Annotated in this window: 53 protein-coding genes (1 of these 53 only partly in view); 13 read left to right on the top strand and 40 right to left on the bottom strand. The window is 52.6% G+C overall.

What is annotated here, in order from left to right; genetic code table 11:
• The 4 genes from AAA927_RS04050 to AAA927_RS04065 all read left to right on the top strand — a co-directional run.
• Positions 1-290 carry the 3' portion of a glutathione peroxidase gene (locus AAA927_RS04050; RefSeq protein ID WP_204118877.1) on the top strand. 196 nt of this gene lie to the left of the window's left edge, so the window shows 290 of its 486 coding nt (coding positions 197-486); the start codon falls outside the window, past its left edge; the stop codon is at positions 288-290.
• A gap of 107 nt (positions 291-397) precedes the next feature.
• Positions 398-934, top strand: a complete 537-nt coding sequence (locus AAA927_RS04055) for a histidine phosphatase family protein (RefSeq protein WP_338215967.1) — start codon at positions 398-400, stop codon at positions 932-934.
• Positions 931-1,296 (top strand): hypothetical protein, encoded by a 366-nt coding sequence (locus tag AAA927_RS04060; RefSeq protein ID WP_338215969.1) that lies wholly within the window; start codon positions 931-933, stop codon positions 1,294-1,296. The genes AAA927_RS04055 and AAA927_RS04060 overlap by 4 nt, the downstream gene beginning before the upstream one ends.
• A gap of 34 nt (positions 1,297-1,330) precedes the next feature.
• On the top strand, positions 1,331-1,846 hold the full coding sequence (locus AAA927_RS04065) for a YcxB family protein (RefSeq protein ID WP_338215970.1): 516 nt from the start codon (positions 1,331-1,333) through the stop codon (positions 1,844-1,846).
• Between the two features lie 120 nt (positions 1,847-1,966).
• Here the strand turns inward: AAA927_RS04065 and AAA927_RS04070 are convergent, their stop codons facing one another.
• Positions 1,967-2,377, bottom strand: coding sequence for an antitoxin HicB (locus AAA927_RS04070; RefSeq protein WP_338215973.1), 411 nt, complete (start codon positions 2,375-2,377; stop codon positions 1,967-1,969).
• A gap of 67 nt (positions 2,378-2,444) precedes the next feature.
• Positions 2,445-2,633: a type II toxin-antitoxin system HicA family toxin gene (locus AAA927_RS04075; RefSeq protein WP_338215975.1), complete on the bottom strand. Its 189-nt coding sequence runs from the start codon at positions 2,631-2,633 to the stop codon at positions 2,445-2,447.
• A 287-nt stretch (positions 2,634-2,920) separates the two neighbouring features.
• Between AAA927_RS04075 and AAA927_RS04080 the strand changes: the two genes are divergently transcribed.
• Entirely contained in the window at positions 2,921-3,631 is a 711-nt protein-coding gene (locus AAA927_RS04080) for a class I SAM-dependent methyltransferase (protein WP_338215977.1), read from the top strand.
• 938 nt (positions 3,632-4,569) lie between these two features.
• On the opposite strand, the gene AAA927_RS04085 is transcribed toward AAA927_RS04080, so the two are convergent.
• The 7 genes from AAA927_RS04085 to parE form a co-directional block, all read right to left on the bottom strand.
• Positions 4,570-5,655 (bottom strand): M42 family metallopeptidase, encoded by a 1,086-nt coding sequence (locus AAA927_RS04085; protein WP_338215978.1) that lies wholly within the window; start codon positions 5,653-5,655, stop codon positions 4,570-4,572.
• Positions 5,656-5,708: 53 nt separating this feature from the next.
• Positions 5,709-6,641, bottom strand: coding sequence for a manganese-dependent inorganic pyrophosphatase (locus AAA927_RS04090; RefSeq protein ID WP_338215980.1), 933 nt, complete (start codon positions 6,639-6,641; stop codon positions 5,709-5,711).
• A gap of 48 nt (positions 6,642-6,689) precedes the next feature.
• Positions 6,690-7,658: a LysR family transcriptional regulator gene (locus AAA927_RS04095; RefSeq protein ID WP_125578978.1), complete on the bottom strand. Its 969-nt coding sequence runs from the start codon at positions 7,656-7,658 to the stop codon at positions 6,690-6,692.
• 140 nt (positions 7,659-7,798) lie between these two features.
• The gene (gene pflA, locus AAA927_RS04100; protein ID WP_204118683.1) at positions 7,799-8,632 is read right to left on the bottom strand and encodes a pyruvate formate-lyase-activating protein; all 834 of its coding nucleotides are present in this window, start codon (positions 8,630-8,632) and stop codon (positions 7,799-7,801) included.
• Positions 8,633-9,041: 409 nt separating this feature from the next.
• The gene (gene pflB / locus AAA927_RS04105; protein WP_338215984.1) at positions 9,042-11,303 is read right to left on the bottom strand and encodes a formate C-acetyltransferase; all 2,262 of its coding nucleotides are present in this window, start codon (positions 11,301-11,303) and stop codon (positions 9,042-9,044) included.
• 301 nt (positions 11,304-11,604) lie between these two features.
• On the bottom strand, positions 11,605-14,055 hold the full coding sequence (parC, locus tag AAA927_RS04110) for a DNA topoisomerase IV subunit A (RefSeq protein WP_338215987.1): 2,451 nt from the start codon (positions 14,053-14,055) through the stop codon (positions 11,605-11,607).
• Complete coding sequence (gene parE, locus AAA927_RS04115) at positions 14,056-16,068, bottom strand: DNA topoisomerase IV subunit B (protein WP_338215989.1); 2,013 nt, start codon at positions 16,066-16,068, stop codon at positions 14,056-14,058. It lies immediately after the preceding gene.
• Positions 16,069-16,463: 395 nt separating this feature from the next.
• On the opposite strand from parE, the gene plsY reads away from it, so the two are divergent.
• Complete coding sequence (plsY, locus tag AAA927_RS04120) at positions 16,464-17,081, top strand: glycerol-3-phosphate 1-O-acyltransferase PlsY (protein ID WP_338215991.1); 618 nt, start codon at positions 16,464-16,466, stop codon at positions 17,079-17,081.
• A gap of 65 nt (positions 17,082-17,146) precedes the next feature.
• Here plsY and AAA927_RS04125 read toward each other — a convergent pair whose 3' ends face one another.
• The 9 genes from AAA927_RS04125 to ylqF all read right to left on the bottom strand — a co-directional run bounded on the left by AAA927_RS04125 (position 17,147) and on the right by ylqF (position 27,819).
• Positions 17,147-18,025: an aldose 1-epimerase family protein gene (locus tag AAA927_RS04125; protein ID WP_338215994.1), complete on the bottom strand. Its 879-nt coding sequence runs from the start codon at positions 18,023-18,025 to the stop codon at positions 17,147-17,149.
• A gap of 287 nt (positions 18,026-18,312) precedes the next feature.
• Complete coding sequence (gene hslU / locus AAA927_RS04130; RefSeq protein WP_338215996.1) at positions 18,313-19,716, bottom strand: ATP-dependent protease ATPase subunit HslU; 1,404 nt, start codon at positions 19,714-19,716, stop codon at positions 18,313-18,315.
• A 12-nt stretch (positions 19,717-19,728) separates the two neighbouring features.
• Positions 19,729-20,250 (bottom strand): ATP-dependent protease subunit HslV, encoded by a 522-nt coding sequence (hslV, locus tag AAA927_RS04135; protein WP_125578970.1) that lies wholly within the window; start codon positions 20,248-20,250, stop codon positions 19,729-19,731.
• A gap of 117 nt (positions 20,251-20,367) precedes the next feature.
• The gene (gene xerC / locus AAA927_RS04140; protein ID WP_338215999.1) at positions 20,368-21,261 is read right to left on the bottom strand and encodes a tyrosine recombinase XerC; all 894 of its coding nucleotides are present in this window, start codon (positions 21,259-21,261) and stop codon (positions 20,368-20,370) included.
• Between the two features lie 120 nt (positions 21,262-21,381).
• Positions 21,382-22,674 carry a methylenetetrahydrofolate--tRNA-(uracil(54)-C(5))-methyltransferase (FADH(2)-oxidizing) TrmFO gene (trmFO, locus tag AAA927_RS04145; RefSeq protein ID WP_338216002.1) on the bottom strand — a complete coding sequence of 431 codons (1,293 nt, stop codon included), beginning with the start codon at positions 22,672-22,674 and terminating at the stop codon, positions 21,382-21,384.
• A 385-nt stretch (positions 22,675-23,059) separates the two neighbouring features.
• On the bottom strand, positions 23,060-25,144 hold the full coding sequence (gene topA, locus AAA927_RS04150; protein WP_204118692.1) for a type I DNA topoisomerase: 2,085 nt from the start codon (positions 25,142-25,144) through the stop codon (positions 23,060-23,062).
• 169 nt (positions 25,145-25,313) lie between these two features.
• Positions 25,314-26,168 carry a DNA-processing protein DprA gene (gene dprA / locus AAA927_RS04155; RefSeq protein WP_338216005.1) on the bottom strand — a complete coding sequence of 285 codons (855 nt, stop codon included), beginning with the start codon at positions 26,166-26,168 and terminating at the stop codon, positions 25,314-25,316.
• A 51-nt stretch (positions 26,169-26,219) separates the two neighbouring features.
• Entirely contained in the window at positions 26,220-26,975 is a 756-nt protein-coding gene (gene rnhB / locus AAA927_RS04160) for a ribonuclease HII (RefSeq protein ID WP_338216007.1), read from the bottom strand.
• Positions 26,959-27,819, bottom strand: coding sequence for a ribosome biogenesis GTPase YlqF (ylqF, locus tag AAA927_RS04165; protein WP_338216010.1), 861 nt, complete (start codon positions 27,817-27,819; stop codon positions 26,959-26,961). The genes rnhB and ylqF overlap by 17 nt, the downstream gene beginning before the upstream one ends.
• Positions 27,820-28,376: 557 nt before the next feature.
• Here ylqF and AAA927_RS04170 point away from each other — a divergent pair.
• The 3 genes from AAA927_RS04170 (at position 28,377) to AAA927_RS04180 (ending at position 30,756) form a co-directional block, all read left to right on the top strand.
• Positions 28,377-28,931, top strand: a complete 555-nt coding sequence (locus tag AAA927_RS04170; protein WP_338216012.1) for a hypothetical protein — start codon at positions 28,377-28,379, stop codon at positions 28,929-28,931.
• Positions 28,932-29,037: 106 nt separating this feature from the next.
• Complete coding sequence (locus AAA927_RS04175; RefSeq protein ID WP_338216014.1) at positions 29,038-30,036, top strand: hypothetical protein; 999 nt, start codon at positions 29,038-29,040, stop codon at positions 30,034-30,036.
• Between the two features lie 45 nt (positions 30,037-30,081).
• Positions 30,082-30,756: a nuclease-related domain-containing protein gene (locus AAA927_RS04180; protein ID WP_338216016.1), complete on the top strand. Its 675-nt coding sequence runs from the start codon at positions 30,082-30,084 to the stop codon at positions 30,754-30,756.
• A gap of 377 nt (positions 30,757-31,133) precedes the next feature.
• Here the strand turns inward: AAA927_RS04180 and AAA927_RS04185 are convergent, their stop codons facing one another.
• Complete coding sequence (locus AAA927_RS04185; protein ID WP_338216017.1) at positions 31,134-32,666, bottom strand: hypothetical protein; 1,533 nt, start codon at positions 32,664-32,666, stop codon at positions 31,134-31,136.
• 322 nt (positions 32,667-32,988) lie between these two features.
• Here AAA927_RS04185 and AAA927_RS04190 point away from each other — a divergent pair, with 322 nt between their 5' ends.
• Positions 32,989-34,761, top strand: a complete 1,773-nt coding sequence (locus tag AAA927_RS04190) for a hypothetical protein (protein ID WP_338216019.1) — start codon at positions 32,989-32,991, stop codon at positions 34,759-34,761.
• A 127-nt stretch (positions 34,762-34,888) separates the two neighbouring features.
• On the opposite strand, the gene AAA927_RS04195 is transcribed toward AAA927_RS04190, so the two are convergent.
• The 11 genes from AAA927_RS04195 to AAA927_RS04245 all read right to left on the bottom strand — a co-directional run bounded on the left by AAA927_RS04195 (position 34,889) and on the right by AAA927_RS04245 (position 44,931).
• Complete coding sequence (locus AAA927_RS04195) at positions 34,889-35,497, bottom strand: hypothetical protein (protein ID WP_338216022.1); 609 nt, start codon at positions 35,495-35,497, stop codon at positions 34,889-34,891.
• Between the two features lie 154 nt (positions 35,498-35,651).
• A complete protein-coding gene (locus tag AAA927_RS04200) occupies positions 35,652-36,245 on the bottom strand; it encodes an NUDIX hydrolase (protein ID WP_338216024.1) in 594 nt (197 codons plus the stop codon).
• 43 nt (positions 36,246-36,288) lie between these two features.
• Positions 36,289-37,674 carry a hypothetical protein gene (locus tag AAA927_RS04205; RefSeq protein WP_338216026.1) on the bottom strand — a complete coding sequence of 462 codons (1,386 nt, stop codon included), beginning with the start codon at positions 37,672-37,674 and terminating at the stop codon, positions 36,289-36,291.
• A 132-nt stretch (positions 37,675-37,806) separates the two neighbouring features.
• Complete coding sequence (locus AAA927_RS04210) at positions 37,807-38,799, bottom strand: DUF6287 domain-containing protein (RefSeq protein ID WP_338216028.1); 993 nt, start codon at positions 38,797-38,799, stop codon at positions 37,807-37,809.
• Between the two features lie 45 nt (positions 38,800-38,844).
• A complete protein-coding gene (locus tag AAA927_RS04215) occupies positions 38,845-40,170 on the bottom strand; it encodes an MATE family efflux transporter (RefSeq protein ID WP_338216030.1) in 1,326 nt (441 codons plus the stop codon).
• 101 nt (positions 40,171-40,271) lie between these two features.
• On the bottom strand, positions 40,272-41,708 hold the full coding sequence (locus tag AAA927_RS04220; protein ID WP_338216032.1) for a S41 family peptidase: 1,437 nt from the start codon (positions 41,706-41,708) through the stop codon (positions 40,272-40,274).
• A complete protein-coding gene (locus AAA927_RS04225) occupies positions 41,689-41,940 on the bottom strand; it encodes a YozE family protein (protein WP_338216034.1) in 252 nt (83 codons plus the stop codon). Before AAA927_RS04225 ends, AAA927_RS04220 begins: the two co-directional genes overlap by 20 nt.
• Positions 41,940-42,458, bottom strand: coding sequence for a peptide-methionine (S)-S-oxide reductase MsrA (msrA, locus tag AAA927_RS04230; RefSeq protein WP_338216036.1), 519 nt, complete (start codon positions 42,456-42,458; stop codon positions 41,940-41,942). Before msrA ends, AAA927_RS04225 begins: the two co-directional genes overlap by 1 nt.
• Positions 42,459-42,548: 90 nt before the next feature.
• Entirely contained in the window at positions 42,549-43,139 is a 591-nt protein-coding gene (locus AAA927_RS04235; protein ID WP_338216038.1) for a YpmS family protein, read from the bottom strand.
• 21 nt (positions 43,140-43,160) lie between these two features.
• Complete coding sequence (locus AAA927_RS04240; protein WP_338216040.1) at positions 43,161-44,012, bottom strand: SGNH/GDSL hydrolase family protein; 852 nt, start codon at positions 44,010-44,012, stop codon at positions 43,161-43,163.
• A gap of 76 nt (positions 44,013-44,088) precedes the next feature.
• Positions 44,089-44,931: a DegV family protein gene (locus tag AAA927_RS04245; protein ID WP_125582912.1), complete on the bottom strand. Its 843-nt coding sequence runs from the start codon at positions 44,929-44,931 to the stop codon at positions 44,089-44,091.
• Between the two features lie 177 nt (positions 44,932-45,108).
• Here AAA927_RS04245 and trhA point away from each other — a divergent pair, with 177 nt between their 5' ends.
• Complete coding sequence (gene trhA / locus AAA927_RS04250) at positions 45,109-45,732, top strand: PAQR family membrane homeostasis protein TrhA (protein WP_435891509.1); 624 nt, start codon at positions 45,109-45,111, stop codon at positions 45,730-45,732.
• A 62-nt stretch (positions 45,733-45,794) separates the two neighbouring features.
• Here the strand turns inward: trhA and AAA927_RS04255 are convergent, their stop codons facing one another.
• The 5 genes from AAA927_RS04255 to AAA927_RS04275 all read right to left on the bottom strand — a co-directional run bounded on the left by AAA927_RS04255 (position 45,795) and on the right by AAA927_RS04275 (position 50,947).
• Positions 45,795-46,283 carry a dihydrofolate reductase gene (locus tag AAA927_RS04255; protein WP_338216045.1) on the bottom strand — a complete coding sequence of 163 codons (489 nt, stop codon included), beginning with the start codon at positions 46,281-46,283 and terminating at the stop codon, positions 45,795-45,797.
• A 10-nt stretch (positions 46,284-46,293) separates the two neighbouring features.
• The gene (locus AAA927_RS04260) at positions 46,294-47,247 is read right to left on the bottom strand and encodes a thymidylate synthase (protein WP_338216046.1); all 954 of its coding nucleotides are present in this window, start codon (positions 47,245-47,247) and stop codon (positions 46,294-46,296) included.
• 10 nt (positions 47,248-47,257) lie between these two features.
• Positions 47,258-49,159, bottom strand: a complete 1,902-nt coding sequence (locus AAA927_RS04265; RefSeq protein ID WP_338216049.1) for an ABC-F family ATP-binding cassette domain-containing protein — start codon at positions 49,157-49,159, stop codon at positions 47,258-47,260.
• Between the two features lie 95 nt (positions 49,160-49,254).
• Positions 49,255-49,713 carry a hypothetical protein gene (locus tag AAA927_RS04270; protein ID WP_125581770.1) on the bottom strand — a complete coding sequence of 153 codons (459 nt, stop codon included), beginning with the start codon at positions 49,711-49,713 and terminating at the stop codon, positions 49,255-49,257.
• Between the two features lie 55 nt (positions 49,714-49,768).
• On the bottom strand, positions 49,769-50,947 hold the full coding sequence (locus AAA927_RS04275) for a CCA tRNA nucleotidyltransferase (protein WP_338216135.1): 1,179 nt from the start codon (positions 50,945-50,947) through the stop codon (positions 49,769-49,771).
• Between the two features lie 114 nt (positions 50,948-51,061).
• Here AAA927_RS04275 and AAA927_RS04280 point away from each other — a divergent pair, with 114 nt between their 5' ends.
• Positions 51,062-51,940: a YitT family protein gene (locus AAA927_RS04280; RefSeq protein WP_338216052.1), complete on the top strand. Its 879-nt coding sequence runs from the start codon at positions 51,062-51,064 to the stop codon at positions 51,938-51,940.
• A gap of 19 nt (positions 51,941-51,959) precedes the next feature.
• Positions 51,960-52,169, top strand: a complete 210-nt coding sequence (locus tag AAA927_RS04285; RefSeq protein ID WP_338216054.1) for a hypothetical protein — start codon at positions 51,960-51,962, stop codon at positions 52,167-52,169.
• Positions 52,170-52,227: 58 nt separating this feature from the next.
• Here the strand turns inward: AAA927_RS04285 and AAA927_RS04290 are convergent, their stop codons facing one another.
• From AAA927_RS04290 to cmk, 5 genes are all read right to left on the bottom strand, one after another.
• Positions 52,228-53,499, bottom strand: a complete 1,272-nt coding sequence (locus AAA927_RS04290) for a tetratricopeptide repeat protein (RefSeq protein WP_338216057.1) — start codon at positions 53,497-53,499, stop codon at positions 52,228-52,230.
• 86 nt (positions 53,500-53,585) lie between these two features.
• Positions 53,586-53,861, bottom strand: coding sequence for an HU family DNA-binding protein (locus AAA927_RS04295; RefSeq protein ID WP_125581762.1), 276 nt, complete (start codon positions 53,859-53,861; stop codon positions 53,586-53,588).
• 230 nt (positions 53,862-54,091) lie between these two features.
• Entirely contained in the window at positions 54,092-55,402 is a 1,311-nt protein-coding gene (gene der, locus AAA927_RS04300; RefSeq protein ID WP_338216060.1) for a ribosome biogenesis GTPase Der, read from the bottom strand.
• A 138-nt stretch (positions 55,403-55,540) separates the two neighbouring features.
• The gene (rpsA, locus tag AAA927_RS04305; RefSeq protein WP_203633426.1) at positions 55,541-56,827 is read right to left on the bottom strand and encodes a 30S ribosomal protein S1; all 1,287 of its coding nucleotides are present in this window, start codon (positions 56,825-56,827) and stop codon (positions 55,541-55,543) included.
• A gap of 132 nt (positions 56,828-56,959) precedes the next feature.
• Complete coding sequence (cmk, locus tag AAA927_RS04310) at positions 56,960-57,625, bottom strand: (d)CMP kinase (RefSeq protein ID WP_338216066.1); 666 nt, start codon at positions 57,623-57,625, stop codon at positions 56,960-56,962.
• Positions 57,626-57,671: the final 46 nt, after the last annotated feature.

Here is a 57,671-nt window from a genome sequence, read left to right on the forward strand (position 1 = left end):
TTCATCAGGAACTTGAAGATGGCGCTGCGGCCGCCCAAGCTTGTCGCACAACTTGGGGCGTCACATTCCCGATGCACCAAATGATCAAGGTCAATGGTGAAGACGCTGATCCCTTATTCGAGTACCTCAAAGCCGAGGCGCCGGGGGCGTTAGGTAATGCCATCAAGTGGAACTTCACCAAGTTTCTCGTTAATGGCGATGGCAAGGTGGTGGCGCGTTATGCGCCGAAGACGACCCCAGAGAAGATGGTGCCTGACATCGAAAAGCTGCTCGCCCAAGCTGAATATTAAACGGAGAAGAGGCTGATCGGCCTCTTTTTTGGGGGTTGAGTTTGAATTGTGCAAATTTTTGCCTTAGTCTAAACTACAGGTTAATCTAAACCTAGAGGAGGCCCGCCATGGAAGTCGATTTCATACGTCACGCAGAATCGGACATCACCGTTCACGATGATCAAACGCGTCCACTGACACCAAAGGGCCGGGCGCAAGCGAGGCAATTGGTTAAGCAGCTTAAGCAGTACCAGTATCAAGCCATTTATTCGAGTCCCCTGAAGCGGGCCGTGGCAACAATCCAGCCGCTGGCAAGCCAGCTGAACTTACCAGTTGTCGAAGATGACAGACTAATAGAGCGCAAGATGCCTGGATGGTGTGCTGATTTCAAGCTTTATCTGCGCCAACAATGGACTGACCTGGACTTCGCGGCCACCGGTGGTGAGTCCATTCACGAGGTCCAGCAACGGTATTTGGCGTTTCTGGCCTCATTACCAGATTCGGGGCCGATTGCGATTGCCAGTCATGGTACGGCGATGAGCGGTCTGGTAGAATTGACGATGCCGGGCCAAGGTTATGCTTATTTCAACGACCTGTCTTTCGCCGCTGTCACGCGGTTTAACTATACGAATGGTAGCTTAGTTTTGCTGGGGGTAAAACAATGAAACGATGGCAAATACAACTGATTATGGGAACAATCGCGTTAGCGCTAGCGGCTGACGCTTTGGCGTTGTTCGGTCAGCGCCGGGGATTAATTCTCGTATTTTGGGCCATCGAGATTTTGGCGTTGGACGCTCTTAACCGACGTGATCGCGCTGCGCGCAACCGAGATTTGGATGAGCTATGGCGACTGGCTACGAAACAACAATTTGATGTGGCAGCAGTGGCAGCCATGTTTCCTCATTGCGGTCGCCTGGATTTAGAGGCCAGCCGCGGCCCACACCGTCAATTTTACCCACCGGCCAAGCAAGTCAAGTTAGCAGTAACCAAGCTGGCGACATTGCCGATTCCGGGGCAATCCGTCTAGATCGGCTCATCACCGAAAATAAGGAGATCAGACCATGACGCTTTCTAATATCACCATCACCCAAGCGGATTTCCGCGCTTATCAGCATTGGTTTCAACAATACGACCGCTTCAGCCGCTGGTCGCTGCGGGTACTAAAAATACTCTTGGTGGTCCTGTTCGGGCTGGGGCTAGTCATTGGTTTGCTCGGGGATTGGCCGCAAGGGGCCGAGTTTATGGCCTTAAGCGTCTTTTTCGCCGCATTTTTCTTCGGCTTAGTCCGTTTTCGCACGGCCCAGGCCTTCAAAGCCAAGAAAAATGCGCCGCTCTATGCGCCCCGCACCATGGTCATCGACGAGACCGGCATCACCACAACCATGGCCACCAACACTGGTCACGCTGACTGGAGTGCCTACCAATACGTCGCTGAAACCCCAGAGGTCTTCATTCTGATGGTGGCCAAGAAAATGGGGCAGTTGATTCCTAAAAGCGGTCTGACCGATGCCCAGGTATCGGAATTACGGCAAATCATTCAGGCAAATGCGCCGGTGGCGGTTTTGATGCGGAACTAAAAAGATCACCTAGACGTAGCCGTGAAGGCCAAGCATCTAGATGACTTTTTTGAGTGATGTCGAGCTATTGCTCAAAACACACGAAAAACGGGCCACTGGACAGGGGACAAAAAAGCGCGATTATGCTTGCTGTAGTTCGTGTTCAAGGGCCTCGGTAGCGATGCGAGAGACATTTAAATGTCTTTCTTTGGCTAAATCGTTGAGATATTCGGGAACAGTAATCGTACGACGAACGGTTTTTGAGCATTGCCACTTTGCTTTTTCTCGATACCATTGGGCCATATCAACGGTAACGTAAACGATGCTTTCGTTGTCTTTAAGTGGCCATTTAGAAGGGTCCTGAGGCTTTGGATAACTTGTGGCGCCATCAAGCATGGTTGCAATCGCATCAACCGCCTCTAATGCTGCTTCTGTCCGTGTATCGCCTTGAGTGACCATCCCCTTGATGTTAGGGCTGGTGACGGTGAAATAATGTCCATCATCGTTATATTCAGCGAAAATCACAGGGTAGATTAAAATAGGATAGCTCATCGTAGACCTCCTTATGTGGACTTCTTAGTGGACTTCTTATTAGAGAGGGGCATAGCTGAACAATAGATTATTTCAAACCAATCTGTTTCATAATTGCCTCCTGGGTACCTTTACGTACCTCCCTGGCGTGAAAGTTGATTTCAGTCATACGACCGTCTGGGTGTTGATAACGGCGGTGACTTCCTTTACCGCCTTTAACGAGGACAAAACCTTGTTGCAATACAAGCCTTTCAAGTTTGGCGGGCTTCATTGGCATTGCTCATCAGCCTCCGTTAATACATATATTATACGTATAAAAATACTCTTGTAAAGCTTTTTGGCAAGTTAGGACTATTCGCTCATAACAGCGGCATTAATTGAAAATAGTAGTATCACGACGAGAAAAAAGAGTCAAATCAACTGTTTAGATAAATGTGAAAAGGGAGAACTACCAGTTTTGGCTTCTGTTTACGGAGCATAATGATTGCAATAATTGTGATAGCGGAGACCGTGCCATCACACTCAAGCTTAATCGATAAAACCAATAACTAAGGATGTGGCATTATGACCGCAATCAATCAATATCACGATTATGTTTACACCACGCCTTGGGGTGCACTATTTTATGAGCTCCTCTGGGCCCAACTAGAACCAGCTCTGCCAGAAAATGCCCGGATTCTGGACTATGGTAGTGGCTTCGGCAAAACGGCATATCACCTAGCGCAAAACTACGAGGTGGTTGCTTACGAACCGGACCAAGAGATGCTGCAGCAGGCTGAGACGGGTTTCACTCAGCTAGGGCGCAATGAGCGTTCGCAGCTGGAAACTCAGCAGTTCGATGTGATCTTGCTGCACAATGTGTTGGAATACGCGCCCAACCCAGCGGCGTTAATTGCCGACTTACAAGAGCATCTAACGGCCGGCGGCTGCTTCTCAATCGTGAAGCACAACGCAATGGGCCACGTTTTTGCCTCGGCAGTGCTCAATGATGATCCAGCCAAAGCCTTAGCCGAATACGACGGTGCAGCAATGCGATCACAATCGTTTGGAGCGATGAACCTTTACAGTTTGAGCGAGCTGACAACTTGGTTAGCGCCGCAGCAACACATCAGCCAGACTTATGGCTTACGCACGGTGTTTGGGTTATCTGCCAATAATGACATTAAGGGCACCGCAGCCTGGCACGATGCAATGTTCGCACTGGAGCAAAAGCTGGCCTCGGATCCAGAAGCACAAGCCGTTGCATTTTTCCAGCATGTCATCACAGCTGACTGAGGCGAAAATGAACTTGTTGAAGTTCTTGCTCGCTAAAATTTGAATTCCACATCGAAATTAATCGACACAACTTGACCATGCAGCACATGATGCCGGATGGTCATTTTTACTGGGGGAGAACCGCCGAAAACCCGGCAGACTTTGGCATATATTCTAGTTTACATAATATATATTATACGAAGTAGAGCTAGGAACTTAATCTGTCGGCCATACTGATCACCATCGTCTTCACGTTTAATCAATCAACCGTTTTCTCGTCTTCGTTCAAACCAGTCTTTTGGCACGGACAAATGATTCTGTCTTTTCGTATTCTCCCAGCTGCTGAATGGCGACTTATTGATGACTGTTGGTGCTCCCGCCGCTGACCACGCAATCACACTGGCACTACAGCCAACATTCTAACCTGAAAACCCGAAGCCATCATTGGCAACCAGACCAAGGATGTCACGCGAATACATTGCACAGTCGATCAACTATCTAGCCGGCTTCACCCAAAACGACTCAGAATCGCGTCTCGGCGCACCTGATAAGATGCTAAAGCGTGGCTCACTCAGATAAAGACTTCGACATGACAATTTTGGCAACCAATCGACCAAATCAGTCGAATTGGCTGTCAAACGCCACCAAAACCTCGTGATCCGGTTCAAACCTTAATTCGTGCTAAAAGCGAGCAAAACCGGGTCAAACTGCATGCAACGCTGCTGATGGAAGGCCTTTGATTGAAACCAGTCTGTGCGCCGTCAATCGTCGTAGCAAATTCTATTTAGACAAAAGAGCTAGCACACATGGTTTTCGTTGCTAGTATAAAATTACATTATAAAAGTTTAGGCATGGCAAACTTTATTTTCATCTCCTTTTTTATACTAAAAAAGCACACTCGCAAAACGTTTTGCTGAGTGTGCTAAATTTGATGAGCTTATCGGGCAAAAATCGGTGATTTAGTCGACCCGATTAAAGGATTCAATGGTTTCCTTATCCAGCCGCCGTAAAATCTCAGTCCCCAGTTGGCTGGAAACTTGGAAATCACTCAAAGCAGTGAAGTTATAGGCCGTGTGCTCGTACCGCACAGGAATACCAACGACAATCGTTGGCACGCCTTTCCAGTAGCCAATCGCTGCCCCATTCTGTCCCCCACCGGTCCGCACGGCGCGGGTGTATGGGAGATGTAGCTCATCAGCCAAATCAGCCGCAAACTGCTGGAAATTCGGGTTGGCGATGTACGTGGTATCCAAATCACGCAGCATCGGGCCGCCTTTCATGCGGGTTTGGCTGAGCCAGTCTGGTTCGAAGGTGTCATCGGCTGGTACGCCTTCATAGACGATTGCCAAATCAGGATCCACCTTGCGGGCGGTGACATAGGCGCCGCGCAGCCCGACTTCTTCCTGCGTCGAGAGGCCGGCGACGACATCAACCTTCAACTGATCGTCTTTCAGGTTATCAAAGGTATCGATCAAGGCGGCAGCGCCGACGCGGTCATCAAAGGCCTTGCCGAAGAACATGCCATGTTGGTCATCGTAGCTGCACTGCACATCCGGGAAAATTGGACAGCCGGTATCAATCGCAAAATCGTTGATGGTTTCCTCGCGCGACACGCTGCCAACGTCAATCGACATGCCAGCAATCGTTGGCACCTGGTTGCGTTCAGCCGCGGTCATGAAGTGTGGTGGCTTGGTGGCGACCACACCAGGAATGTATTCACCGCGCTTGTTCCGCACCACCACGCGCATCGCAGGCACATTGGTCGGCACCCAGCCGCCCAAGGTGACGAACTTAATTAAGCCGCTGGGGCGAATGGCTTGGACCATCAGACCCACTTCATCGGCATGGGCATCCATTTGCACCACTGGCCGGTCGCCGGTGTTGCCATGGCGCGCCGTCAACGCATTGAACATGCCATCAATGGTGGTGGTGCCATAAGGAGCCATCTGGTCGCGATAAAGCTTGATGACGTCCTGCTCGAAGCCTGGCACCCCATAGGCGTCGGAAAACTGCTTGACCAGTTCGATTTGTTGCTGTTTATCCATGTTTTTCCTCCTAATGACAAAAAAGCTCAGGCATCAAGCCTGAGCAATGCGGGTTAAGCTTCAAAAGCGGCTTGCAGCGGTGGCACGACCTGCTTTTTCCGGGAAACCACGCCAGGCAAAGCCAACCGGTGATCAGCATCAAACTTAGCACCAAAGGCCTGCTCCAGCTTATCCTGGTTCTTGCCAAACAAGAAGCCAGTAGAATCGGAGTTCAGAATGTCTGTGGCAATCAGCAAGAAGGTATCATAACCATTCTTCTCAGCTTCGCTCTTCATCGTGGCTTCAATCGCCGCCTGCCGCGCGTAAACCTCGTTCAGGTCAACGACATTGACCTGGCCGATGCGGACGGACTGGCTGCCCATATCAAAGCTCTTAGCGTCGCCTTCAACGATTTCCAGATCGGACTTAGCAGCCAAGTTGGTGCCAGCCTTCAGCATGGCCAACCCATATTCCTGCAAGTCGATCCCGGCAATCTTAGCCAATTCCGGCAAAATCTTACGCTCAACATCGGTGGTGGTTGGGCTCTTCAGCAGCAGCGTGTCAGAAATGATTCCGCTAGCCATCAAGCCAGCCAGTTGCGGGCTGATGGTAAAGCCTTTTTCCTGGAACATTTCGTAAATCACAGAGTTACTACTGCCGATGGGTTCAGCGCGGTAGAACAGCGGTGCGGCGGTTTCGAAGTTCGCAATGCGGTGGTGATCAACGACTGCCGCGATGGTGACATCCTTGATGTCCGCAACACTCTGCTGGAATTCATTGTGGTCCACCAACATGACGGTGTCCGTTTCGTTTGCGACGGTCTTCACGACGCGCGGGGTCGCGTGTTTGAAGTAGTCCAAAGCATATTGCGTTTCTGGGTTCATTTCGCCCAGCGCAACGGCTTCGACGTCGGTGTTGCCGAGCTGACGCTGATATTCAGCGAAGCTCATGGCACTGGTAACGGCGTCGGTATCAGGATTCTGGTGGCCAAAAATCAATGTTGTCATGGTGTGACTCCCTTTTTTCACTTATTGCCCCAAGTCTCGGCTTGGCACTTACTCATTTAGTTTAACACGGTTATCAGCGACCCGCGATAAATAATCTTCTTCACTCAGGTACGTGTCAAAAGCGCTCAGAAATTGGCTGATGCGCGGAATTTGGTCCTTGCCCTTGCGGAACACAAAAGCCAGCTCAAAGCTGACCGCGGGTTCAAACGCTACGGCATGGGCATGAATCTGCTCCTGGTGAGCCTGGTAGAAGCTATTCGGCAGCGCCGTATTCACGCCGGTGCGGTTCAGGAACTGCGTGATTTGGTAAGGCGTGGTGAATTGGGCCACCACTTCGGGGTAGTCAACCAGTTGGTTCTTGTAGGCCTCTTTCAAGAAGTGCGACAGGAAATAATTCTCCGGATATGTGACCCACGGTTGGGCCACGGTGTCGCGAAAGTGAACGCGCTTGCGGTTGGCCAACTTGTCGCTGTGATGCAGGAACAGCAGCTGCTCATCAACGATTTTGCGACTTTCGTAAGGCTTCCAGTTCTTAATCGTATCATCTGGCAAATACATCACAGCCAAATCGATCTGGTTGTTTTCCAAGTGTTCCCAGATTTCGTGCCGAGTCATGTTCAGGAACACGACTTCCACGTCTTGGTTCTTTAAGTAGTAATCCGAAATGAAGCCGGTGAAAGCCGAGTCCTCGATTGAGGCCAACAGCCCAATCTTGATGGTCCCAGAATTGGCATTGGAAGCCTGCTGAATTTCGTCGGTCGCCTGATTCAGCGTGTCGTAAATGTCGTGCGTCGCTGCCAGCATCGTCCGCCCGGCGTCTGACAGATGCAACTTTTTACCTACAGAGTAGAACAACGGCGCCCCTACTGCGCGCTCAAGCTTCTTGATCTGCTGGGTCAAGGCCGGCTGGGTGATCCCCAGCAGCTGGGCCGCCTGGGTGTAATTCATGGTTTCAGCCAGTTGGAGAAAATACGATAGCGTTTTGGAAGAAAAAATACTGTCCTGTTTGGTCTTCATCTCTGTACTCCTTACCACAAAATGGAATCGCTGTTCACGTCTAATATGCCAAGCGCAAGATAACTGCTCTTATCATAGGTGATAAAAAAAGAAAGAGCAACTAAAAGCCCCTTCTTCTTATTGTAATAATCATTCTTAGTCTACCACTGTGGCCGCCAAGTCTTCCAGCCTGTGTAATCGGCGGTATGCAAAAGCTGTTCGGCGTTCTTAACGCGATCAGCGGTTGGCGGTTCGATGCCTTCCAGCGGATACGTGATGCCGAGTTCGTGGTACTTCTTCACGCCCAACGTGTGGTAAGGCAGCACTTCGACTTTTTGCACATGGTCAAGGGTCTTAATGTAATCGCCCAGCTCAGTCAAATAGTTATCGTAATCCGTTCGCTGTGGCACCAGCACGTGGCGAATCCACATATCACAATCATTGTGGGACATCCATTGAATCATATCCAAGATGTTCTCATTACCAATCCCAGTGAGCTTTTTGTGCTCGGCAGAGTTGATATGTTTGATATCGACCAGCGAAATGTCAGTGACCTTCATCAGCTGCTTGAACTTAGAGAACCAAGGCTCACTGCGGGTGAACGGACCGCCTGACGTATCCAGGCAAGTGGAGATATGGCGCGCTTTCGCCTTCGTGAACAAATCAAGCAAAAAATCGATTTGTACCAAAGACTCCCCACCGGAGCAGGTAATGCCGCCGGTTTCACCCCAGAAGGCGCGGTAGCGTTCAGCGTTGTCCAGGACCTCATCAGCCGTCATTTCATCGCCGACGCCAATGTTCCACGTATCAGGATTGTGGCAGTACTGACAGCGCATCCGGCAGCCCTGCAGGAACGCCACAAAGCGAATGCCAGGGCCATCGACGGAGCCAAAGCTTTCAATCGAGTGCACATACCCAATCACTGGGCCTTCGGGTTTGACCCCCACTTGATCCAATACATTTAAAGGAGATTTGGTGTTATCAATTAATTTCATCGTTATGTCCTCCTTGTCAGCTACCGGTGATAGCGGAATTTCAAGCCACGTTCCGCAGTCTGTCCTAGTTGCGCTCCAGGTGGCCAACGCCTGCACGTCTAGCTACGCCAGCTGGCCCGCCACCAAAAACGGTGGCAAACCATCTGGCTAGGCTAGGCGGCAGGCTAAGTACGGCCACCTTCCACAGCCTGCTTTAGTTGCGCTCCACGAGGCAACGGCTGAGTGTCCAGCTACACATCGGCCCTCGCCGCATCCTGCGGCAATTGCCGATGCTCGGCTAGCCATCAGCCTAAGTACGCCTCGTTCCGCAGCCTTCCATAGCATAACCCGGTCTGCCCACAAGCGGCAAGTTTCCTTGCCGCCTCTGGGCAAAACGGGAGCCCAAAAGGACTCCCGTTTTGGTCGTGCTTTACATCTCTTCGAAGAAGGTCCGGGCGATAACGTCGTCCTGTTGTTCCTTGGTCAGATCTGCGAAGTAGACGCAGTAGCCAGAAACGCGGACCGTCAGCGTTGGGTATTCTTCTGGGTGCTTCTGGGCATCAATCAGAGTCTCCTTGTTGAAGACGTTGATGTTCAAGTGCATCCCGTTGTTTTCCATGTAGCCGTCGATCATGTGAACCAGCGTATCCTTGCGGGTTTCATCATCGTGGCCCAGGGTGTTAGGCGTTACGCCGAAGGTATTGGAAATCCCGTCCGTTGCGTAGTGATATGGAATCTTCGCAGTGGACATCAAGGATGCCAAAGCCCCGTTCTTTTCAGCGCCGTAAGCTGGGTTAGCACCAGGTGAGAATGGTTCGCCCTTTTGACGGCCGTTAGGCGTGGTACCGGTGTTCTTCCCATAAACCACGTTGGAGGTAATGGTCAAAACAGAGGTTGACAGCTTAGCGTTGTGATACAGGTGATGTGTGTTCATCTTGTTGTAGAAGTACTTGATGAGCCACTTAGCGATGGAGTCGGCACGATCATCGTTGTTCCCATAGCGTGGGTAGTCTTCGTTTTCAGCCTTGAAGTCGATAGCCACACCCTTTTCGTCGCGAACTGGGTGAACCTTGCCGTACTTGATAGCGGAAATCGAGTCAACCGCATGGGAGAAGCCAGAAATCCCAGTGGCGAAGGTGTAGTCCAGATGTGTGTTCTTCAATGCCAGTTGAGCGGATTCGTAGTAGTACTTGTCGTGCATGTACTGAATGGCGTTCAAAGCGTTGACATAAACGTCAGCCAGCCAGGATGCTTGGACATCGAACTTCTTCATGAATTCGTCGTAGTCGATGACATCTGAGGAAATTGGTTCGGTTTCAGGCCCAACTTGGGTTTCGCCGATTTCGTCCATCCCACCGTTGATGGCATAAAGGATAGCCTTAGCCAAGTTAGCACGAGCGCCGAAGAACTGAACGCCGTCTTGGATTGGCTGAGCGGAAACACAGCAAGCGATGCCGTAGTAGTCCGTGCCCCATTCGGTCCGCATCAAGGAGTCGTTTTCGTACTGAATGGTGGAACTGGTGATGGACACTTCCGTAGCGTAGCGCTTGAAGCCTTCAGGCAGCTTCTCGTCCCACAGCAAGGTGATGTTTGGTTCTGGGGCAGCACCCATGTTGTCGAGGGTCTTCAGGAACCGGAAGGCCGTCTTGGTAATGTGGTGACGACCATCAAAGCCTACCCCACCCAAGGACAGTGTTGCCCAGATTGGGTCGCCTGAGAACAGGGAGTTGTATTCTTCGGTCCGGATGAAGCGTACCATCCGCAGTTTCATGACCAAGTGATCGATTAATTCTTGGGCTTGGCTTTCGTCAAGCAGACCGCGCTTGAAGTCACGTTCGATGAAGGCATCAATCGTGGTGTCAATCCGGCCAACGGACATTGCGGCGCCGTTTTGGGTCTTAACCGCTGCCAGGTAACCGAAGTAGATCCATTGAACGGCTTCCTGGGCGTTAGTCGCAGGCTTGGAGATGTCGTAGCCATAGCTAGCAGCCATCTTCTTCATGTCGTTCAAAGCACGATACTGATCAGAAACCTGTTCGCGCAGGCGGATCACATCGTCGGTCATTTCGCCGTCGCCGATGTTAGCAAAGTCGGCAGCCTTGTCAGCCATCAACTTGTCAATCCCATAGATGGCAATCCGTGGGAAGTCAGCCACAATGCGACCACGCGCATAAGCATCTGGCAAGCCAGTGACAATCTTGTAGTGACGCGCCTTGCGCATATCAGGGGTGTAAACATCGAAGACGCCTTGGTTATGGGTCTTGTGATATTCGGTGAAGATCTTGTGCATTTCTGGATCAGGCTGGTAGCCGTAAGACTTCAAAGCATCTTCAGCCATGCGAATCCCACCAAATGGCATGAACGCACGCTTGAATGGCTTGTCGGTTTGCAGGCCAACGATCTTTTCAAGATCCTTGTTCAGATAGCCAGGGCCGTGTGAAGTGACCGTAGCAACCACTTTGGTGTCGGCATCGAGCACGCCGCCAGCTTCACGTTCTTGCTTCTTCAGGTTCAACACCTGATTGTTCAAGATCGTGGTGGCTTCGGTTGGGCCGGCGAGGAATGATTCGTCGCCATCATATTGGGTCAGGTTCTTTTGGATGAAATCACGTACGTTAATTTCATCTTGCCAGTCCCCAGCATTAAAACCATCCCAGTAGGTTTTGATGTCTGTCTTGTCTAACTGCTTCATCTGGATAGCCTCCTATAGTTGAATTCCTTATCACAGATTTTACAGTCTTAGTATAACACGTCACAAGCGCTATGCAAGCACTTTCTTTCCCGTTCTTAAGGCAATGAAAGCCATATCTTCGTGGCGGCTTTGTCGCCAACTTTGCTAATAATTTCACTATCTTTTTTGGGCAAAATGTTGATTTATCAAGGTTTTGGCCCCTCACTGTCGCTATTTTTTATGGAACAGTAATCACGAATCTGTATTACAACAGAATGCAAGAAAGGCCCGATTATTCGGGCCTCTTAAGAATTATTTTAAATTAATTTTCTGCCGGTAGTTCTAAAATCTGGTCGCGATGGACAAATTTCGGCTCGCCGACCGTATCCGTATCCAGCACGAATGAGCCATTAGAATAGCGATCACCGTCTGGATAGTCACTAGGGTTCAAGGTGACTTGTTTATCCTTAGCCGTGACAATCGTTAGTTGCGTGTTGTCGTCAACCAAGGTCATCGCGACAATGCGATGCGGATCACGCTTCAACTCGCGGAGCACCATCAGGCCGCGCCGCGCGCGCGCCCCAATGCCGAGTTCCTGAAGTTTCATCTTCTTGAAGGCGCCGCGTTGAGTCAAAATGCCAATTTCCGTTTTCTCCGGATCATCTGCTAGGACGTAGCTCACCACATGGTCTCCAGCCTTCAGCGCCATGCTCTTGACCCCAGTGGCGCGCGCCCCAATCACACTAACTTCGCTCAGCGGGAACTGCTGACCATAGGCCTGGTAGGTGACGGCAGTGACAGTTTGTTGACTATCAAGGGCGACGAAGTAAGCGTTCGTGACCACGGCTGACTTATCTTTGAGCTTCATCCCCACCATCGCCCGGTTCTTGTAGCCACGCTGCGGCTGCAGATCCGCCAAGGCCGTTTGCTTGATATAGCCGTCTGAAGAGCCGAGGACAAAGTTGCCTGGTTCCGTCAGCGTATCAAACCCAAAGGCCGCAATCACAGTTTCTTCGGAGTTGATCCCCACCGCTTGGGACAAATGCTCCCCGGCATCCTTCCAACGGGTATCCTCCAGTTCGTGCACCGGCCGGTAAATCACATTGCCGGCACTGGTGAACATATACAAATGGGCCAAGGTGCTCATTTCCTGCTGGAACACAGGGAAGTCGTTGGTCTTCAGCCCGTTGTCATCTGGATCGACGGCTTGATAGCTGCGCAGCGAACTACGCTTCATGTAGCCATCGCGCGAAACCATCACCATCACCTGCTCATCCGCCACCGTAACCGTGGTGTCAACTTCGAGTTGTTCGATTTCCGCCTGAATGGTCGAACGCCGATCCTTGCCATAAGTCTTGGCAATGGTGATCAGTTCACTTTCGATGACGGCATCGCGGGTGGCCTCATGGGTCAAAATATCATGGTAGTGCGCGATATTTTTCGCCAGTTCCGCGGCTTCCGCCTCCAGCGCGGTGATATCCGTGTTGGTTAACCGATACAGTTGTAAGGACACAATGGCTTCGGCCTGCTCAATGCTAAAGTCAAACTGTTTGACCAGGTTTTGCTTGGCATCGGCCTTGTTTTCACTACCGCGAATGACCTTGATGACTTGATCCAGAATCGAAATCATCTTGATCAAGCCTTCAACAATGTGCTGCCGGGCTTCGGCCTTTTTCAGGTCGTATTCGGTGCGCCGGGTAATCACATTGCGGCGGTGTTTCAAGTAGGCTTCCAGCATCGGCTTGAGGCCCAGCTGCTTAGGCTTCATGTCCGCAATGGCGACCATGTTGAAGTTGTAGTTGATTTGCAGGTCCGTGTTTTTGAACAGGTAGGTTAAAATCCCGTCTGCATTGGCCTCTTTCTTGAGTTCAATCACGACGGACAGGCCAAAACGGTCACTTTCATCGCGAATTTCCGCAATGCCATCAACCTTCTTGGCCAGCCGCAGTTCATCGATTTTCTTGACCAGCTGCGCCTTGTTGACTTCGTATGGCAGTTCGGTGATGACGATTTGCTGCTTACCACCGCGCATGTCTTCGGTATGCGTCCGCGCCCGCACGACAATTTTGCCGCGGCCGGTTTCATAGGCCTGGCGAATGCCGGCGAGGCCTTGAATGATCCCCCCAGTCGGGAAATCTGGCCCTTGCACGAACTGCATCAGATCACTCAAACTGGCATCAGGCTGCTTCATCAGCTTCAGCAGTGCATTGATCACTTCCCGCAAATTATGCGGCGGAATGTCAGTGGCGTAACCGGCAGAAATCCCGGTAGCACCATTGACCAGCAGATTGGGAAAGGCGGCTGGTAGCACGGTCGGCTCTTCAGTGGTGTCATCGAAATTCAGCACCATGTCGACGGTATCTTTGTCGATATCCTTCAGCAGTTCGCCGGAAATCTTGGCCAAGCGGGCTTCGGTATAACGCATCGCCGCTGGCGGATCACCGTCCATCGAACCGTTATTCCCGTGCATTTCAATCAGAGGCTCTTCCAGCTTCCAATCCTGGCTCAGGCGCACCATCGCCTCATAAATCGAGGAGTCGCCATGGGGGTGAAAATTACCCATGACATTCCCGACGGATTTGGCGGACTTGCGAAAGCCTTTGTCAAACGTGTTGCCATCTTGATTCATGGCAAACAAAATTCGGCGCTGCACCGGCTTCAAACCGTCGCGCACGTCGGGCAAGGCCCGCTCTTGAATGATGTATTTGGAATAGCGGCCGAAGCGCTCACCCATGACGTCTTCTAACGCCATTTCTTGAATATGGTTTGCCATTTATTTACCCTTCTTCGTCAGCTGTTTCTTGATCTGGTTGACCCCGAACTGCATGTCAGTGTGATCTGAAGTCTTGGTTTCCATGATGGAACCCTCCTCATCCATATCAAAATCGACATTGGACTCAATCCATTCCCGCCGCGGCTCCACCCGGTCGCCCATCAGGGTGGTGACCCGGCGTTCAGCTAAGGCGCCGTCTTCCACGTGAACGCGAATCAGGGTGCGAGTCTCCGGATTCATGGTCGTTTCCCAGAGCTGATCGGCGTTCATTTCGCCTAGCCCTTTGAACCGCGTCAACGTGTAGCCTTTACCCATTTTCTGGGTTTCTTTTTCCAACTCCTCGTCGGTCCAGGCGTAGGCGATTTTGACGTTGGCACCTTTGCCTTTTTGTAGCCGGTACAGCGGCGGCAAAGCAATGTAAACCTTGCCGGCATCCATCAGCGGCCGCATGTAACGATAGAAGAAGGTCAATAGCAAGATTTGGATGTGGGCGCCATCGGTATCCGCATCGGTCATGATGATGATCTTGTCGTAATTGCTTTGCTTAACGTCAAATTCGGCACCGACGCCAGCGCCGATGGTGTAAATCATCGTGTTGATTTCTTCGTTTTTGACGATATCCTGCAACTTGGCCTTTTGGGTGTTCAGGACTTTCCCTCGCAGCGGCAAAATGGCTTGGAATTTGCGGTCGCGGCCTTGCTTGGCGGAGCCACCGGCCGAATCCCCTTCGACCAGGTACAGTTCGTTTTTGGCGGCGTTTTTGCTTTGCGCCGGGGTCAGCTTGCCTGAGAGCAGGCCTTGATCCTTCTTCTTGCGCTTCCCGGTCCGCGAGTCATCACGAGCTTTGCGGGCCGCTTCGCGAGCTTCGCGGGCGCGGACGGCTTTGCGCACAAGCTCTTGAGCTTCGTCGCCACCTTCCATCAACCAGAAGCTCATTTTTTCGTAAAGGACATTGTCGACTACCGTCCGCGCTTGCGGGGTGCCGAGTTTGCCTTTGGTTTGACCTTCAAACTGCAGGATTTCTTCCGGTATCCGCACCGACAGCACCGCTGCCAACCCTTCGCGGACGTCGGAGCCTTCCAGGTTTTTATCCTTATCCTTCAGCAGGTTCACTTTGCGAGCAAAATCATTGAAAGCCCGGGTGATGGCGCTCCGCATCCCCACTTCATGGGTCCCGCCGTCGCCGGTGCGGACGTTATTGACGAAGCTAATGGTGTTTTCCGAGTAGCCATCGTTGTATTGACCCGCGAAGTCAACGACAATGCCGTCCTTGGTGCCTTCGAAGTTGAAGACTGGACTGACGGTATCGCGATCTTCGTTCAGATACTTCACAAAGCTGACTAAGCCATCTGGATAGTGGTAGGTTTCCGCGCGGCCAGTGCGTTCATCGGTTAAGGTGAAGATAATATTCTTCAACAAAAAGGCCGATTCGCGCAACCGTTCCGCCAGCGTATCAAAGTTATACGTCGTGGTTTGGAAAATCGTCGGATCCGGCTTGAAGGTAATCATCGTGCCATTGGGTTCGTTGATTTTCCCGAGCTTCTGAAGACCGCCATCAGGATGGCCGCCATTAATGAAATGTTCCTCGAAGCCGTGCTTATCCCGCACGACCCGCACGGTGAGTGATTCGCTCAAGGCGTTCACGACGGAAGAGCCAACCCCGTGCAAGCCGCCTGAAGTTTTATAAGAATTTTGATCAAACTTCCCGCCGGCATGTAGCACGGTTAAGATGACTTCGATGGTCGGTTTGCCCGATGCATGCATCCCGGTCGGCATGCCGCGGCCATGATCTTGAACGGTGATCGAATTATCTTGATGAATGGTCACCGCGATTTTGTCGCCATACCCAGCCAACGCTTCATCGACTGAGTTATCGACGATTTCATAAACGAGATGGTGCAAGCCGCGGGCATCGGTCGACCCAATATACATCCCCGGCCGCTTGCGCACAGCCTCCAAGCCATGCAGCACCTGAATTGATGAATCGGTGTATGTTTCACTTGCTTTCGCCATTGTTTACTCCTTTTTCGTGCAACTCCAATTACAATACACCAGACCAAGGCCTAGGTGAAAGGGAATTTTGTCCAGGCTGCGAACGAAGACGCTTTTAGCCTGATGCTTTGCCTAGCCGGAGGCGTTGCCGCGGCAAGCGGCGGCGACTCAGGCGTAGCAAAGCACTCAGGCGTTGTCTTCGTGAGCGCATCTATCAGGCTGTGGACCTCGCACTTCCCTTTGGTGTCACACCCGAATAAGTGTTCGGACAATCTATTTTACGCAAGATTCCCGCTTTGGTCAAAAAATGGTAAACTGGAAGCACTGATTATGCTGGTTGTAACCAGCACCTGGGCGGCAGTGTTGCCATCATCTTGCGCAGCCGTTTCGGCCTTGCGCACAGAAAGGACTTACCCATGACCCTTGTTTTTTGCTTCATCCTCTCTTACCTCATTGGCTCGATTCCCAGCGGTGTCTGGGTCGGCCAGCTATTCTTCCATCAAGATATCCGCACCGCCGGCTCCCACAACATTGGCACTACCAACGCCTATCGCGTGCTCGGGCCAGTGGGTGGCTCGATTGTGCTGGTGATGGATATTCTCAAAGGGACGCTCGGCGCGTCGTTACCAGCCTTCTTTGGCATCACGCCCCATTGGTGGGTCTTAATTGTCGGCTTGGCGGCTGTGTTTGGCCATACCTGCTCGGTGTTCATCGGCTTCAAAGGCGGGAAAGCCGTTGCCACCTCTGCCGGCATTGCGCTGGCCTACAATCCCGTGTTTTTTCTGTTCTGCTGCGCGGTCTTCCTCAGTCTGGTGCTACTCACCAGCATGGTCAGTGTCGCCTCCACTTTGGGGATGACCCTGGTGGTACTGGGCTCGTTGTTCTTCCATGACTGGATCTTAACTGCCGTGGCAACAGTGGTGTGGCTGGTGATTATGGTGCGCCACCGCGCCAACTTCGCCCGCATCAAGGCGGGCACCGAAAACATGGTGCCCTTTGGCCTGGGCCAATACCTGCGCCGCAAGCGTCAATAAGCTGACACGCAAAAAGCGTTGCCTTCAGACCCACGACGGGGGTGAAGACAGCGCCTTTTTTAGGTTTAGAAGATTTCAATCAAATAACTGTGATCGAAAATCTCATTTGGTTCAAGTTTGTTGATACCGAGCTTTTCGGTTAAATTGCCAGTGGCATCGGTGGTGTCGGCAATGCCCCACCATGGTTCCAAGCAGACGAAATTGCCTTCGGTTGGATATGGACTCCAGACACCGATAAACGGCGCGTCGGTCGTCGTCAGCATCACGCCATGGCGAGTTTTGTCGGAGCGCAGGGAGAAAGCGGAGCGACCGTTGAGTTCGTAAATCACCGCGTCTTGCTTAAAGAACTCATGGTTGAGTTGCAAATTGGCATCAGTGGCTGCCAAGGTGCGGTGCTTGTAATCGATGCCTTCGCCGGCAATCAGTGGCACCTGCACGCGCGACTTCAGCGGCTGGAAAGCCAAGAAGTAATCCTCAAACTTGGTGTCTGGCGTCACTGGGATGTTAAAGCCCGGGTGACCGCCAATGGAGAAGTAAAGTGGTGCCTCTGCTGCCGGGTTTTCGACGTGGTAGGTCACAGTCAAGCCATTGTTTTCCAAAGTGAAAATCAGCTTCAGGACAAAAGCGAAAGGATACACTTTGCGGCTTTCGGCGTCATCTTTCAGCACCATGGTCACCTGCCTATCCGACTGCGCCTCCACGGTGAAGTCGCGATCCCGGGCGAAGCCATGCTGGCTCATGTGGTAAGTCTGACCCTCATAGCGGTACTCATTATTCTTCAAGGCCCCGACAATCGGGAACAGTACTGGCGCGTGGCGTTTCCAAACTTTAGGATCCGCTTGCCAGATATATTCCTGATCGGTGTGGTTGTTGATGATACTGGTCACTTCAGCGCCGTGCTCGCTGATGGTGACTGTCAAAAAATCATTGGTCAGCGTTGCCATATTTGCTCATTCCTTTTATTTCCAGAATTACCGCTGTCGCGGTCAACGTGTCCATTTATACCATGATAGCGCTTCAGGTTCAACCTCCACGCCTAAATTTTGGGCTAGACCAAAGGAATTGTGATACCGGCGGCAACTTCAATATTAGCTCCGAATGTGCCAGCAGAGTTACGCGCCAAAAGGCTGGAGCCGAGCAGTTAGCTACGCCATCCACCGAGTCCAAAGTTCGGACTTGGTGGATGGCTAGGCTACCTGTCGGCTCCAAAACCGCCTTTTGTCACAGCCCGTTACAAAATGTACCGCGTCATGTTCTTGTCGGCGGCAATATCGCCCACCTTGTCGTTAACATACTTCTCGGTGATGGTGATATCACCCATTTGCATGTCAGGCCCTTCATACAAAATGTCTTCCAGTAGCTTCTCCAAAATCGTGGCCAAGCGCCGCGCCCCGATGTTGTCAGTGTCCCGGTTGACGTCAATGGCGATTTGGGCAATGCGTTCAATCGCCTCTTGGGTAAAGGTGATTTTAACGCCATCGGTGCCAATCAGCGCCATGTACTGCTTCACCAGCGCATTGTCAGGCTCGGTCAAGATCCGCACGAAGTCGTCCTTGGTTAGATCTTTCAGCTCCACCCGAATTGGAAAGCGCCCTTGCAGCTCGGCAATCAAATCTGACGGCTTGGCGGTGGCAAACGCACCAGAGCCAATGAACAGCACATGCTCGGTGTTCAGCGGGCCATACTTGGTGGACACTTGCGAACCTTCAACAATCGGCAATATATCGCGCTGCACACCTTCACGGGAAACCTCACCGGCTGATTGCTTGTTGCCGGCGGCGATTTTATCGATTTCATCGATGAAAATAATCCCGTTGTCTTCGGCTTGGCGAATCGCGTTGTGGTAGATATCCGCGTGGTTGACCAGCTTGCTACTTTCCTCGCGAATGAAGACTTCCCGCGCTTCTTTCACGGTCATCGTACGTTGGACTTTCTTCTTGGGCATCATCGACCCCATCATGTCGGAGAGGTCGATGCCAATTTGACCATACATATCGCCCATGCCGTTGCCTTTTTTCTCATCTTCGACGGCGACGGTGATTTCGCGGTCTTCCAGCAGGCCTTGCTCCAGCTGCTCGGCCACGGTCAGGCGCTGGTTGCGAATTTCATCGGTGAGCTCACCATCTTCCTGCTGCGGCTGCGGCATCTGACCGTTTTGCATGTTTTGAAGCATGCTCATCATATCAGCCATCGGATTAGTGTTTTTCTTTTCCTTCTTGATGGCTGGGACCAGCAGGCGGACTAGGCGCTTATCGGCTTGGCGCTGGGCGCGGCCGCGGACTGCGGCAAAAGCCTGGGCTTCTTCCATCGCCACCGCGACATCGGCGAGGTCACGGACCATGGACTCCACATCTCGGCCGACATAGCCGACTTCGGTGAACTTGGTTGCTTCGACTTTGACAAACGGGGCGTTGACGACCTTGGCCAGCCGGCGGGCGATTTCCGTTTTCCCCACCCCAGTTGGCCCAATCATCAGCAGGTTCTTGGGCGTGATATCTTGCTGCATCTGTTCTGGCAGTTCCATCCGGCGATGCCTGTTGTACAAGGCCACCGCCACGGCGCGCTTGGCTTCATCTTGCCCAATGACATATTGATCGAGCTGAGCCACAATTTCTTTTGGTGTTTTCACTGACATAGCGGGCCCTCCTTAGAAACTTTCGACGCGAATATTCTGGTTGGTAAAAATATCGATGTTCGAGGCGATTTCGATGGCCTCTTTAGCAATGTTCTCGGCACTCATTTGCGTGTGCCGCAGCATCGCAATGGCGGCGGCCTGAGCGTAATTGCCACCAGAACCAATCGCCACCACGTCCTGGTCCGGTTCAATCACTTCGCCTTGCCCGGAAATCAGCAGCAAATCGTCCTTGTCCATGGCAATCAGCTCGGCCTGCAGCTTCTGCAAGGTTGGGTCTTTGCGCCAATCTTGGGCCAGCGCCACCGCAGAGCGGCGGAGATTACCAGCATGGGTTTCCAGCTTCTTTTCCAACCAGTCTTCCAAGGTGATGGCATCCGCCACCCCGCCGGCAAAACCGATCACGACTTGGCCGTTATAGATGCGCCGAATTTTCTGCGCGTTGCCTTTCATGATTACCTTTTCGCCTAACGTCACTTGGCCGTCACCGGCGATGGCGGTGTGGCCATTTTTACGCACTGCTGCAATTGTTGTCATAAGTATGGGCTCCTTTACTAACGTGCGACTGCTTGAGAATACCTTGTAGTGTACCGGTCTGACTGCTAGCCGGCATCGGTCTTTTGACTGATTATTAGCACTGAAATTGGTCAAGTGCTAATTGTGCTTAGGAAAATACTTCATGTAATCACTTTTCAAATGGTCGGTCGTCATGTGGGTGTAAATCTGGGTCGTCGAGAGACTCGCATGCCCCAGCAGCTCCTGCACCGTGCGCAAATCCGCGCCGTGGTTAAGCATGTGCGTCGCGAAGCTGTGCCTCAGCATGTGGGGATGAATATCGGCGGTGAGGCTGGTTTGCTTGATCAACTGATCCAGAATGTACTCAATCCCTCGCGCTGTGAGTGGCCGGCCGTGTTGGTTCACGAACACCCGCTGATGGGTCGGAACCTTCGCCATCAGCGTTGGCCGCGCAGTTTTGAGATACCGCTGCAAGGCAGTTTTAGCATACGAACCAAAGGGCACGTAGCGATCCTTGTTGCCTTTACCGTGAATCAGCATCACTTCAAGGTCAAAATCGATTTGCGGCAGCGTTAAGTTGGCACATTCAGATACCCGGATACCCGTGCCATACAACACTTCCAGCAAAGCGCTGTTGCGCAAATCAAGCGGCTGGTCGCCTGCGACCGTCGTGAACAACTCCTGAATTTCGGCTTCGTAGAAAAAACTGGGCAGGTGGTGATGCGATTTGCGGGTTTCAACGAGTTCAAACGGATCCACTTGGGCTTGGCCAACGCGAATCAAATAGCGGTAGAAACTGCGCAAACTGCTCATTTTTCGCGCCACCGAGCTGCGCGCCAAATTGCGGTCCGCCAGCGCCGACAGGTAAGTTTGGACATCCAGGCGATCGACTTTGGCAAAGCCTTTGAAGTTGCCACTGGTCGTCAGAAACTGGCGAAAATCGTTGATGTCTTCTTGGTAGGCCTTCTGGGTTTCCGGCGAATAGTGCCGCTCCACAGCCAGGTACTGCAAAAATTCGGTTTCCTCAGCCATCTGCTCACCTCCTAGCCTTACGGTATCACAATGGCTTAGCCGTTAAAAGTCAAGCCGCTGGGAACAAAAAGACAGCCCATGGCCTCGATTTGAGGTGATGGGCTGCCCTGAGTTTATGCGTTATGCGTCCAGCGGCAAGGCCGCTAACGCCCGATCGGCGTATGCTTGATTACGCGCGAGTTTGTTTTTGATGGGAATGTCCAGCGTTGGCATAATGCCGAAGTTCGCGTTCATCGGTTGGAAATGCCGGGGGCTGGTGTGGGTGATGTAATGGGCCATCGCCCCAATGGCAGTTTCAGCCGGGAAGGCCAGCAGCGGTTGACCGAGGGCTTTCCTGGCGGCATTGATGCCAGCAATCAGCCCGCTACCCGCTGATTCCACATAGCCCTCCACGCCAGTCATTTGCCCGGCGAAAAACAGCCCATCTTGCTTGCGACTCTCATAAGTGGCGCTCAGCACCAGTGGCGAATTCATGTAGGTGTTACGATGCATGACGCCATAGCGCACGATTTCGGCGTTTTCCAAACCAGGAATCATGCGGAACACGCGCTTTTGCTCACCCCATTTGAGGTGCGTTTGAAAGCCTACCATGTTATAAAGTGATGCCGCCGCGTTGTCTTGGCGCAGCTGCACCACGGCAAACGGCTGCTTGCCGGTGCGCGGATCGATGATACCTACCGGTTTGAGCGGGCCAAACAGCAAGGTGCGGCTGCCACGCTGAGCCATTACTTCGACCGGCATGCAACCTTCAAACACTTTAAGATTTTCGAATTCGTGCCCTTCGGCGACTTCCGCATGCAACAAGGCATCCTGGAACGCGTAAAATTCATCGCGATTCATCGGGCAATTGTAGTAAGCCGCCTCGCCATTGTCATAACGCGACTGCTTAAAGGCAATATCGGTATTGATTGAAGCCGCGTCAATAATGGGGGCCGCGGCATCGAAAAAGTGCAAGCCTTCCTCGCCATTCAGCGTGGCAATTTGGCCCGCCAAAGTCGGCGCGGTCAACGGACCAGTTGCCACCACGGTGATGCCTGCCGGGAAAGTCTCACATTCCTCTGGCATCACCTGGATGCGGGGATGCTGGCGCAGTTTAGCCGTGATTTCAGCACTGAACGGTTCGCGATCGACAGCCAAGGCTCCGCCTGCCGGCACGGCGTTGGCATCTGCGCTGCTCATGATGATCGAATCTAGCCGGCGCATTTCCTCTTTCAGCAGGCCCACGGCATTGGTCACGGCATTCGCCCGCAGTGAGTTCGTGCACACCAGCTCGGCAAACTGCGCCGTATGATGCGCCGGCGTTGAAGTTTGCGGACGCATTTCGTAGAGCTTGACGTCCACCCCGCGCTTGGCAATCTGCCAGGCGGCTTCACTGCCGGCTAACCCGGCCCCGACAACGTTGACTGTTGGCATGAGAATTCCTCCTTGAGTAGGTCATGAGAAAAAATGGTCGTTTGGTTTAGGCTAAAAGTGCCTGGTGTCGCAGCCTGCTTCAGTTGCGCTCACGAAGGCAACGCTTGAGTGATTAGCTACGCGTCATGCCTCACCGCGTACCGCGGCAAGTCCTGGCGCTAGGCTAGCCATTCCGCTAAGTGCGCCTTCGTTCGCAGCCTTTACTAGTTGCGCTCCACTAGGCAACGCCTGAACAATTAGCCTAGCTTGAGGCCTCACTGCCAAAGATCGGCAGTCATGCCTCAAGCTAGGCTAATTGTCAGGCTAAAAGCGCCTAGTTCCGCAGCCTTTACAAAAAAACGCCGCATTGCGCGGCGTTCGTTGCACCAGCTTGGTCGCCGCGCGACTAGGCCTTCACAGTTTCTTCTTTGTAGTCACCATTTGGGCAGACGATTTGGACTTTACCGCGGCTGCGCTTTTCGACCAAGAAATGCCCGCACTTCGGGCAATCGCGGCCGACGGGTTTATCCCAGGAAACAAAATCACAATCTGGGTAGCGCGAGCAACCGTAGAAGGTGCGATTGCGTTTGGATTTACGTTCGACCACTTGGCCTTTGCCGCACTTCGGACAAATGACACCGATTTCTTTGACAATGGCCTTGGTGTTGCGACATTCTGGAAACCGCGAGCAGGCATAGAACTTGCCGAAGCGGCCCAGCTTGATCACCATCGGGGCGCCGCAAATGTCACAATCAAAGCCAGCGGGTTCGTCTTTGATCTGCACCTTCTCGATGCCTTTTTCAGCAGATTCCACTTCCTTGGCAAAAGGCTGGTAGAACTGATCGATAACCTTGACCCAATCCGTTTTGCCAGTTTCGATGCTATCAAGCTCGGATTCAACCGTCGCCGTGAATTTGATGTTCACAATGTCAGGGAAGAATTCGTTGATCAGGTCATTGACAATCTCACCTAATTCCGTCGGTTCGAAACGGCGCGCTGTCATTTTGACGTAGTACCGCTTCTTAATGGTTTCGATGGTCGGCGCATAGGTGCTTGGCCGCCCGACGCCATTTTCTTCCAAGGCCTTGACCAGGTTCGCTTCTGAATAGCGGGCCGGTGGCTGGGTGAAATGTTGCGCCGGGTCGGTTTTGACCAGGGTGGCTTCATCCCCGATGGCCAGCTCTGGCAACAGGTTATCTTTGGCTTCTTCATCACGGCTGGAGACATAAAGCTTCGTGAAACCGGCGAACTTGGTTTGACTCCCGTTGGCCCTGAAGGTCGCGCCGTTTTGTTCGAGGGTCACCTGCACCGTGTTAATCACCGCCGGCGTCATTTCGCTGGCGACAAAGCGACTCCAAATCAAACGGTACAGCTTCATTTGGTCCTTGTTCAGCACCTTTTCCATTTGCTCTGGCGTCCGCATGGTGCTGGTAGGCCGAATCGCTTCATGGGCGTCTTGGGCGCCTTCTTGGAGCTTGCCTTGGCGGATTTTCACGGCCGCATAGGCTTCACCATAGGCTTCATGGATGAAGTGCGAGGTTTCGGTTTTGGCGACATTGGACACACGCGTTGAGTCCGTCCGCATATAGGTGATGAGCCCAACCGTCCCGAGTTTACCGCCCAAGTTGATGCCTTCATACAACTGCTGGGCCAGCATCATGGTTTTACGGGTCGGGAAACCGAGCTTCCGGTTGGCCTCCTGCTGAAGGGAACTGGTGGTAAATGGCGGGGCTGGGAACCGCTTGCGTTCCTTTTTCACCACATTGGTAATGGTAAATGGCTGCTTCTTGTTGATGCCGCGCAGGACTTCTTGCACTTTATCGTTGTTCGGCAGCGCCATTTTCTTGCCATTCAGGCCATAGAAGCTGGCCGCGAATTTTTTGCTGGCACCTTTTTTGAATTCGGCATCCAAGCTCCAGTATTCTTCTGGTTTAAAATTACGAATTTCATTTTCGCGGTCGATGATCAGCTTCAGCGCCACCGACTGCACCCGCCCGGCGCTCAGGCCTTTTTTGACCTTCGCCCAGAGCAGTGGACTGATGGAATAACCCACCAAACGGTCCAAAATTCGGCGTGCCTGCTGCGCATCCACCAAATTCATGTCAATGCTGCGCGGCGTCTTGAATGCATTTTTGACGGCGTCTTTCGTGATTTCATTGAAGACGACGCGGTTTTTATCTTTAGGATCGAGATTCAAAATATGGCTCACATGCCACGCGATGGCTTCCCCTTCACGGTCCGGGTCAGCCGCCAGGTAGATGTGATCCGCTTTCTTGGCGTTCTTCTTGAGCTCCTTGATCACATCGCCTTTGCCGCGAATCGAAATGTACTTGGGCTCATAGTTGTGCTCAAAGTCGATGCCCATCTGACTTTTCGGTAGATCCCGAATGTGCCCCAGACTCGCAACGACCTTATAATTACGCCCTAGATATTTCTCAATAGTTTTAGCTTTAGCTGGCGATTCCACGATGACCAAATTCTTGGCGGTCATGTGCGCCCCCCTTTCATTGGGCAGCTGCCCAAAAACAACAGCTATCATATTCTATACATTTTATGTTTGTCAAATAAAGGCGGCGGGGAGCAACAGCTGCCTTAGCCCGGCCTTGGCAAAAAAGCGGCGGATGACCTGCATCCGCTTGTCCTCCTTTAACTATGCCTGTCTAAGGGAAAAACTGCAACTCATCCATAATATCAACGCCAGATTGCACCAATTTGGCGCCGACTTGAAGCAGCTCATTCGTGCCGGTCCCGAGCGCCTCCCCCATCCGGTTCGGCAGCGCAAAGACTTCCCGATTATTCTGCAGGGCATAATTGGCCGTAATCAAGCTGCCACTTTTACGCGCGGCTTCGGTGACTAACACCCCATGCGCCAGCCCGGCAATGATGCGATTGCGCGCCACGAAACGATACGGCGCCGGCCAAACTTCGGCGGGATACTCGGAGAGCAGCAACCCTTCTTCAGCAATCCGCGCCTGCAGTTCCAGATTACTTGCCGGATAAACCCGGTCCATGCCATTAGCAATCACGGCAATCGTCGGCCAGCCGCGGCTCAGGGCCACCTCCAGGGCAAACGTGTCAGCCCCAGCCGCCAAGCCACTGACAATTGCCAGCGGCGGCAGTTCATTGGCCAGCCGTTCCAGCGCCTGGCGCGTGTAGCGCGTAGCGGTCCGCGCGCCAACCACCGCCAGCGTTAGCCGCGGCAGCAGGCTTAGCCGCCCGCGATAAAACAAGACCAGCGGCGGCTGATTACTTTCGGCCAGCCGCGGCGGATAACTTGCATCAAAGCGCGTCAGCACTGGCACCGCCCGATAGCTCTCTCGTGCTTGTTGAAACCACGCGACATCATGGACAAAAGGCTGAATGGCCGCCAGCGGCCCCCAATCGGCCACGGTTTTGACCGAATCACTGACCTTCAGTCGACGCCGTTCGATTTCTGCCCACAATTCATTCTCATGGCGCCAAGCCTTGGTATGCATTGCCAAATGCCACACGTAAACCAATTCACGTAAATCCATGTCGCACCCCCTGCAACATTAGATTACGAAAAAAGCCGCGCAATGCGCGACTTAATTTTTGGCGGCTTCTCGCACCGGGCTGAAACTCATCCGGTGAATTTCGGTGACCCCATATTCAGCCAGCCCCGCCAAGTGTTTTTGCGTGCCATAGCCTTTGTTGTCTTTCAAATCATAGCCTGGATAAATCTGGTCATACATCGTCATCAGGCGATCACGCACCACTTTGGCCACAATGCTGGCAGCGGCGATGCTAATGCTATTGGCATCACCGTGAATCAGTTTGCGCTGGGGCATTGCCACGGGCACATGCATGGCATCCACCAGTAAAAAGTTCGGCGCCACCCGCAGATGCGTCGCTGCATCCGCCATGGCCAGCTCGGTGGCATGATAAATGTTTTCGCGATCAATCATATGGTTGTCGGCCACGCCAAGGCTAACCGCCAGCGCCTGAGACACAATCAGCGGATAGAGCCGTTCGCGTTCATGGGCGGTGAGCTGTTTCGAGTCATTCACCGGCAGCCCGCAATCATGCGGTAAAATCACCGCACAAGTGACCACTGGACCGGCGAGCGGCCCACGCCCGACTTCATCGATCCCGGCGATATGGGGATACTGCGGCCACAATTCTCGCTCATAACGGCGGCGATAGTCCAAATCGGCGGCTTCAGCTTCAGCCTCGGCTTGGCGGCGTTCATATTGGGCAAGCAGGTTTTGCGCGCCCACCCGCGGATCGGCGGCCAGCGCTTTCAGCAAGGCCTCAGTGGGGGCTTGCGCCAGTTGCTGTTTTAATTCACTCAGCGTGGCCATCAAAATCACCTGGTACTTCTAGCGTGAACGCGCCTAATTTGCCTTGCCGGGCATCGAAAATCAGCCGTTCCGCCGCCCGGTTGAAGGTTTCACCGAAGCCCATTTTTTGACTCAACACCACCATTAAATCAGCCGGCGCCAGCGCCATTTCGTCGTCATTCAAGTGGTAAGCCCGCTTCAACGCCGCCGGGTAAGCTTGCTGGAAGAAGGTCAAGCCGAAAAGCCCCACCCCGTCTTCTTGGAACACCGTGTCGGCAATCGCGCCAGTCAAGGCCAGCTTCTCACCGACCAGCTCATCTTCAAATTTCGGCCACAAAATCCCCGGGGTGTCCAGCAGCATCAGCGTATCGTCGGCTTTCAGCCATTGCTGATTTTTAGTAACACCGGGACGGTTGCCGACCACCGCAATGTTTTTCTTGACCAGGCGATTGAGGACCGTCGATTTGCCCACGTTGGGGATACCAATACACATCGCCCGCAGCGACGGATTGCGAATGCCTCGGGACTTCTGCTTTTCTATTTTGGCGGCCATCATTTGCCGTGCCAGTTGGGGAATCTGGTTGAGGCGCTTGGCATGCTGGCCGTCAATCGCGATGGCTTCATCCCCTTGCGCCCGGTAGTACGCCAACCATTGCGCGGTTTTATTCGGATCAGCCAAATCCTTCTTATTTAAGACCATGATCCGCGGCTTTTGCCCAACGATCTGGTTCATCATCGGATTGCGGCTCGCTTCTGGCACCCGCGCATCGACAATTTCCAGCACCAGGTCGACTTGCTTCAGCTTTTCTTGGACTTGGTTGCGCGCCTTGGCCATGTGACCGGGGAACCATTGAATATTCGCCATGCAAATTTCTCCTTTTCATCCCAAGGGTTTCCATGCTCTCGGTGAGCAAACTTGAATTAAGAGGGCAGCTAGCGGTCACCACTCAGTTTGCTCATGAAAACAGCGCCGAATCACGGCGCTATGCAAGCCTCATTATAACTTAGGGGCTATCTCGATGCGAATCCACCCCTTCTGATCAAACATCAGCGCGGCAACTGGCTTGCGATGCGTTAATCGGAATGAACCTGATCGATTAGCTGGCGCCAAACACCAAGCCTCGCACGGCCCTTTGTGACGGCCGATCTAGCTTGTGATCGTCAGCAGAAGGTATGCCTCAAATTACCAAAAATATATTTTCGTAAAATGCTTTTGCTTCTCGGACTTATGTAGTAAGATAATGGCGATATATCAATATGCTTATTCATCAAAAAAGATAGCCGGCCGGCTACTAAGATAAATAGAACGAAACAGGAGTTGCATATTCGTAACAGATCCCTGTTGAACCTCTAAAAATCTTATTCATCGGCCGGTTTTTTGTTGCCTAATTTCACTTATCAAAACACTTGGAGGAAGTAATTATGCCAGAAATCAATCAAAACGGTAACACCGTCGTTAATGTCAAAAAGAGTCGCAACGGCTCATGGATCGATAAAGAGTTCTCGGCCAGCGTCTTTCTGTTCTTCATCAAAGGGCGCATCTCAGTCGACTACCGCGGTGTGCACATTACCGAGCAAAATACCATGCTCGGCATCATTCCTGCTGGCCAGAACAAGCAAACAATTCCGCTCAATAACATCTCGGGCGCTTCAATCTCCACAGCCTACAAAGCCAGCCGTTTCTTCTGGGGCGCCATCCTAGCTATTCTTGGTATCTTCACCCTCCCAAGTTCGCCACTGTTGGGCATCATTCTAGCCGTGGTCGGGGTAGTAATGTTTGCCAATGGCATCCTGACCAAATTATTCGTCGAAAAAAGCGGCACTGCCTACGCGCTAAGCGTCCCTTTCTTCAACAAGGCGGACATTATTGCGGTTCAGCAAGTCATTGAGCAGGCACTCGAAGCCAACGCCGATAAAACTGACAACAGCCTATATATGAAGCGCCTGAATGAAGAAGATATGAGTGACGTGCAGTAACATCAGCTGATTAACAGCGAATGAATCAAGTCAAGCGAGCGGTGCTTGACTCGAGCAAGGATCCACCACCATCTGCCACTCAATCTCAGAGAAAGCGAGTCACAAGATGAAAAAAAGTACTTGGCATTTTCTCATCAGTGCCATGGCGTTGATGAGCGCTGTCTTCATGTTAAGCGGCTGTGCAGGCAAAAAAAGTGGCACTTCTTCAGCATCTAAGAGCAGTGTCAAAAACACAACACAAACCAAAAGATCTAAATCAGCGAGTCAAAAAACTAAGAAACTGACTGCTGAAGAAAAAGCCCAACAGAAAAAAACTAAGGCCATTTTCAAAGATATTACCCTGTCACTAGTGGGGACAGAAGACCATCCAGTCGTGGACTGGGACAAACCGACGCTTCTGACTAATATTGCCACCTACCTGGCAAAACAAGAAGGCGCTGATCCTGCGACCGTGCTGGCGATTATTAAGGTCAAAGAAACTGCGGAGAATATTCCCAACGAGAAGCAGACGGTTGATGGCTATGCCTCTTTCGGGCCCCTTGGTTTCCCGGACATGTTTGAAACCTACTACGATTCTGGTATTGCCCTGACTGGAGAACAAAAAGCCGCGTTAGATAACGTAGCAAGCGATTTAGATGATCTCACGGTCAATCCTTCTGCAGGCAGTAATGAAGATTTAGGCTTTGATAAACCTGGCTACCATGCGAACTTATCCGTCTACGATAGCTCAGGATTCGGTGTCGAAATCAACAAGGACTTTGCGCAGATGCCCAAACCTAAAGCAATTAATGTCCGTGAGCTACTCACCAATCATCTTTATATCCATATGACGGGTTGGGAAGGCACTGAGGATACGATCAAGGGCATCTACCTCGACCAACCGACGCTTAGCCAAATTTCAAAACTGATGGGCACGACGCTTGAGCCTGATGCAGTGAACGCCCTTTGGGACATCAGAAACAACACGTTGAAATATCGCCCAGGGGATAGCGTAACCATCGATTTTGATTCGCTTGCAAGCAAACTAGCTGAACTGACGCCTAGCACTGCTAGTGTCACTTGGTACGGCGATGGCCAAGGCCCGACCGTTCTGAAAGCAGAATAATTGAAGCGAGGTCAGATTGGTGACCGTGAAAGGAGGTGCAAGCTGATGGCAGAGCGGCCTTACACGAACCGTGGTGAGTATCTCACCTATCAGCGCCTAAAAGGACTCTCTGCCGCCCATTCAGATGACAGAATCACGATTTTTGCCAACGTGTTCTTTCATCCCATCACAAATAGTCCGGTGCGGCAAATTGATCATCTTATTACGAGTCGCCGCGGAGTTTTCATGCTTGAAACAAAGTACTGGGCGGGTACGGTTTACCACCAGGTTTGTAATCAGCAACTCAAGAATGAGTGTGAGAAATTCTGGCCGCTCGTCGAAGCTGCTCTGCCACCAAAGATTCGCAAGTTAGGCCCAGCCTGCCCTTATACGCTGATTGCCCATCGGAACCGGCCGTTAACGGCGCGCCTGGGCTACAGCAATCCCACTGAGCAGGTCCGCACAGCCAAAAGGCAGTTGCGCGACTTATTGAGTCAACATCTTAAGATTCCACCGTACCTGCACGGCTTCGTGGTGTATGTTTACCCGCAAGGTGAATCCAACATCATTGTTGATTTGAATCACCGCCTAGATAATCTTGGACAATCCGGTGCGGAACCGGAGGGCTTCACCAGCATTGACGCTTTTGTGCAGTATTATAATCAACTACCCGCTCGAGTCATGCCGCCCCAGCGTCTGATTGCCATCAATCGGTGTATCAGAGAGCAGATTATCGCCTAGCCGTTCAACCGGATAATTTCTCCAATACCGTTTTATCTCTCGGTTTGACCAACTCGGAGACTGACGGCTGAAAAACTTAAATGGCCAAACGTTTGCGGCGCACCGCGTTTAGCCTATCACCACTTTTGGACCTCATCATGCCGATGATGAGGTCTTTTTCTGTGTTGTCACAAGTAAATTTGGCTAGGCCCATTCAGACACTAGGCCAGCATGATAGCCGGTTATCTAATGCTGCCAATCACAGGCGAGCCGGCTGACTGGTCGCCACTTATATCAACCACTTCATCAAAAAGCGGCACCTTTTTCAGGCACCGCCAATGTGGCTTAATCTTTGACTGATTTGGTCAGAATCAACAGATTCATGATCGGGATCATGGCTAATCATCTGACGCGGCAAGCAGTGCCTGCATTTTGGCCTGAGCCCCTGCCACTTGTTCAAAGGTGGCCTTTTGGCTGGCGATTGCATTAGCTGCCTGCGCCATGGCATCAATCAGCATCTTGAAGCCCTCGACCCCTTCTGGCCAAAACTCGCTCACCAACTCCGGACAATGCCTGCCGGTTAACCAGGATTGGCGACATTGCTGGACACGTTCCCAGTCATCGAAGTGCCGCGGCTGGTCTTGGCTGAGGCTCGGCAATTCTCGGCGGCCTTGATTGGTCTGAATCCACGTCAGCAAGCCTTGCCACGAATCAGCCCGGCCATTCTCGAGGGCTTCAATCAGCCCCGCATAGAAACGCACCCGATTGTCGCCCTCCTGCAGTGCTGCTGGCAAGAGGTTCAGCCCTAACCGACCCGCCGCAAGCAATCGTTCATGCAAAGTGCGCATTTGATACCAGAGCAGCAATTTCTCCTCCTGCAAGGAATCAAAATAATGTTCAACCAAGGCAGAGGCGCTGAGTTTCGGGTAGGCTGCCAGCAGTGGGTGGAAGGCAGAGTTGGCTTCAATGGTTGCCAGCTCGGATGGTAACTGGCGTCGACTATCCACCAACAGCGTGCCAAGCGAGTCTCCGTCATGATAGATTTTTGTGTCATCTAATTCCTCATAAAAACTGTTTAGGGTCGCGTCAGCAGGCTCTTTTTGCGCCAGTTCGAACCAATTCGCCCGTAACCGAACGTCGCTAATTTGCGCAAACCAACTACCGAACCGGCCATCAGGGCCAGCGTTCCATTCCCGATAAAAATCTTGCAGGTACTCGTTCAGACTTGGCTTACTGGTTGCCGCTGGTGCGTGCTGCGCCATTTGGTACTGTGCAAAACTGCGGGCCTGCTCGAAGTCATTTTTATATTTTTGATAGCGTTCATAGGCACTTAAATGTTCCTGATAAGGGGTCATCACCTGCCCATCAAGCAGGGCACCAAAATCAAGCGGCGCGCCATGAAAGTGAAACGCCGTGAACTCAGGTGAATCCGCATCATAGATCAGATGCTGCTGAGATGCATCCACGCGGATGGCGGCGGGCCGCAGCACTGTGTGAGCCAACCGACTAAACATGAGCTCTTCTAGCTCAACCTGAAGCGCCGTTTCGTGCTCTTGCTGGGCTGTCGCCTTGGCGGCCAGCTCACGCGCGATGCCTTTGGTCACTCTTTGTTTCTGGGCTGCCACAAGCCGATGAAGATTATCGGTGGCAAAAGCCAGCGTGGTGCGAGTCGAAATTGTTTCGCCCAGTTGTGGGCCATCTCGAAATGCCTTCAACAATGGCAAGGCTTCAATCACATTCCGAGCCTGATCCAAGGGTCCGACTTCACTGATGATCAGTTTTAACACTGTTATCAGCTCCGGTTCATTCAGTTGGGCCATCACTTCTGGTGCCGCGGCCACACTAACCGCCGCTGCTTCACTGCCATTAGCCTCTGACTTCAAAGCCGTCATCTGGCCGCGTTGCGCTTGGTTTGAGCTTGATTGATTCATGTTGATCCCCCAAATTTTTGGCATAAAAAATAGCCAATCTCTTGCCAGATTTTCACCGCGATCGAGGTGTTGCGAATATGCAACTCCTGCGCGTTCAAATCTGTTCAATTGATTAGCTAATCATTTTTTGAATATAAAATGAGTTGGTATACCACCGTTAATGATAACGATGGTCGACTAGAAACGCAAGCTAAAATCATCGCGCCACTCCCCTGAATACACTTTTCGCAGCTGAAAAACTGATTGACTCAGGCTTGAACGTCATGACATGGCGGCGCATACTTAACCTATCATTAATACCTCGCATAAAAGGAGCTTAGCGATGGACACATGGGTGGGTCAATATTTCCAGCAATTTCGCACCAGCCGTGGAATCGGCGTACGCCAAGCCGGGCGCGGGTTAAGCAGTGCCTCGGTCTCCCGCTTTGAGCGGGGCTTAGCCGATATTTCCGTGAACGCAGCTGCCCAGCTCATGTTCAACATCGGCATGGATGCCAACGACCTCACAGATGCCCTGCGCCGCCATCAGCGCACTTTCCCAAGTGTCCTCAACGATTTCGTGTTAGGGGACCGGGCCCAAATCAAGCAGAACGTGACCGCATACCTGGCGCAAGGTACTCTACCAGAGGCGCTAGCGACACTCGTGCAAACCTCCTGTACTTGGCTCGATGAACCGCTTGATAGTCCCCGTCAGCTGAGTGCTCACTTCGAACAGGAATTGGCTGATCGGCTGGGTGATCCGTCAAATTGGTACAATCTCGAAGAATTTTTGATGGTTGCGACCTTTCCTTTTGCCAGCAGCGAGTTAAAAACGCTGCTCTGGCAGCGCGCCACGGCACTGACAGGGCGCCAGCTGGGTAAACAAAACTATAACCTCTGGCTGCTCGGGAGCTTAGGGCTGGCCAAAGCCGACCCTGAGCTCCATGCGCTGATTGCGAACGATCTTTCCAGAATCCTTCAAGATCCTACATTGGTCACCTTTTTCAACAACGTCGCTCCGCAGTTGCGCGCACTCGTCGCCTTGGCCCGGGATGAGAGCATTGCCCCACTGGTTTCGGCGCTTGAGCAAATTGGCGCTAGGCCGCTGGCAGACTATTTGCTTGCGCTCCAGCAACAGTGCAACTTAGCCCTCCCTAGCCATCACCATCCCCACCTAAAGTCCACTATCCCGGCTGATTGGCAGCTTTCTTTGGATGAAGATCTGTTAACGGGGCCGGTGTTAGCAAAACGCCGCAAACAGCTGGGCCTCACCATGAAGGCGGTGTTAGGCGATTGGAATCTCTCAACGCAATCGCGCTTTGAACAAGGCCGCACGCAGTTAGGCTTTCTCAAAACGTTGACCTTGCTTGAAAAATTGGCCCTGCCCTTTTACGCGGCCAGCATGACCACCGATCAATTCAGCCTTTTTCACCGCTACCGCGCGGAGCTTGAGCTAATGGGGCGAGCGCCAGTCGCGCACCAAAACCGCGAAGCTATTCTAACCGTTCTGACCCAGTTTGAAGCGGCTATCGCCGGTCTACCGCTGGGCTTGCGGCTGATGCTGGCTAAAGGCCTGAGAACCAGTCTACAGTGGCAAAACAACCCGCTTTTTCCAGAGGGCGACCCCGTATTTGCTAGCCTCTCCATAGAAGACCAAGGCGAAATCCTTACCTACTTTGAAACGATCACTGAGGTTAGCGCCTTGGATGCAGAAGCGCTCGGATTCGCCATCAATAGTATCAGGAAAAAGTACTATACCGCCATCATCAGTGCAGTGATGGCAAAAACCCCGCCAAACAGCGAGGCAGCCGCCAACCTGCAGCAAAGTGGCACTAACTTTATGTTTGGCGCCGTTTATTATGACGTTCAAGCCGCGATGCCAATTGTCGAGGACTATTTCGCCAAGCAAACCGCGCGCGTCTATGCTTGGCAAGACTATCAACGCCTGACTATGATTCATACCTTACGCACTGTCTACTTTGATGACTCGCCGACAGTCTGGGCGCAGGCCGAAGCCTATCTTGCCGCCATCAGCGAGCTATCGCCCTACGACCACAATGATGTCAATGACCGCTGGTGGTTGACGACGTTCAGGGGAAAAGCAAATCAGAGTTAACGGCGCGAAACATGCAGACAAACGAAAATCCGAATCAGGCTTCCAGCTGGAAATTTGATTCGGATTTTTTGCTGTCGATGATGTTTTTGATGGTGCGTTGCGTTCAGTTGCTCGATAAAAGTGGTCGCTAACGCCGATGCGGCCGTGGAATCTTCGGCAGCCAGATCAACACCAGGATCAAACCACTAATTGCAAGATAGCGCCCGAAATGATCGGCCTTGAGCGCCAGCATGGCAATCACTAACGCCAGTGGTAGCAGCGACTCAAGCAGTGGGTATTTAAAACTGGCCCACCCAGTCTGCCCGACTTGGCTCATATCCGTCGCATACCCTAGAAAGTGATTGGCCATCAGCGCGGCTAAATTGTCAGCGACATACTGCAGCCGCATGCTTGAACCCATATCGGCATAGAAGCTCACGTGCTCTCCAGCATGATCAAAATCAATGACCACTGAATTCTGCGCGCCGTCGCGCACTTTGAAGTTAGTAATGTCGGCTCTCGCATACTGGTGGACTTGCTGATTACTGAGGCGCTGGGCAATGATTTCAGCCGGCGTAAAGACGAGCAGAAAAGCAGGTTCACTGGCAGTGGTCGCACTAGGTCCAAGCAGGTCCAACGCGAACGCCTTCCCCGCACCGTTATGATGCCGAGCATACAAAAAATTAGCCTCTGGCTCGACCCCCAATGCGCGCACCAAGTCCTGCATTTGAGATTCATTTTGTACTAATATCCCCATCTTGTCCTCCCAAGAAATTGCCCATAATCGCCCAATTTAAGTTAATGATACCCCTTTCATCTCCCTCGTCAATCAGGCTTTAGCCCGGCGCCACTGAACTTGCTTGCCTCGCAGAATCAAAAAAGTGAGGTCTCGTTTCCTCACTTCAAAATTACTATTGAATGTACAGTTCACCACCTGCGAACAACTGCTTTAATTGTTCCGGCGTGGTGCGCTTCAGCGAAAGCGGCGGCAAGGCGTCTTCGCTGAACCAACCGGTCGCAACCGTTTCACTATTAGCCGCAAACTCCCCTGCTCCAATTGTGCCGGCGAAGATCATTTTGTAATATTGAAACGCCTGCGGAATATCGGGGCGCTGCGCGGTATTGTAAATCGCCCGCAACTCACCAACTTTCATGGCCAGACCAGTTTCTTCGCGTACCTCCTTGGCCACATTGGCTTTCAGCGACCAGCCAACCTCAGCAAATCCACCTGGCAAAGCCCAGTGGCCAGTGGCATCCGCGACCAACAAGACTTGTTGCTGGCGGGTGATAAAAGCCCGCACATCCACTTTAGGCGTGGGATAGCCAGTTTCTTGCGCGAACAAATCAGCGACTTGCGCTACCGGCCAGTCGCCAAGCGTGGCGATTTGCTGCTGTGCGAGACGCTGAAGGTCTTGATACCGTTCCTGATCAAAGCGATCCTGCGCATATGCCAGTCCTGCTTCACTAATCGCCAGCAAACGCCTGAGAAAAGTCACTTGGTCCAAGGCTACCCCCTCTTTTTGAGTGTGCGCGCATCCCCTACAAAGTCTAACGGTCCTCTGCTTCCTCCAATGGGTCAGCGAGGCGCGAAATCCGCTTAGTCTGGGCCGGCGGGTATGGGGCTTGATTGGGCGCATACCAAGCCATCGCAACAATCGTGCCATAGGCCTCGCTATGATTGCGTGGCACCACGACTCGATCGCCCACGGCATACTGCGGATCAGCAATATAACTATACGGACTACCACCGTGATGGAAAACGACTTGGGAATAGAGCAGCTCGCCCTTAGCCGGCGTCTTGCGACTCATTACCCGCGCGTCTAACATTTGGGGCGCAAACTCCCCCAAAAAAGTCTGGATCTTCGCCGCCACATTTGCCCAGTACGGAATCGGATCATCGAGGCTCAGGGTACCTTTAACGATGTTTGGGTCGCCTTGCCGATACCGCGCCGTGACGGTTAAATTCGGCGCAATTTGGCTCGTCTCATCTGGCTTAGGCTGCTCCAGTGACGAGTCTAAACCAGTGAGCAAGCGCCCCACCGCCGGACTCGTAAAGCCGAGCCGCGTGCGAGTGGCACCTTGCCGCGTTGTGAGCGAGAAAGACTGACTATGGCGATCAATCACCATTTTTTCCGCCGTGTCATCATCCGGTGCATAGGCAATCACCAAGCGTTGCAGTTGATTGGGGGCATTATCAAACAGCATCAAATAAGGAAACGGCAACACATCGCGCAACTGTTCCGACAGCAGCTCGGCCTCAACCATTGACCCTTGTGCATGCTGAACGCCGCCTTCACCAGTGACCGTCATTTTCCAGTCCCCAACGTCACAAACTATTTCAGGTGGCCGCACCGTACTGGCAAAATCCGCCAGTTGATCAAGCATCCCGCTTAATTTGCCCACTGGCACCATAGACGTCTGGCGGCGCCGATAACCACTAAAGAAATAACTCGCTAAGTTGGCTCTGCCTTCGCTTTTTAACGTTAACGTCTGGCTCGTCAAGCTATCTGGCGTAGGCGCCCAAAAACGACCTTCTGAGGATTTAATCACCACCTTTTGGATTGTCCCCAAAGGCTGCGTTAAAACTGCTAACTGGGTCAAGGCCGTGGTAAACCAAAACCGGTTGTCGGGGTCGCTTAAGTGCTCGTCAAAGCCCCAGTACGTAATCTGCCGATACATCGAAAAGATTGCGTTGCCCAAGGCTTGGTCGTCATCAATGCCGGTCAAAAATGCCTTTGTTGCTTCATGCTCAACCGGATTAGGCAGCTGATGTTTCTTATCAAGCACCGATTCGAGCATATCCATCCTAAAGCCAAGCTGAGTGAGTTGCTCACTCCAGATTGTTTCAAGGTGGTCAATTGCTTCCTCGTTGCCCGCGGCAAATATTTGACGATTATGCCTCGCAAACTCATAACGATCCGCTCTTGTCACCATCTGCTGGTCCTCCAAGGTTTGAGATTTTAGAAAACGGTTTCTAGTTTCATTGTAACCATAATCGCACCACGACGCCACCAGTGGTCATCTGCCGCAAAAATACAGCCCTCATACGATGAGGACTGCAAGTGTTTAGTCAACTTTGTAATAAGCATCGGTTTGATACCCACTTTGCCCGCCGCCAGGAATCAGACGGTCGCGGCTGGCGTCAGAGTCGTCAGCGGACGACATTTGCACGCCCTTCGGCACAATCGCCAGCGGCGCCATGCTGGACATCACATTAGGGTTAAAAGTGCCAATCGAGCCCATGATATAACCGGTGGTCACTGGCCCTGAAGTGATCACCTCAGCATAGCCATCGCTGTCTTTGGTGGTGAGCTCAACCCCAGTGGCAACACTGAGGTTCATGCTGGCTGGAGCGGTAGTGGTTTTGGTGGTGACCGTCATGGTCCGGCCATCAGTTGGATTTTTCCAAGTGCCGGCCAAGCTGCTGAGGTCATTTTGCGCGAGGGCATCAAGGTTCAGACCTTGCATGGCCTTCAATTGCGCCGCCGACACGCCCTCAGCGAAGACCCAGCTGGTGTCATTGTTGCTGGTCCAAACCACCACAATATTCTGCTGGTTGGTGGCATCGCCAGTGATTGATTTGAACTCACTGGTGCTCCCTTTTGGATAGAAGGTCACGGCCCAGTTAATGGCCACCTTAGCGGAATCTTGCAGCAACGCCGTCAGTGCCTTGCCAGTTGGCTTAAAGCTGAGCGGATGCTCGCCATTGGCGTCAACCAACTTGCCAGCAGCCAATTTCACATCGGCCGCGGTCAAAACACTCGCGGTCACCGCCATCTTCGCGTTGCCACCAGCTTGGTAGCCGGTTTGGGTACCATTGTGGAAATTAGTGGCATTCGCAATTTGGGTCCACTGCCCCTTTAGCGATTGATAATTTCCTTTTTGTATCTGCGCCAAATCCATCTTTGCGGATTGTTTGGCCGGCTGCTTAGCGGCTGTTTTACTTTGACGCGTCACCTTCGCCGCTGGTTGGCGGGTGGCCTTAGAGTTTGACGTGTTGCTACATGCACCTAACCCACAGGCAAGGGCCACCAAAGTCCCGATCATTAACTTTTTCATTTTACCCAATCCGCGCGGTCGCGGAATCCTCCTTTATTCGCCGGCCTAAGCCTGCAAGTGATGGGCCACCCGGCGGTACAGCCAGTAACCGAGGGCGCAGGTTAACAAATCCGCCGTGGCTTGTGCCCAAATAATGCCGTGAAAGCCGAACACCTGCGCCAAGATCACCATACTGATGGCAAACAATACCCCTTGCCGGGAAATCGCCATGATGAAGGCGCTGGTTCCTTTACCCAAAGACTGGAACACGGTGGTAAAGACCAAAATTGCCCCCACCGCCGGCGTCGTGATGAGCAGTGCTCGCAGCATCAAGGCACCATTAGCCACAATGGCCGGCGTGGCCATGAACAGCCGGACCAGCGGCGTGGCGCCGAGCATCAGGAGCACTGCTGCCACCAGTGCGTACCCCAGTTCAATTTTGAAATCAAAACGCAGAATTTCGTGCAACCGCCGGTAGTTCTTCGCCCCGTAATTATACCCAATGAGCGGCTGGGCGCCAAACGCAAACCCCACCATGATGAGCATCACAATCATGTAGATTTTCTGCGCGATGCCCATCGCCGCCACCATGTCTGCGCCATAGGGGGCCAGGTGCTGATTCAGTAGCATGGTGCCAAAACTTTGCATGAAATTGGTGAGCGAAGCCGGAATACCAATCGCCACGATCGCTTTGATCGCTGCGGCGGAGGCTTTGGCCTGCTGAGGAAGAATGCTGAGATACTGCGTTTTGCGCTGGGTGAACCAAAGCAATAACATGGTATTCAGCGCATAGCCCAAAACATTGGCCAGTCCAACCCCGCTGGCGCCCCAGCCGAACCCAAACAAAAACAGCGGATCAAGAATGATGGTCAGCACCGTACCGCTGATGGTCGCAATCATGGAATCCTTGGCCAATCCTTCCGTGCGGATGATATTACCTGGCACCAACGACACAATGATAAACACGGCTCCGATGGCGAGCATGCGGTAAAAGCCGCCGGCATCGGCGCGCGTGGCAGGGGTTGCGCCGAGCAAGGTCAAAATTGGCTGCTCAAAAGTCAGCATCAGGGCACTGATGACCAAGCTAAAGGCAATGCCGGCATACAGGCAAAAACTGCTGAGGCGTTTAACCTGCGCATAGTCTCGGTCCCCCAGTAGCCGCGAAATCAACGCACTGCCGCCGAGACCGAAGATATCGCCGACTGCCAGCATAAACGAAAACACCGGTGCCCCCAGCGTGACCCCCGCCACCAAGTTCGCATCGCCGGTTTGGGCGATGAAGAAGGTGTCGACGAGGTTATATACCATGCTGGCCACCATGCCGAGAACGACAGGCAAAGCCAGTTGCATATACGCTTTAGGTACCGGTGCTTTTTCAAATAGATCATTCATTCGAAGCGTTCCCCTTTGTGTTGCACGGTCGCTCGTCGAATGACTTGCCAGAACAACGGATTATCGTACCATCCGATTTTACCTGTTTAGATTTCTGGCTGCTAATGTTTTTGTAAATAAGTGACGGCGCTGGAAATCGCGTTGTCGTTTTGGGCGAGCTTCCCAGACAGCAACTTGATCAAGGCCTGAATGGTGGCGACATCGGTTTCACCTGTCGCCGGTAAGCCTTGCTGCGTCTGGAAATTCTTGACCGCCGTTTGGGTCGTTGGTCCGAAGTACCCGTTGGCTTCGGGAATGCTTTGACCCGCTGCCTGCAGGGAAATCTGCAACGAATGGACATCCGCGCTTTCGTCGCCGAGTTTCATCTTCGAGGTAGAGAAACCTTGAATCTGCGCCCAGGCGGGATAGGAGGTTTTGATGGTTGGCGCCAGGCCTTTCTTGTTGATCCAGTTGCCGTTTGGCGTTAGCCACTTGGCTACAGTCAGCTTCACTTCCGCATTCTTGCTGATTTGGGCCACGTTTTGGACGGTGCCTTTGCCGTAACTGGTTTCCCCAATCAGCGGCACGCCGCGGCTTTCGTTCCAGGCGCCAGCTAAAATTTCACTGGCAGAAGCCGAATCCCCATCAATCAAAACGGCAAGCGGTTCCTTGACCTTAAAGCCGTGGTCGTATTGCTTGCCAGCCGTGTAAACCTGGGTGGCGCCACTGCGGTCTTGCACTTTGACGATAGTTTGGCCATTTTTCAGCCCCATCGAGCCAATCTGCAAGGCATCTTCAAGCAGACCACCAGGATTGCCGCGCAAGTCAACAATGAACTTCTTCGCGCCTTGCTTGCGCAACGCTTTGACGCCGGCCTTAAACTGCTTGGCGGTGGGTTCAGAGAAGCTGGTAATGGTCAAAATCCCAATGGTTTTATCCGCTGGCGCCAAACTGGTGGTAACAGTATCGGTGGTAATTTTGGCCCGCTTCATGGTTAGCTTCAGCAACTTGCCATCACGCCGCACCGTCACCGTGACGGTGGTGCCGATTTTACCGCGAATCTTGCTGACGGCGGCATTCACACCCGCTTTTTCGACGGACTTACCATTCACCTTCACCAACTGATCGCCCACCTTCATCCCCGCCTTTTGCGACGGTGAACCAGCTTGCAGACTCGCCACTTCCAGGTGCGACGAGGTTTGTTGCACAGTGGCACCGATACCGCCAAAGCTGGCAGAAATCGTGCTATCCAGCGAGGACTTTTCATCGTTTTCGAGGTAAGTCGAGAACTGGTCGCCAAGGCTGGCCATCATGCCTGAAATGGCACCATTGGCTAGGGTTTTGCTCGACGTCTTCTTGTAATATTTTTCCTGAATCGAGTTGTAGGTCGCGAGGACTTTGGTAAAACTGCTCGGCACTTGTTGCACGGAAGTATCCAGCACCGGGCGCAGCGCATAGCCAATTCCGCCCGCCGCAACAATCGCTACGGCGACCAGCACGCCTTTCAGCCAACTAGGGAGGTTAAAGGGACGACGCGGCTTATTTTCCTGATCTGCCATGGTGGCCTCCAATATGTTCGTGAGCCTGATACTGCGCATACGCGTCATCAAACACGCTCATGCTTGGCAGATAGCCCCCATTGAGTTCTAAGTAGTTGCTTAACGCTTCAAAGTCAGATTCCTGTTTGGGAAAACTTTGATCGAAAAATGCGTTTTGGGCAAAATTCGCCACTTCCCCGTGGTCGTTGGGGTTGCGCAAGGTCATCAAGAATTGGTAAAAAGATTGCCGCATTAATTTTCCTCCCAGTGAGCGTCAATGAATTTCTGGCGCTGCTGATGCTCCGCTGCATAGCGCCGCGGGTTGTGCATGTAAAACTGCTGATGTTCAGGCTCCGCCGCATAAAAAGGGGCCGCGGCTTCGATGGTCGTCACGATTGGGTCCTGAAAACGGCCACTGGCAACCAGGGCGGCTTTCGAGGCTTCGGCCGCCTGGCGCTGCACAGCATCTTTGACGTAAATCACAGGCCGGTAATTGTCTCCGCGGTCTTGGAACTGACCCATTGCATCAGTGGGATCGGTTTGCTGCCAATAAATGTTCAGGAGGTCCTCATAGGAAATGACCTGCGGATCAAAGGTGATTTGAACGGCTTCAGTATGCCCGGTTTCGTGGGCCTTGACCTGCGCATAGGTGGGATTGGCCACATGCACGCCGGTGTAGCCAGAAACAACATTGATAATCCCAGGCTGGCTCTCGAATGGTTCAACCATGCACCAGAAACACCCACCAGCAAAAATTGCGGTTTCAGACATATGAAAATCCCCTTTGTATTAGATTGAGTGGTTAAGTGGCTGCAGGCAGTTGCCGCTGGCATTCACATCCGATAGTTGTGTGCCGCAGCCTTATTTTTTCGGCAGGTAAACGGAGAAATCAATTTCGTCATTCGGCAGGTCAATCTTGGTGGCTTTGACCTGCATGTCGTTTTCCATTTTGAATTTGTTCAAGTTTAACACAATCGTTTCGCGCTTACTATTGAGGGTGACCCACTTAGGCAGCTTGAAGGATTTGCCCGCGTAATTCAGAACGTAGCTGATGGGTACCGGTAAACTGCCGACATTAAGCTGGCGCGCCTTCAGTTCCACGTTGCCATTTTTGAGCACGATGGGATCCATTAGAAGCCCAAAGTCGATTTTCTGCCCGAAGAAGGTGAAGTTGCCACCCAGCACGGCTTGATCCGCCATGGTCAGCGAGTACTTCACTTTGCTATCTTTTTGAAAATCATTCAGGTAGTAAGTCACGATTTGGTTCACCTGGCGCTTGGTTAACGACACCGTCATCACCGGATCACTGGTCGTGCTGGTGGTCGTGCTGGTCGGTTGATCCACCGGCGTTAACACCGCATGGGCGAACCACAGGCCGCTGCCGATAATCAGCCCAATCAAAACGAGACTGATGATTTTCCAAACATTAAAACTCTTGTGTTGACTGCGCATGCTTGTTCCTTTCGCGCTGGGTTATTCCCAGGTCTGTTTCGTTTGCTGCATCTTCTGCCAAAGCTGTGAGGTCATCAGCGCGTACCCCGCATTATTCGGGTGGAAATGATCCTCCGTGAAAATCAGCGGGTTACTGTTGCTGTCATCGCTCATGGCCGCGGCTAAACTGGCCTTGGTTTTCTTGTCCGTCGCCTGGGTGTTGTTCCCCTTAGTTAAGACGCTGTCAATGTCAACATAATAAGCCTGTTTAAATTGGTTCACGGTTTGCTGGGTGCCGGCGTTCCAGGTTTTGACACTGGTGGTCATCGCCGTCAGTTTCGGAAAATAAACATAAAACGGATTATAAATCCCGAAAACATAGATCGGCGCTTTTGGATTCAACTGGCGGAAGCTCTTGAGCAGTTTGCTCAGCCGTTTTTGGAACTGAGCGCTGCCCGAGGCCACATCCTTATCCGAAAGTGACAGCAGGTGCTTCTGCAGCACATGCATCAAATCATTGCCCCCGACCGTGACGGTGATGATGTTGGCCTTTTTAATGGCGGCTTGCAGTTTAGGCTGCTTGTCGACCCGCTTTTGAATTTGACTGCTGGTATCGCCAGTCACCCCGAAATTGCTGGTGGTGACGCGGTAATTGCCAGTGCTCTCTAGGTCGTTTTTGATCAGGCCGACATAGCCCCCGTTATTGCTATCATCCCCCACGCCATGGGTGAGCGAATCACCCACCGCCGTGAGCTGCAGGGGTTGCACGGCCTTGACCTGACCCTTGATGGCGAGCGGCTTGGCTGCCGGCCCCCATAGACTCCAGGCGCCGAAAGCCAAGCCAGCTGCGGCCGCGACCACCAAGAGATCAATAAACCACCGCATTTTGCGCATCGCGGCACCTCCTTTCCGTAGAATAACAAAAGAGCCGGTCATCAGTAGTTGACGCGGCCCTGGTTGACTTGACTGATTAATCCGTGTAGTACGTGATGGCAAAAGCCCCATCGCCGGTATGGGTGGCAATCACCGGATCGGTTGGCTGCACCAGCAGGTTGGCCTCAGGTAACACAGCTTTGATTTTCTCGCCAATGCTTTCAGCAAACTCACGCCCGCCAGCGTATGAAACGCCGATTTCGTGGATGTTCGGCAACGTGTCAAGGCTGGCCACCACTTCATCAGCAAACTTGCGTAGGGTTTTCATCCCGCGGCCCTTGGACAAGGCCTTAAGTTCGCCGCCGGTGACTTCAAGCGTCACTTTGATGTTCAGTAGTGAAGACAGCACGCCGGAAACCCGGCTGATGCGGCCACCTTTAACCAAGTTATCGAGGTTGGAAACCCCCATCACCAACTTGGTGTGGTCGCGAATGACCGCCATGCGCGCCAAGATGTCGGCCATGGTGGCGTCTTCCTGAATCATTTTGGCTGCTTCCAAGACTTGGAAGGACAAGGCGCGGTCGGTGAACTGTGAGTCCACCACGGTGACATCGCCTTTGCACAGTTCAGCCGCCTGGCGCGCGGAGTTCACCGTGCCAGAAATAGCTTCCAGCATGTGCACGGACAGCACCGCGCTGCCATCGGCGGTCAATTCGTTGTAAAGGTCTAAAAAGGTGCCAATGGCTGGCTGCGAGGTTTTCGGCAGCGCTGAAGCCGCCGCCATTTTGTCCATAAACTCGGCGCGCGTGATGGTTTCACCATCCACATAAACGGTGCTATCGATCATGATTGTCAGCGGAACGACATGAATGTCGTACTGCTTAATTTCTTCCGGGGTCAATTGAATCGAAGAATCCGTTACAAGTTTGATTTTTACCATCTAGGCCACGCTTTCTCTGAAGTTCGATTATGGAATCAGTATAGCAAAATCCCGCGTCTTTGTCAGTATTATCATATCTAGTTTTTATAACCAGATGAAATTGTTTTTCAACAGTTGTCGTGGTATTCTATACTTAAATCAACGAAGGATGTGCTGAACATGCAATGGCGGCCGCTAATGAAATCACACTATTACACCTTTAATAATGAAATGATGAGCGCCGTGACCCACGCGTTTGCCTTAGGGCTAGCGGTGGTGGGCACGGTGGCGCTGGCCTTCAAGGCAACCACCCCACTACGGCTGGTCAGTTTTCTCGGTTTTGGTATTGCCTTGATCATCCTTTACACCGGGTCGACGCTGTTTCATGGCTTCTACTTCACCAAAGCCCGCCATGTGCTCCAGGTCATCGACCATTCCGGCGTCTTCATCCTGATTGCCGGCTCCTATCTGCCCTATTGTCTAGTCGCAATCGGCGGGAAGCTTGGCATCGGCTTGCTCATCGCCATTTGGCTGCTGTGCGCGGCTGGCATTGCCTACAAGCTCTTCTTCCTTGGCCGCTTCCGGGGGCTGGAAACTGGCATTTATGTGGTGCTGGGCTGGATGTGCTTGGTCGGCATGAAGCCGCTGTGGGACAACCTAGGACCTTGGGGCTTTTGGCTGCTGGTGGCCGGCGGCGTGGCCTACACCTTTGGCGCCTTTCTTTACTCGCAAAAAACCATCCCCTACATTCACGTCATTTGGCATTTGTTCGTGATGCTGGGCTCGGCCTGCATGTACGCCTCTATCTACTTGTTCGTCTAACCCAAAAGCGACCCGCCGCTAACCAGAATTGGTTAACGGCGGGTCGTTTGCTATCCTCGCAGTTATTTACGGTCCCAAACTTCGAAGACATGAGATTTGGCCGGATCCTCATTGAACACTTCTCGACTGCTCATTTGTCTGAACGCTGACCAGTCTAACGTCGGCATTTTAACATCACCGGGAAAAACGCCGGCTAATTTAGTCACATAAAGGCGATCGACTAAATCGGCAAATAAGGCGAAAATCTCCGCGCCGCCGGTGATCATCAGATTCTGATCAGGATGGGCAGCCGCGTAGGCGAGCAGCGCGGCGCGGTCATGCACCACCACGGCGCCTGGCGCCTGGTAGCTTTGATCCCGGGTCAAAATGATATTGGTCCGATCTGGCAACGGCCGTTTCGGTAAGCCTTCGTAAGTTCGGCGCCCCATCACCGTTAACTGCCCGACTGTGAGGGCCTTAAATTCCTTGAGGTCATCAGGCAAATGCCACGGCAAACGGCCCTGATAACCAATGGTGCCACTACGGTCTTGGGCCCACACAAATGCAATCATCGCTTTCCTCCTAAACCGCCACTGGCGCTTTGATCGCGGCCAGTGGCTGGTAATCCAGCACTTTGATATCACTCATTTGCAAATTGTCGATGGTTTTGCCTGGTGCCAAGCTTAAGGTCGGTGATGGATTCGGGGTCCGACTCAGTTGCTCACGCACCTGGGTCAAATGGTTGGCGTAAATATGCGCATCGCCAAAAGTATGCACGAAATCCCCTACTTGCAAGCCGGTTTCCTGGGCAATCAGATGCGTGAGTAGTGCATAACTGGCAATGTTAAACGGCACGCCCAAGAACATATCGGCACTGCGCTGATACAGCTGCAGCGAGAGTTTGCCTTCGTTAACATAGAATTGGAACAAGGTGTGACATGGCGGCAGCGCCATGGTGGGTACATCTTCCGGATTCCAAGCCGAGACAATCAGGCGCCGAGAATCAGGCGTTTTTTTGATGGCCTCAATCACGTCGCCTAGCTGATCAATGGTTTCACCCTGACTGGTGCGCCAAGCGCGCCACTGACTGCCATACACGAAGCCCAAATTGCCGTATGTCTTCGCGAAGGCTTCATCATCTAAAATGCGCTGATCAAATGCGGCCATTTCCTTGGCATAGACCGCGGCAAAATCAGAATCTTGCAGCCGCCGCTGACCAAAATTGGTCATGTCCGGTCCCTGATAAGCCGGAGATTGCACCCAGCGCGCAAAGGCCCATTCGTCCCAGATGTGGTTGTTGTGCTGGAGCAAAAAGCGAATATTGGTGTCACCATGCAGGAACCACAACAATTCGCTTTTGATCAGGCCAAATGGCACTTTCTTGGAGGTCAAAAGCGGAAAGCCCTGACTAAGATCAAACCGCAACTGGGCACCGAAAATGCTGTAAGTACCGGTGCCCGTGCGGTCCGTTTTGTAATTGCCGGTGGCTAAAATACGGTCAAGTAAATTCAAATATGGCCGGTCTTGGTATCCCATCGTATCCTCCCTAATCGTTCACATACTCGTCTAACTCAGCAAAGCGGTCAAACATCTTGTCCAGTTTGGCATTACCGGTATCGATTTGTTGCTGCAAATCACCTAAGGTCACATAGTCCTCGCCGTTCGTCGCCGCCATTTGCGCCTTCAAAGCGCTGATTTTGGCATCTAGGGCATCCATATCGGTTTGCAACTGATCATGCTCAATTTGTTCAGCATAGGTCAGCTTCGTCTTCTCCTTCGGGCCGGCCGTGGTGGCTGCCGTTGAGGCTGGCTGCTTCGGGGCTGCGGCAACCGGTGCCGTAGCAGCCGCTTTTAACTGAGCCAAATAATCGGTGAAGCGCCCAACATGGCGGTCAATCACGCCATTGCCTTCAAAATAGAGCAAGTGGTCAGCAACTTTATCCAAGAAATAACGGTCATGTGACACGGTGATCACGGTGCCAGGGAACTGCTGCAAATAATCTTCCAGCACGGTCAAGGTCGCCACATCCAAATCATTAGTCGGCTCATCCAGCAGCAGCACATTCGGCTGGCTCATCAAAATCCGCAGCAGATACAAGCGCCGCTTCTCCCCGCCAGATAGTCGGCCAATCAAGGTACCATGCATACTGCGCGGGAACAGGAACTGCTCCAGCAGCTGGGTCGTGGAAATGCGTTCGCCGCTGTCGGTGACCAAGACTTCCCCGGCCTCTTGTAAATATTCAATCACGCGCTTGGTCGGGTCAAGTGTTTTGCTCATTTGGGTGTAATAACCCAACTTGACAGTTTCGCCAATCTCCACGGTCCCGGTATCAAGTGGCTGCTTGCCCGCAATCACATTCAGCAAGGTCGATTTGCCTGCCCCGTTGAGTCCCGTGATGCCAATGCGTTGTCCCGGTTGCACCAGCCAAGAAAAATCATTCAGAATTTGGTGGGTCCCGAGCTTAAGGCCTGCTTCCTTAAATTCAATGACCTTCTTGCCCAGCCGGGTGCTGGCCACTTTCATCTCCACCGTGCCCGTCGCCGCGGGCCGATCAGAAATTTCCGATTTCAAATCATTGAACCGATTGATCCGCGCTTGCTGTTTCGTCGAGCGGGCCTGCGCGCCGGCATGCATCCAAGCCAGTTCCTGTTGGTAGAGCTGGGCCTGTTTATGCGCGCTGGCGGTATCGCGTTCGACCTGCGCCGCTTTTTGACTGACGTAGGCTTCATAGTTGCCAGGGTACCGATAGAGTTGACCGTGATCCAGCTCCCAAATGGTGTTGGCAACATGATCCAAGAAGTAGCGATCATGGGTCACCACCAAAAGCGCCCCTTTATACTTGCTCAAATGGGCCTCCAACCAATCAATGGAATCAAAGTCCAAGTGGTTCGTTGGTTCATCCAGCATCAGCAAATCGGGCTTTTCAATCAGCACTTGGGCCAAACCGACGCGCTTTTGCTGCCCACCGGACAGGCTGCCGATTTTCTGACTGAGGTCGTCGATATGCAGCTGGGTCAAAATGGTTTTGATTTCTGTCTCCGCATCCCAAGCGTCGACCTGAGTCATGCGAGCATCCGCTTTGCTATAAGCCGCTTGGGCAGCTTCATCCATCGGATCAGCGGTGTACGCCGCCAGCGCCTGTTCGTATTCGCGAATGGCCGCAAAAATCGGTGAACTGCCGCCATAAATCGCGTCCATGATGCTTTTATCCTTGGCCAGTTTGGGCTGCTGGGCGAGATAACTCAGCGAATACTGCTTAGGCGTCACCACTTCCCCGCCATCAAACGGATCAATCCCGGCTAGGCCGTTGAGCAAGGTGGTTTTGCCAGTGCCATTCACCCCGATTAGGCCAATGCGGTCGCCTTCGTTGATCAAGAAATCCATATCTTTAAATAGTTGCTTGTCGCCATACGCTTTGCGTAAGCCATTTGCGGTTAAAGTCTGCATACTACCCCTCGCTTTTCTCGTTCTCATCATACCATAGGCATCTGGTCCGAGGCGCAGGCGAATCAAAAAGCGCGCACCAGGCGCGCTTAACAGCTTTAGTAATTAGGATATTCGTCATCCACGGTGTGCTCCGCATCAATCACAATGTAGAGATGGCCGTTTTTGGTTGAGACCTTACTGGTTTGATACTGATTGTCCAAACCGCTGGGATCTTTTTGGGCAAAGGGGAAATAGATCTGAATCCCATTGCTGCCTTCTTCATCGAATTGCAGATCCATTTTCTCGATGTCCTGGTACTTCATCGCCCGACCGAACATCCCCAGTTCCAGGGAACCGGTATTGATATCGGAAGACTTCACATGGTCAGCTTCTGGCAGGATTTCCACCTTAAAACTCTTGCAAGGATGGATTTCCTGAATATTACCGCCATTAATGCGGCCATAGCTGGTCGTCACGCGGCTGATCCAAATATCGGCCAGCTCCTTGTGAGAAATCGTCCATTCGTCGCCATTGCGGAAGTGAAAGACGAGCTGTTCAAAAACGTGTTCCTTCATACTCCTCATCCTTTCTGAATTCGCTTACATGGCTATTTTACCATAGTCCGGGCAATTAAACCCCTGCCGCCTTCAGCAGCGCGGCCTGATCATTCGGCAACTCACCAGCCACCACCGCCTGCTCAAGCCGATTCAGCACTTGCCCGAGCTTGGGACCAGGGACAAAGCCATGCGCAATCAAGGTTTTACCATCAATCACCAGCGCCGACTTGGCCCGAATCGGCAGTCCCTGGTACGCCTGGGCCACCGGCGCCGGGTCAAAATCAGGGTGCAGCGCCTGCGCGGCCGCGAGCGCCACCGGTAGCGCCTCGGCGCCAGCCTGATACAAAGCCCAAGCGCTTGGCGTTGGTAGCTGACTCAGCAGCGCCGTCGCCCGCTTCACCAACTCGGTCATGGCATTGGCCTGCTTCCAGGCGCGCATAAGGGCCAACACCGGCAGTTGCGTCAGGTGCGCTAGCAAGGTCCAGCCCACCGCCGGCTCGTGCCACTGCGGTCCAGTGGCTGCCGCCAGCGTGGTTAAGGCTGCTTCCTGATCCGTCAAAAGCGGGGCATATCGATACAGCCCAGTCGCCAGAAAATCGTTCAGCCCCGCTTGGCGGGCAATGCCGGTCAAAAGCCGCGTGAACTCCGCCGCAATGCGTTCCACCGACACATGGGCCAGCAGCGGTGCGTTTTCGGCAATCGCCGCTTTGGTGGCCGGTTCCAGCTGAAAGTCCAGCTGACTTTCAAACCGCACCCCGCGCATCATCCGCAAAGCATCTTCATGGAAGCGTTCATGGGGATTCCCCACTGCCTTCAGCTGTTTGGCGGCCAAATCTTCCAGCCCACCGAACAAGTCAATCACCGTGCCGTCATGGCGCACTGCCAGCGCATTCACCGTAAAATCGCGGCGCTTGAGGTCTTCGGCGAGCGAGCGCACAAAGGTCACCTGATCCGGGCGCCGGAAGTCCTGGTAGCCGGATTCGGTGCGGAAGGTGGTGACTTCATACCCCGTCCCATGGTCCAAGACCATCACGGTGCCATGTTGGATCCCGGTATCGACGGTGCGGCGAAAAATCTGTTTGATTTCCGCCGGATATGCTGAGCTAGCAATATCAACATCGTGAATCGGCAAACCCAGCAGCGCATCGCGCACACTGCCGCCGACAAAATAGGCTTCATAGCCTGCCGCCTCAATGGCCTTCATAATGGGAATAGCGGCCTTAAATTCTGGATGGCTTAAATCGAGCTGCATCATCTCGCCCCTTCTTTTATGCTAGGTCTATGATAGCAAATTCAGGGCCGCTTGACTAAACCAGCGGGAAAGTCTGCTACAATGAAATTAATAAGCTTGCTAAGGAGGGGTCGTATGTCAAAACGTCGTCAAAGAGTCGCCTTGGACTTAGCCTTGATTACCCTGGGCTGCGCGCTGTATGCGTTTGGGCTGGTCACGGTGAATATCGCCAATCATCTGGCAGAAGGCGGCATCACTGGGATTACTTTGCTGATTCGTTATTGGTGGCACATCGACCCGGCCTACTCCACCATTGTCTTAAATATTCCCCTCATTATCATCGGCTATAAGTTTCTCGGCAAACGGGCCTTGGCCTACACCATTTACGGCACCGCGATGCTGTCGGCCTGGCTGTGGATCTGGCAGCGGCTGCCAGTCAGCTTACCCATTAGTCATGACCTGTTCATTGCCGGCGTGATGGCGGGGCTGTTCGGCGGTATCGGCTCCGGCCTGATTTACCGCCGCGGCGGCACCACCGGCGGCTCGGATGTGATTGCCCGGGTGCTGGAAAAAAACACCGGGATTCCCATGGGCAAATCGCTGCTGGGGTTTGATGTCATTGTGCTGCTGGCCAGCCTGAGCTATCTGAATCTCGAGCTGATGATGTACACCTTGCTGGCCAGCTACGTCTTTTCACGCATTGTCGACTTCACCTTAGAAGGCGCCTATGCCGCCAAAGGGGTGCTGATTATTTCCAATCAAGCGGAACCCATTGCCAATGCCATTATGGACAAACTCGAACGCGGCGTGACTTACTTGAAGGCTGAAGGCGGTTTTGCCCGCGATCAAAAACGCATGGTGTACGCGGTGGTAGCACCGACGGAAATCGCCGCCACCAAGCGTATCATTGAAGATTATGATCCGCAGGCGTTTGTCACCATTTTGGATGTGCATGAGGCGCTTGGCGAAGGCTTCACTTACAAACGCAAACCGCGCCGGTTGTTTCTCAGTTAATAGAAAGGAAGGCTAACTGATGCCACTATTAGTGATTGGCTTCGTTTTGTTGGCGGTCGGCCTATGGGAAATTCATATCACCAGCCGCACCTTCAAGCAACTGAAAGCTGGCCAATTCCAAACCAGTAATGGCTTCATGCCCTGGGCGCTTTGGACCAGCTTAGTGATCGGCACCATCATGACCGTGGCGGCCTTAGGTTGTTTTGTGGTTGCCCTGTTTCAATCATAGCGAACTCATTCGCGCAAAGAAACGGCGGCGTCCCTCGGGGCGCCGCCATTTTTGAGTCTTATTGGTCTTCTTCGGCTTCAAGTTCATCCAAGCGTTCCTGCATGTCAGTATCCGTCGGTGCCAGCGCCAAGTAGCGCGTCAAAGAGGCCTTTAATTCAGCCTTAGCCCCAGTCGACTGGAAGAAGTCGATGAGGTCATGTAAGAACAGCACCGAATCCTGCAAGGCGTTGAAGGCCAGCAAGTAGTTCTCCCGCGCCTTGGCCACCTCATCCAGACGATCATAGCTTTTGGCCAAGTTCCAGTAAATCTGCGGATCCACTTCATCGGACTTATCCATCGCTTCTAGGTAAGCAACGTTGGCCTCGTCATCGTGCTTCGCCAGGAGCAAGTTGCTCCAAGCCATGGCCACCGCCTGATTTTCCGGATCCAAGTGGCGGGCTTTGGTCAGGTAAGCCTCGGCCAAATCAAGGTTGTCCTCCTGCAGCGCCAAAGTCGCGCCGTAAGCGAACAAATCAGGATTGGTGTCATCTTGCATCAGCCCCGCCTGGACCGTGGCCAAGGCGTCCTCGCTGGCGCCACCTTTGACCTGAGCCTTGGCCAATGGTAAATACGCATTGGCGTATGTTGGGTCAGCGTCAATCAGCCCTTGCAGCGTGGCAACAGCATCTTTAGGCTGATCCAGCTCGGCATAGAGCGTCCCTAGGCGCAACTGACTTTCCGCATCCAAAGTAGCCGGTCCCGCATCTTCATACACGGCCACTGCGTCTTCGTATTGGCCTAGATTGGCCAAGGACCCGCCGTAGCGCGCCTTAATGTTTACTTGGGCGAATTCATCGATGCCTGCCGCCAGCAGCTGTGAATACGCCAAACTGGCACGATCATCGCGGCCCCAGGCATTATAGAGTTCCCCTAAGGCAAAGGTCACTACCGGCTCGTCTGGCACCAGCTGCTGGGCTTCCAGCAGTTTTTGCTCACTGACTTCATATAAGCCTTGCGTCTGATAGACATCCGCCGCTGCCAAGAGCGCCTGCGGGTAAAAGTCACTGTCCGGGGTGATTTGACTAAGCAAGCCCAGCGCCTTGTCAGGTAAATCATCGCCCACAGCAATATCTGCCAAGGCAGTTTTCAGATCATCTTGGTCCGGATACTTGCCCATCAGCTCCTCGTACAAGCGCTGGGCCTGGCCAGTGAAGCCTAACGCGTACAGCTCACCAGCCAGATTATATTTGGTTTCATCGTCATCGTTTTTCAATACGGATTGAAAAAGCTCACGCGCCTCGGCCATGTGACCAGCCTCTAGCGCCGCCAGCATTTGCTCTGAATAGCTCATATTTCCCCCTTATGACGGAAAAACGGGTCCAGGCGCCAGGCCTGATCCCGTTTTTAAGTATGGATCCTATCATTGCTTCAAGGAGACTACTTAACAGCGTCCTTGAGGGCCTTACCAGGCTTGAATGCAGGTACCTTGGATGCAGGAATCTTGATTTCTGCACCAGTTTGCGGGTTGCGGCCCTTACGAGCAGCGCGTTCGCGAACTTCGAAGTTACCAAAGCCGATAAGTTGAACCTTTTCGCCTTTAGCCAGGGAAGCCTGGATAGAACTAAAGACTGCATCTACAGCTGCCGTTGCATCTTTCTTCGTCAAACCGGTTGTTGTTGCAACGCTTTCGATCAATTCTGCTTTATTTGCCATGATCTTTTCACCTCCGTATTGATTTAGATGGTGGACCATCTAAACATACCCATCTTGTTTTCCAAAATGAGGAAACAATGATAAACCGGTATCACCATTTCAATCATTAAGATAGCACACAAACCCCGTCGTAGCAAGGTTATTTAGCCCTTTCGCCGAAATTTGCGCGTATTCTTGAAAAAATGCCACTGAAAACGGTCGAGCGCCGGTCTAACGCCGCTTTCACCCCACTATTTCCGGTTACGGGCAATCAAATGAATCGGGGTCCCTTCGAAGTCGAAGGTCTGCCGCAACTGATTAATGAGAAAACGTTCATAAGAGAAGTGTAGCAGGTCGGGATCGTTGACAAAAACCACGAATGTCGGCGGTTTAACGGCCACTTGGGTCATGTAGTAAATGCGCAGGCGCTTGCCATTGATGGTTGGGGTCGGGGTCACGGCCAAGGCATCCAGCAGCACATCATTCAGCACAGCACTTTGAATTCGGCGGTTTTGATTTTCAGAAACCGTTTGAATCATGCCCGGCAAATTCTGCAGCCGTTGTTTGGTCTTGGCGGAAACAAAAACGATCGGCGCGTACTCGAGATACTGGAATTCGGAGCGAATGTGCGCCTCAAATTCCTGCATCGTGTGATTGTCTTTCTCTTTCAGCGTGTCCCATTTGTTGACGACAATGATGATGCCCCGACCGGCTTCGTGCGCGTAACCTGCCACTTTCTTGTCCTGTTCGCGAATGCCTTCTTCCGCATTCAGCACCACCAGCACCACATCACTGCGATCGATGGCTCGCAGCGCCCGCATCACCGCGTATTTTTCGGTGTTTTCGTAGACCTTGCCGCGCTTTCTGATGCCGGCGGTATCGATCATCGTAAATTCTTGGTCGCCATGGGTAAACTTGGTATCAATCGCGTCACGCGTGGTCCCCTCGATCGGACTCACAATCACCCGTTCTTCACCTAAAATTGCGTTCACCAAACTGGACTTACCAACATTCGGCCGCCCAATGAAGGAGAACTTGATGCTGTCATCGTCATCGCCGCTGCCTTCAGCTGGGAAGCCGGCAAACACAGCATCCAAGACATCCCCTAGGCCAATGCCGTGGGTCCCGGAAATCGGATACGGTTCGCCGAACCCCAGACTGTAGAAATCATAGATATCCTGCCGCCGCTCGGGGTTGTCGACTTTATTGACAGCGAGCACCACCGGCTTATCGGCCCGGTAGAGAATCTGGGCGACTTTTTCGTCGGCATCGGTCACGCCGGCTTCGACGCTGGTCAAAAACAAGATAACGTCGGCTTCATCAATGGCAATTTCTGCTTGATCGGCGATTTGATTCAGAAACGGTTCGTCGCCGATGTCGATCCCACCGGTGTCAATCAACGCGAATTCACGGCCAAGCCATTCCGCCTTACCATAAATGCGGTCGCGGGTAACGCCTGGTGTGTCTTCAACAATGGAAATGCGTTCGCCAATCATGCGGTTAAAAATGGTTGACTTGCCGACGTTTGGCCGGCCAACAATCGCTAATGTGGGGAGTACCAAAAAGATCCCTTCCTTCTTTGAAACCGGACCACTTCAGGAAATGTGGTCCTCAGAGGCTGACCGCCACGTTTGGCCGGTCAGATTTAAACCGCAAAAAACCGGGACATCACTGCCCCGGTTTCGTGCTTGGTTCAGGTATTACTTGTCGTTGTCTTCAGCGCCTTTAGCGGCATCCTTCAGCGCGTCGCCAAGGATATCGCCCAATGAGAAGCCGGAGTCATCTTGCTGATATTCAGCAGGAATCTTGGTGTGCTCATTGCGGCTGTTGTTACGACGAGGACGACCTTCGCCGCGGCTGTTATTGTTGCGGCTTGGGCGTTCTTCTTCCATGCCTTCAGGACGTTCTTGGAGCGCCTTGATGGACAGGGCCAGTCGGTGCTGGTCTGGATCAACGGACAGGACTTTAACCTGCACTTCTTGACCTTCCTTAAGCACATCTTGAGGCGTTGCGATGTGTTCGTGGGAAATCTGAGAAATATGAACCAAACCTTCAACCCCAGGGAAGACTTCAACGAAGGCACCAAAGCTGGTCAAACGCTTGACCGTCCCGGTCAAGGTGCTGCCGGCAGGGGCTTTTTCGTCAATGTCATCCCAAGGCTGTGGCAAGGTTGCCTTGATGGACAAGGAAATGCGATCGCGTTCTGGATCTACGGCGAGGACCTTAACCTTGACGTCTTGGCCAACCTTCAGCACGTCGCTTGGCTTGTCAACATGGTCAAAGGCGATTTCGGAAACGTGAACCAAACCGTCCACGCCACCAAGATCAACAAAGGCCCCAAAGTTGGTCAAACGCGCAACCTTGCCTTCAACAACATCGCCAGGCTGAATCTTAGCAAAGATTTCCTTGCGGGCTTCAGCCTTGCCTGCTTCAACAATGGCACGGTGGGAAAGGATCAAGCGGTTTTCGCTTGGTTCGATCTCGATGATCTTGAATTCAAGTTCTTGACCCTTGTACTGAGACAAGTCTTCAACAAAGTGATCTTCAACCATGCTTGCTGGGACGAACCCACGCACGCCAGCGTTGACAACCAAACCACCCTTAACCACAGAGGTGACCGGTGCAGTGATGGTTTCGCCAGCATCAAACTTCGCTTGGATTTCCTTCCAAACCTTTTGGGCTTCCAGACGACGCTTGGACAGCAGGTACTGACCATTTTCTTTGTCTTTGCCAATAGTAGAGATCACGACCAAGTCAAGCTTGTCGCCGACTTTAGCAACCGACCGAATGTCATCGATTGGCTGAGTAGATAATTCTTTCAGAGGAACGACACCTTCAACGCCGGTGCCTTCGATACCTACAACCAGTTGCTTATCTTCGACGGCTAATACTTCACCCTTAACGGTGTCACCGATGTGAACAGTTTCAACGCTCTTCAGCGCATCCGCCATTGTTTCGGTGTTTTCTGCTTCATTCTTTTCACTCATGCCAAAAAATCCTCCTATACGACTGTCATACTTGTTACATTGTAACCGATTAGCGCCAAAATACCAACAGTTTGTTTCAAAGCTGGCAAAGTTTTGTTCAAGCCCTGACCGGTTTTGATCGGATTCGATGAATCACTGCGCCCGCTTTTGATTCGCCAAGGCAATGATTTCTGCCACTTCCTGGTCAATGGTCATGTTGCTGGAGTCGATTTCCACCGCATCTGCGGCCTTGCGCAGCGGCGATACCGCGCGGGTGGAGTCTTTGTGATCGCGAGCTTCGATTTCTTCCGCCAACACCGCCACCGGGGTCATGATCCCTTTTTCGACATTTTCCTTGTAGCGGCGCTCGGCGCGCTTTTGGACGCTGGCAATCATGAAGATTTTGACTTCCGCCTGCGGCAACACGGTGGTGCCAATATCGCGGCCATCCATCACAATATCGTTGGCGGCGGCAATGGCGCGCTGGCGCTTCACCATTTCTGCCCGCACTTTGGGCAAGGCTGAGACTTGGCTGACGTTGTTGGTGGCATCTTCCTGACGAATGGCCAGGGTGACATCTTCCCCATCCATGAACACCAACTGGCCTTCAGGCGCCGGTTTGAAGGTGATGGTCAAAGGCTTAAGCGCCGCCATGATGGCTGCTTCATCATCCAATTTCAGTCCCTTGCGCAAGGCCATCACCGTCACGGTCCGGTACATGGCACCGGTATCACAGTAAATAAAACCTAATTGATTAGCGACGCGTTTTGCGATGGTACTTTTTCCTGACCCGGCTGGGCCATCAATTGCGATTTGCATGTTTTCGACTCCTATCCATATATTTCTAAAATGGCTGACACAAAAA

This window comes from Lacticaseibacillus salsurivasis, from assembly GCF_036246225.1.
Classification (GTDB): domain Bacteria; phylum Bacillota; class Bacilli; order Lactobacillales; family Lactobacillaceae; genus Lacticaseibacillus; species Lacticaseibacillus salsurivasis.

What these genes read in the sequence shown, in the direction of transcription:
- AAA927_RS04185 (WP_338216017.1), bottom strand. Translation starts at nt 32,666, where the DNA reads ATGAATCAATCAAGCTCAAACCAAGCGCAACGCGGCCAGATGACGGCT.
- AAA927_RS04195 (WP_338216022.1), bottom strand. Translation starts at nt 35,497, where the DNA reads ATGGGGATATTAGTACAAAATGAATCTCAAATGCAGGACTTGGTGCGC.
- AAA927_RS04255 (WP_338216045.1), bottom strand. Translation starts at nt 46,283, where the DNA reads ATGATTGCATTTGTGTGGGCCCAAGACCGTAGTGGCACCATTGGTTAT.
- AAA927_RS04205 (WP_338216026.1), bottom strand. Translation starts at nt 37,674, where the DNA reads ATGGTGACAAGAGCGGATCGTTATGAGTTTGCGAGGCATAATCGTCAA.
- parC (WP_338215987.1), bottom strand. Translation starts at nt 14,055, where the DNA reads ATGGCAAACCATATTCAAGAAATGGCGTTAGAAGACGTCATGGGTGAG.
- AAA927_RS04055 (WP_338215967.1), top strand. Translation starts at nt 398, where the DNA reads ATGGAAGTCGATTTCATACGTCACGCAGAATCGGACATCACCGTTCAC.
- AAA927_RS04175 (WP_338216014.1), top strand. Translation starts at nt 29,038, where the DNA reads ATGAAAAAAAGTACTTGGCATTTTCTCATCAGTGCCATGGCGTTGATG.
- AAA927_RS04240 (WP_338216040.1), bottom strand. Translation starts at nt 44,012, where the DNA reads ATGCGCAAAATGCGGTGGTTTATTGATCTCTTGGTGGTCGCGGCCGCA.
- AAA927_RS04210 (WP_338216028.1), bottom strand. Translation starts at nt 38,799, where the DNA reads ATGAAAAAGTTAATGATCGGGACTTTGGTGGCCCTTGCCTGTGGGTTA.
- AAA927_RS04080 (WP_338215977.1), top strand. Translation starts at nt 2,921, where the DNA reads ATGACCGCAATCAATCAATATCACGATTATGTTTACACCACGCCTTGG.
- AAA927_RS04170 (WP_338216012.1), top strand. Translation starts at nt 28,377, where the DNA reads ATGCCAGAAATCAATCAAAACGGTAACACCGTCGTTAATGTCAAAAAG.
- AAA927_RS04190 (WP_338216019.1), top strand. Translation starts at nt 32,989, where the DNA reads ATGGACACATGGGTGGGTCAATATTTCCAGCAATTTCGCACCAGCCGT.
- AAA927_RS04225 (WP_338216034.1), bottom strand. Translation starts at nt 41,940, where the DNA reads ATGCGGCAATCTTTTTACCAATTCTTGATGACCTTGCGCAACCCCAAC.
- cmk (WP_338216066.1), bottom strand. Translation starts at nt 57,625, where the DNA reads ATGCAAATCGCAATTGATGGCCCAGCCGGGTCAGGAAAAAGTACCATC.
- hslU (WP_338215996.1), bottom strand. Translation starts at nt 19,716, where the DNA reads ATGTCAGTGAAAACACCAAAAGAAATTGTGGCTCAGCTCGATCAATAT.
- pflB (WP_338215984.1), bottom strand. Translation starts at nt 11,303, where the DNA reads ATGAAGCAGTTAGACAAGACAGACATCAAAACCTACTGGGATGGTTTT.
- pflA (WP_204118683.1), bottom strand. Translation starts at nt 8,632, where the DNA reads ATGAAATTAATTGATAACACCAAATCTCCTTTAAATGTATTGGATCAA.
- ylqF (WP_338216010.1), bottom strand. Translation starts at nt 27,819, where the DNA reads ATGGCGAATATTCAATGGTTCCCCGGTCACATGGCCAAGGCGCGCAAC.
- parE (WP_338215989.1), bottom strand. Translation starts at nt 16,068, where the DNA reads ATGGCGAAAGCAAGTGAAACATACACCGATTCATCAATTCAGGTGCTG.
- dprA (WP_338216005.1), bottom strand. Translation starts at nt 26,168, where the DNA reads ATGGATTTACGTGAATTGGTTTACGTGTGGCATTTGGCAATGCATACC.
- AAA927_RS04280 (WP_338216052.1), top strand. Translation starts at nt 51,062, where the DNA reads ATGTCAAAACGTCGTCAAAGAGTCGCCTTGGACTTAGCCTTGATTACC.
- hslV (WP_125578970.1), bottom strand. Translation starts at nt 20,250, where the DNA reads ATGACAACAATTGCAGCAGTGCGTAAAAATGGCCACACCGCCATCGCC.
- AAA927_RS04095 (WP_125578978.1), bottom strand. Translation starts at nt 7,658, where the DNA reads ATGAAGACCAAACAGGACAGTATTTTTTCTTCCAAAACGCTATCGTAT.
- topA (WP_204118692.1), bottom strand. Translation starts at nt 25,144, where the DNA reads ATGACCGCCAAGAATTTGGTCATCGTGGAATCGCCAGCTAAAGCTAAA.
- xerC (WP_338215999.1), bottom strand. Translation starts at nt 21,261, where the DNA reads ATGGCTGAGGAAACCGAATTTTTGCAGTACCTGGCTGTGGAGCGGCAC.
- AAA927_RS04245 (WP_125582912.1), bottom strand. Translation starts at nt 44,931, where the DNA reads ATGGTAAAAATCAAACTTGTAACGGATTCTTCGATTCAATTGACCCCG.
- plsY (WP_338215991.1), top strand. Translation starts at nt 16,464, where the DNA reads ATGACCCTTGTTTTTTGCTTCATCCTCTCTTACCTCATTGGCTCGATT.
- trhA (WP_435891509.1), top strand. Translation starts at nt 45,109, where the DNA reads ATGAAATCACACTATTACACCTTTAATAATGAAATGATGAGCGCCGTG.
- AAA927_RS04085 (WP_338215978.1), bottom strand. Translation starts at nt 5,655, where the DNA reads ATGGATAAACAGCAACAAATCGAACTGGTCAAGCAGTTTTCCGACGCC.
- AAA927_RS04125 (WP_338215994.1), bottom strand. Translation starts at nt 18,025, where the DNA reads ATGGCAACGCTGACCAATGATTTTTTGACAGTCACCATCAGCGAGCAC.
- AAA927_RS04075 (WP_338215975.1), bottom strand. Translation starts at nt 2,633, where the DNA reads ATGCCAATGAAGCCCGCCAAACTTGAAAGGCTTGTATTGCAACAAGGT.
- AAA927_RS04235 (WP_338216038.1), bottom strand. Translation starts at nt 43,139, where the DNA reads ATGCGCAGTCAACACAAGAGTTTTAATGTTTGGAAAATCATCAGTCTC.
- trmFO (WP_338216002.1), bottom strand. Translation starts at nt 22,674, where the DNA reads ATGCCAACAGTCAACGTTGTCGGGGCCGGGTTAGCCGGCAGTGAAGCC.
- rnhB (WP_338216007.1), bottom strand. Translation starts at nt 26,975, where the DNA reads ATGGCCACGCTGAGTGAATTAAAACAGCAACTGGCGCAAGCCCCCACT.
- AAA927_RS04275 (WP_338216135.1), bottom strand. Translation starts at nt 50,947, where the DNA reads ATGCAGCTCGATTTAAGCCATCCAGAATTTAAGGCCGCTATTCCCATT.
- AAA927_RS04295 (WP_125581762.1), bottom strand. Translation starts at nt 53,861, where the DNA reads ATGGCAAATAAAGCAGAATTGATCGAAAGCGTTGCAACAACAACCGGT.
- AAA927_RS04290 (WP_338216057.1), bottom strand. Translation starts at nt 53,499, where the DNA reads ATGAGCTATTCAGAGCAAATGCTGGCGGCGCTAGAGGCTGGTCACATG.
- AAA927_RS04070 (WP_338215973.1), bottom strand. Translation starts at nt 2,377, where the DNA reads ATGAGCTATCCTATTTTAATCTACCCTGTGATTTTCGCTGAATATAAC.
- AAA927_RS04180 (WP_338216016.1), top strand. Translation starts at nt 30,082, where the DNA reads ATGGCAGAGCGGCCTTACACGAACCGTGGTGAGTATCTCACCTATCAG.
- AAA927_RS04060 (WP_338215969.1), top strand. Translation starts at nt 931, where the DNA reads ATGAAACGATGGCAAATACAACTGATTATGGGAACAATCGCGTTAGCG.
- AAA927_RS04260 (WP_338216046.1), bottom strand. Translation starts at nt 47,247, where the DNA reads ATGGGATACCAAGACCGGCCATATTTGAATTTACTTGACCGTATTTTA.
- AAA927_RS04065 (WP_338215970.1), top strand. Translation starts at nt 1,331, where the DNA reads ATGACGCTTTCTAATATCACCATCACCCAAGCGGATTTCCGCGCTTAT.
- AAA927_RS04270 (WP_125581770.1), bottom strand. Translation starts at nt 49,713, where the DNA reads ATGAAGGAACACGTTTTTGAACAGCTCGTCTTTCACTTCCGCAATGGC.
- AAA927_RS04265 (WP_338216049.1), bottom strand. Translation starts at nt 49,159, where the DNA reads ATGCAGACTTTAACCGCAAATGGCTTACGCAAAGCGTATGGCGACAAG.
- AAA927_RS04090 (WP_338215980.1), bottom strand. Translation starts at nt 6,641, where the DNA reads ATGACAACATTGATTTTTGGCCACCAGAATCCTGATACCGACGCCGTT.
- AAA927_RS04215 (WP_338216030.1), bottom strand. Translation starts at nt 40,170, where the DNA reads ATGAATGATCTATTTGAAAAAGCACCGGTACCTAAAGCGTATATGCAA.
- AAA927_RS04285 (WP_338216054.1), top strand. Translation starts at nt 51,960, where the DNA reads ATGCCACTATTAGTGATTGGCTTCGTTTTGTTGGCGGTCGGCCTATGG.
- rpsA (WP_203633426.1), bottom strand. Translation starts at nt 56,827, where the DNA reads ATGAGTGAAAAGAATGAAGCAGAAAACACCGAAACAATGGCGGATGCG.
- AAA927_RS04220 (WP_338216032.1), bottom strand. Translation starts at nt 41,708, where the DNA reads ATGGCAGATCAGGAAAATAAGCCGCGTCGTCCCTTTAACCTCCCTAGT.
- msrA (WP_338216036.1), bottom strand. Translation starts at nt 42,458, where the DNA reads ATGTCTGAAACCGCAATTTTTGCTGGTGGGTGTTTCTGGTGCATGGTT.